Source organism: Pseudomonas sp. TH04, from assembly GCF_016651355.1.
Taxonomy (GTDB): domain Bacteria; phylum Pseudomonadota; class Gammaproteobacteria; order Pseudomonadales; family Pseudomonadaceae; genus Aquipseudomonas; species Aquipseudomonas fluorescens.
Map to the genome: position 1 here is coordinate 863,501 of NZ_JAEKEA010000001.1, position 57,671 is coordinate 921,171.

Annotated in this window: 44 protein-coding genes (1 of these 44 cut by a window edge); 20 read left to right on the forward strand and 24 right to left on the reverse strand. The window is 60.0% G+C overall.

Annotated elements, in window-relative coordinates:
- Positions 1-140 precede the first annotated feature (140 nt).
- Together JFT85_RS03770 and map are read left to right on the forward strand one after the other, a co-directional pair.
- Complete coding sequence (locus tag JFT85_RS03770) at positions 141-341, forward strand: ParD-like family protein (RefSeq protein ID WP_053256343.1); 201 nt, start codon at positions 141-143, stop codon at positions 339-341.
- Positions 341-1,096 carry a type I methionyl aminopeptidase gene (gene map, locus JFT85_RS03775; protein WP_201229246.1) on the forward strand — a complete coding sequence of 252 codons (756 nt, stop codon included), beginning with the start codon at positions 341-343 and terminating at the stop codon, positions 1,094-1,096. Before JFT85_RS03770 ends, map begins: the two co-directional genes overlap by 1 nt.
- Positions 1,097-2,207: 1,111 nt before the next feature.
- Here the strand turns inward: map and JFT85_RS03780 are convergent.
- Both JFT85_RS03780 and JFT85_RS03785 read right to left on the reverse strand, forming a co-directional pair.
- On the reverse strand, positions 2,208-3,146 hold the full coding sequence (locus JFT85_RS03780; RefSeq protein ID WP_073638453.1) for a magnesium transporter CorA family protein: 939 nt from the start codon (positions 3,144-3,146) through the stop codon (positions 2,208-2,210).
- Positions 3,147-3,152: 6 nt separating this feature from the next.
- Positions 3,153-4,739 (reverse strand): RimK family protein, encoded by a 1,587-nt coding sequence (locus JFT85_RS03785; protein WP_053256346.1) that lies wholly within the window; start codon positions 4,737-4,739, stop codon positions 3,153-3,155.
- 94 nt (positions 4,740-4,833) lie between these two features.
- On the opposite strand from JFT85_RS03785, the gene JFT85_RS03790 reads away from it, so the two are divergent.
- A complete protein-coding gene (locus JFT85_RS03790) occupies positions 4,834-5,934 on the forward strand; it encodes a GNAT family N-acetyltransferase/peptidase C39 family protein (RefSeq protein WP_053256347.1) in 1,101 nt (366 codons plus the stop codon).
- Here JFT85_RS03790 and sfnG read toward each other — a convergent pair.
- On the reverse strand, positions 5,918-7,003 hold the full coding sequence (sfnG, locus tag JFT85_RS03795) for a dimethylsulfone monooxygenase SfnG (protein WP_201229248.1): 1,086 nt from the start codon (positions 7,001-7,003) through the stop codon (positions 5,918-5,920). The genes JFT85_RS03790 and sfnG overlap by 17 nt on opposite strands.
- Positions 7,004-7,271: 268 nt before the next feature.
- On the opposite strand from sfnG, the gene JFT85_RS03800 reads away from it, so the two are divergent.
- Positions 7,272-8,510, forward strand: coding sequence for an acyl-CoA dehydrogenase family protein (locus JFT85_RS03800; protein WP_201229250.1), 1,239 nt, complete (start codon positions 7,272-7,274; stop codon positions 8,508-8,510).
- Between the two features lie 40 nt (positions 8,511-8,550).
- Here JFT85_RS03800 and JFT85_RS03805 read toward each other — a convergent pair whose 3' ends face one another.
- Together JFT85_RS03805 and JFT85_RS03810 are read right to left on the reverse strand one after the other, a co-directional pair.
- Complete coding sequence (locus JFT85_RS03805; protein WP_053256350.1) at positions 8,551-9,336, reverse strand: sulfite exporter TauE/SafE family protein; 786 nt, start codon at positions 9,334-9,336, stop codon at positions 8,551-8,553.
- 82 nt (positions 9,337-9,418) lie between these two features.
- Entirely contained in the window at positions 9,419-10,198 is a 780-nt protein-coding gene (locus tag JFT85_RS03810; protein WP_053256351.1) for a class I SAM-dependent methyltransferase, read from the reverse strand.
- A gap of 137 nt (positions 10,199-10,335) precedes the next feature.
- Between JFT85_RS03810 and JFT85_RS03815 the strand changes: the two genes are divergently transcribed.
- The 3 genes from JFT85_RS03815 to JFT85_RS03825 all read left to right on the forward strand — a co-directional run bounded on the left by JFT85_RS03815 (position 10,336) and on the right by JFT85_RS03825 (position 12,143).
- Positions 10,336-10,857, forward strand: a complete 522-nt coding sequence (locus JFT85_RS03815; RefSeq protein WP_069553499.1) for a DUF3455 domain-containing protein — start codon at positions 10,336-10,338, stop codon at positions 10,855-10,857.
- Positions 10,858-10,941: 84 nt separating this feature from the next.
- A complete protein-coding gene (locus tag JFT85_RS03820; RefSeq protein WP_069553507.1) occupies positions 10,942-11,472 on the forward strand; it encodes a sigma-70 family RNA polymerase sigma factor in 531 nt (176 codons plus the stop codon).
- Positions 11,469-12,143, forward strand: a complete 675-nt coding sequence (locus JFT85_RS03825) for an anti-sigma factor (RefSeq protein ID WP_053256354.1) — start codon at positions 11,469-11,471, stop codon at positions 12,141-12,143. The genes JFT85_RS03820 and JFT85_RS03825 overlap by 4 nt, the downstream gene beginning before the upstream one ends.
- On the opposite strand, the gene JFT85_RS03830 is transcribed toward JFT85_RS03825, so the two are convergent.
- Positions 12,144-13,445: an ATP-binding protein gene (locus tag JFT85_RS03830; protein ID WP_053256355.1), complete on the reverse strand. Its 1,302-nt coding sequence runs from the start codon at positions 13,443-13,445 to the stop codon at positions 12,144-12,146.
- A 3-nt stretch (positions 13,446-13,448) separates the two neighbouring features.
- Positions 13,449-14,150: a response regulator transcription factor gene (locus JFT85_RS03835; RefSeq protein ID WP_053256356.1), complete on the reverse strand. Its 702-nt coding sequence runs from the start codon at positions 14,148-14,150 to the stop codon at positions 13,449-13,451.
- Between the two features lie 171 nt (positions 14,151-14,321).
- Here JFT85_RS03835 and JFT85_RS03840 point away from each other — a divergent pair, with 171 nt between their 5' ends.
- From JFT85_RS03840 to JFT85_RS03855, 4 genes are all read left to right on the forward strand, one after another.
- Entirely contained in the window at positions 14,322-15,476 is a 1,155-nt protein-coding gene (locus JFT85_RS03840; protein ID WP_053256535.1) for an efflux RND transporter periplasmic adaptor subunit, read from the forward strand.
- A gap of 6 nt (positions 15,477-15,482) precedes the next feature.
- Complete coding sequence (locus JFT85_RS03845; protein ID WP_073638457.1) at positions 15,483-18,572, forward strand: efflux RND transporter permease subunit; 3,090 nt, start codon at positions 15,483-15,485, stop codon at positions 18,570-18,572.
- Positions 18,573-18,624: 52 nt separating this feature from the next.
- A complete protein-coding gene (locus JFT85_RS03850) occupies positions 18,625-19,266 on the forward strand; it encodes a DUF1345 domain-containing protein (RefSeq protein ID WP_053256358.1) in 642 nt (213 codons plus the stop codon).
- A 292-nt stretch (positions 19,267-19,558) separates the two neighbouring features.
- A complete protein-coding gene (locus JFT85_RS03855) occupies positions 19,559-19,963 on the forward strand; it encodes a hypothetical protein (RefSeq protein WP_053256359.1) in 405 nt (134 codons plus the stop codon).
- A gap of 78 nt (positions 19,964-20,041) precedes the next feature.
- Here JFT85_RS03855 and JFT85_RS03860 read toward each other — a convergent pair whose 3' ends face one another.
- The 3 genes from JFT85_RS03860 to JFT85_RS03870 all read right to left on the reverse strand — a co-directional run bounded on the left by JFT85_RS03860 (position 20,042) and on the right by JFT85_RS03870 (position 26,634).
- The gene (locus tag JFT85_RS03860) at positions 20,042-22,063 is read right to left on the reverse strand and encodes an autotransporter outer membrane beta-barrel domain-containing protein (RefSeq protein ID WP_242486515.1); all 2,022 of its coding nucleotides are present in this window, start codon (positions 22,061-22,063) and stop codon (positions 20,042-20,044) included.
- A 461-nt stretch (positions 22,064-22,524) separates the two neighbouring features.
- On the reverse strand, positions 22,525-24,528 hold the full coding sequence (locus tag JFT85_RS03865; RefSeq protein ID WP_053256361.1) for a hypothetical protein: 2,004 nt from the start codon (positions 24,526-24,528) through the stop codon (positions 22,525-22,527).
- Positions 24,529-24,636: 108 nt separating this feature from the next.
- Positions 24,637-26,634: a hypothetical protein gene (locus JFT85_RS03870; RefSeq protein WP_242486516.1), complete on the reverse strand. Its 1,998-nt coding sequence runs from the start codon at positions 26,632-26,634 to the stop codon at positions 24,637-24,639.
- A gap of 235 nt (positions 26,635-26,869) precedes the next feature.
- Here JFT85_RS03870 and JFT85_RS03875 point away from each other — a divergent pair, with 235 nt between their 5' ends.
- The 5 genes from JFT85_RS03875 (at position 26,870) to JFT85_RS03895 (ending at position 32,050) form a co-directional block, all read left to right on the forward strand.
- The gene (locus JFT85_RS03875) at positions 26,870-27,928 is read left to right on the forward strand and encodes a LacI family DNA-binding transcriptional regulator (protein WP_069553503.1); all 1,059 of its coding nucleotides are present in this window, start codon (positions 26,870-26,872) and stop codon (positions 27,926-27,928) included.
- 87 nt (positions 27,929-28,015) lie between these two features.
- Complete coding sequence (locus JFT85_RS03880; RefSeq protein ID WP_053256364.1) at positions 28,016-28,798, forward strand: sugar phosphate isomerase/epimerase family protein; 783 nt, start codon at positions 28,016-28,018, stop codon at positions 28,796-28,798.
- The gene (locus tag JFT85_RS03885) at positions 28,791-29,732 is read left to right on the forward strand and encodes a sugar kinase (protein WP_069553505.1); all 942 of its coding nucleotides are present in this window, start codon (positions 28,791-28,793) and stop codon (positions 29,730-29,732) included. Before JFT85_RS03880 ends, JFT85_RS03885 begins: the two co-directional genes overlap by 8 nt.
- 45 nt (positions 29,733-29,777) lie before the next feature.
- Positions 29,778-31,076 carry an MFS transporter gene (locus tag JFT85_RS03890; RefSeq protein WP_078828132.1) on the forward strand — a complete coding sequence of 433 codons (1,299 nt, stop codon included), beginning with the start codon at positions 29,778-29,780 and terminating at the stop codon, positions 31,074-31,076.
- Entirely contained in the window at positions 31,073-32,050 is a 978-nt protein-coding gene (locus tag JFT85_RS03895) for an NAD(P)-dependent oxidoreductase (protein ID WP_053256367.1), read from the forward strand. Before JFT85_RS03890 ends, JFT85_RS03895 begins: the two co-directional genes overlap by 4 nt.
- A gap of 1,039 nt (positions 32,051-33,089) precedes the next feature.
- On the opposite strand, the gene JFT85_RS03900 is transcribed toward JFT85_RS03895, so the two are convergent.
- From JFT85_RS03900 to JFT85_RS03945, 10 genes are all read right to left on the reverse strand, one after another.
- Entirely contained in the window at positions 33,090-34,793 is a 1,704-nt protein-coding gene (locus tag JFT85_RS03900) for an AMP-binding protein (RefSeq protein WP_053256368.1), read from the reverse strand.
- A gap of 31 nt (positions 34,794-34,824) precedes the next feature.
- The gene (locus JFT85_RS03905) at positions 34,825-36,123 is read right to left on the reverse strand and encodes an acetyl-CoA C-acetyltransferase (protein ID WP_069551457.1); all 1,299 of its coding nucleotides are present in this window, start codon (positions 36,121-36,123) and stop codon (positions 34,825-34,827) included.
- The gene (locus JFT85_RS03910) at positions 36,120-37,022 is read right to left on the reverse strand and encodes a MaoC/PaaZ C-terminal domain-containing protein (protein ID WP_078828131.1); all 903 of its coding nucleotides are present in this window, start codon (positions 37,020-37,022) and stop codon (positions 36,120-36,122) included. The genes JFT85_RS03905 and JFT85_RS03910 overlap by 4 nt, the downstream gene beginning before the upstream one ends.
- A 3-nt stretch (positions 37,023-37,025) precedes the next feature.
- Complete coding sequence (locus JFT85_RS03915) at positions 37,026-38,369, reverse strand: 3-oxoacyl-ACP reductase (RefSeq protein ID WP_201229252.1); 1,344 nt, start codon at positions 38,367-38,369, stop codon at positions 37,026-37,028.
- Positions 38,370-38,502: 133 nt separating this feature from the next.
- On the reverse strand, positions 38,503-41,031 hold the full coding sequence (locus tag JFT85_RS03920; protein ID WP_053256372.1) for an acyl-CoA dehydrogenase: 2,529 nt from the start codon (positions 41,029-41,031) through the stop codon (positions 38,503-38,505).
- Between the two features lie 235 nt (positions 41,032-41,266).
- Entirely contained in the window at positions 41,267-42,718 is a 1,452-nt protein-coding gene (locus JFT85_RS03925; protein WP_053256373.1) for an outer membrane protein transport protein, read from the reverse strand.
- A 120-nt stretch (positions 42,719-42,838) separates the two neighbouring features.
- A complete protein-coding gene (praB, locus tag JFT85_RS03930) occupies positions 42,839-43,342 on the reverse strand; it encodes an alkane oxidation protein activator PraB (RefSeq protein ID WP_053256374.1) in 504 nt (167 codons plus the stop codon).
- A 134-nt stretch (positions 43,343-43,476) separates the two neighbouring features.
- A complete protein-coding gene (praA, locus tag JFT85_RS03935; protein WP_053256375.1) occupies positions 43,477-43,971 on the reverse strand; it encodes an alkane oxidation protein activator PraA in 495 nt (164 codons plus the stop codon).
- 134 nt (positions 43,972-44,105) lie between these two features.
- Entirely contained in the window at positions 44,106-45,386 is a 1,281-nt protein-coding gene (locus tag JFT85_RS03940) for an alkane 1-monooxygenase (protein ID WP_201229254.1), read from the reverse strand.
- 318 nt (positions 45,387-45,704) lie between these two features.
- Positions 45,705-46,703 (reverse strand): alpha/beta fold hydrolase, encoded by a 999-nt coding sequence (locus JFT85_RS03945; protein ID WP_053256536.1) that lies wholly within the window; start codon positions 46,701-46,703, stop codon positions 45,705-45,707.
- 293 nt (positions 46,704-46,996) lie between these two features.
- Here JFT85_RS03945 and JFT85_RS03950 point away from each other — a divergent pair, with 293 nt between their 5' ends.
- Genes JFT85_RS03950 through JFT85_RS03960 form a run of 3 tightly spaced genes read left to right on the forward strand, consistent with a single transcriptional unit; the run spans position 46,997 to position 50,286 of the window.
- Positions 46,997-48,535 carry a flavin-containing monooxygenase gene (locus tag JFT85_RS03950; RefSeq protein WP_069551451.1) on the forward strand — a complete coding sequence of 513 codons (1,539 nt, stop codon included), beginning with the start codon at positions 46,997-46,999 and terminating at the stop codon, positions 48,533-48,535.
- Positions 48,532-49,422, forward strand: coding sequence for an SDR family NAD(P)-dependent oxidoreductase (locus JFT85_RS03955; protein WP_053256378.1), 891 nt, complete (start codon positions 48,532-48,534; stop codon positions 49,420-49,422). The genes JFT85_RS03950 and JFT85_RS03955 overlap by 4 nt, the downstream gene beginning before the upstream one ends.
- A gap of 15 nt (positions 49,423-49,437) precedes the next feature.
- Positions 49,438-50,286 (forward strand): metal-dependent hydrolase, encoded by an 849-nt coding sequence (locus JFT85_RS03960; protein WP_053256379.1) that lies wholly within the window; start codon positions 49,438-49,440, stop codon positions 50,284-50,286.
- Here the strand turns inward: JFT85_RS03960 and JFT85_RS03965 are convergent.
- Positions 50,283-52,355 (reverse strand): EAL domain-containing protein, encoded by a 2,073-nt coding sequence (locus JFT85_RS03965; RefSeq protein WP_053256380.1) that lies wholly within the window; start codon positions 52,353-52,355, stop codon positions 50,283-50,285. The genes JFT85_RS03960 and JFT85_RS03965 overlap by 4 nt on opposite strands.
- Positions 52,356-52,838: 483 nt before the next feature.
- Here JFT85_RS03965 and JFT85_RS03970 point away from each other — a divergent pair, with 483 nt between their 5' ends.
- A complete protein-coding gene (locus JFT85_RS03970; protein WP_201229256.1) occupies positions 52,839-53,168 on the forward strand; it encodes a DUF6388 family protein in 330 nt (109 codons plus the stop codon).
- A gap of 7 nt (positions 53,169-53,175) precedes the next feature.
- Here JFT85_RS03970 and JFT85_RS03975 read toward each other — a convergent pair whose 3' ends face one another.
- The 3 genes in view from JFT85_RS03975 to tssM are tightly spaced (each overlapping or abutting the next) and all read right to left on the reverse strand, a layout consistent with a single transcriptional unit that may run on beyond the window.
- Entirely contained in the window at positions 53,176-54,018 is an 843-nt protein-coding gene (locus tag JFT85_RS03975) for a serine/threonine-protein kinase (RefSeq protein WP_053256382.1), read from the reverse strand.
- Positions 54,015-54,746, reverse strand: coding sequence for a PP2C family protein-serine/threonine phosphatase (locus tag JFT85_RS03980; protein ID WP_069551447.1), 732 nt, complete (start codon positions 54,744-54,746; stop codon positions 54,015-54,017). The genes JFT85_RS03975 and JFT85_RS03980 overlap by 4 nt, the downstream gene beginning before the upstream one ends.
- Positions 54,743-57,671, reverse strand: partial view of a type VI secretion system membrane subunit TssM gene (gene tssM, locus JFT85_RS03985; protein WP_201229259.1) — the 3' portion only. 449 nt of this gene lie beyond the right edge of the window; only the last 2,929 of its 3,378 coding nucleotides appear in the window; its start codon lies beyond the right edge, outside the window — the gene reads right to left on this strand; it ends in the stop codon at positions 54,743-54,745. The genes JFT85_RS03980 and tssM overlap by 4 nt, the downstream gene beginning before the upstream one ends.

Below are 57,671 nucleotides of genomic sequence, written 5' to 3' on the forward strand. Positions count from 1 at the left end.
AAGGCTTGAAAAGTCATGCAACGAAATTAACCGGCGATCACCCGGCAAGTCAATGCTCTACCGCCTTTCAGCGCGCCGGGGTTTACGAGCTATATACGAAACGTATACGCTTTGTATATCCACACAGCACAGTGAACCGCATGGGCATCGTCAAGATCACCGACCAACTGCACGAACAGCTCCGCCTGGCCAGCGCCGCCATGGACCGCTCGATCAACGCCCAGGCCGAGTTCTGGATCAAGATTGGCCTGCTCGCCGAACTCAACCCGCAGCTGCCCTACAACGAGCTGATCAATAAGCTGTTGCTGGACAAACCCGACCTGATCCGGGGGCGCGGCTGATGATCAAGACTCCCGCTCAACTGGCCGTCATGCGCGAATCCGGGCGCCTGCTGGCCCAGGTGTTCACGATGCTCGACGGTTTTGTCGCCGCCGGACGCTCCACGTTGGAGCTGGACAGCGCCGTCGAAGCCTTCATCCGTAACGATTTGCAAGCCCGCCCGGCGAGCCTTGGGCAATACGACTACCCCTTTTGCATCAACACCTCGATCAATGAAGTGGTGTGCCATGGCATGCCCAGCGCCAAGGAAATCCTTAAGGACGGCGATATCATCAACATCGACATCACCCTGGAAAAAGGCGGCTTTATCGCTGACTCCAGCAAGATGTACATGATCGGCAACGTGGCGCCCAAAGCGCAGCGGTTGGTGGAAAAGACCTTCGAGGCGATGTGGGCCGGCATCCGTCAGGTTCGCCCCGGCGCGCGCCTGGGTGATATCGGCCATGCGATCCAGAGCCATGCGCAGGCCAACGGCTACAGCGTGGTGCGCGAATATTGCGGCCATGGTATCGGCCGTGAGATGCACGAAGAACCGCAGATCCTGCACTTCGGCCGCCCTGGCACCGGGCTCGAACTGCGCGAAGGCATGGTCTTTACCATTGAGCCCATGCTCAACCAGGGCAGCGCCAAAGTGCGCAGCCTCAAAGACGGCTGGACGGTGGTGACCAAGGACAACAGTCTGTCGGCGCAATGGGAACACACGGTCGCGGTGACAGCAGAGGGATTCGAGATACTGACCTTGCAACCAGCCGCCTGAATGACACACACGTGTGAGAGCTGGCTTGCCTGCGATACACGCGGCGCGGTGTTTCAGGCGCTCTGCGGTGATGCCATCGCAGCATAGGTATCTACACATCTTTTTTTACGGGTTGAGTGCTGTGGTTGTCGGGGGGCACGCTGCGTACATATCCGTTGTTTGGGTCACGGCCGCAATGGGTACCGCCCTTACGGCGGGTCACTTTGGAAAAGCCCCAAAGTAACCAAAGGGCTCTTGCCCCACCACTCGGCACCTCGCCTAGGCTCGGTGTGCCCTCACTCCGGCTTTGGACCGTGGGCCGCCGCCATGGGCCATCCTTGGCCCATCGCGGCTAACCCGGCGTCCTGCCGGGTTACCCACGCTCCAAAGCCTGCGTTCGGCCAGCGTGGTTAACGGGGCGCCTAAGATCAAAATCAACAGCAGATCAAAATCAAAAGCAAAGCACGGCGGCCTAGTAGCCGACCTGAGTGGTTAGATCAAAAGCAAAACCGAGGCGGCCTGACAGCCGACCTGATCTTGGAAACTGAACTCAATCAACTGTGGGAGCGGGCTTGCTCGCGAAAGCGGTGTGTCAGTCAGCACATTTGTAACTGAACCACCGCATTCGCGAGCAAGCCCGCTCCCACATTTGGATCTCATTTCATCCGGTAAAAGTGCTGTTGCTGTGCTGTTGCTCTGCTTTTGCTTCAACCACTCAGGCCGGCTGTCAGGCCGCCGTGCTCTGCTTTTGATCTTGATCTTGATCTGACAGGCCCCGTTAACCACGATGGCCGAACGCAGGCTTGAATCCGTGGGTAACCCGGCAGGACGCCGGGTTAGCCGCACTGGGCCAGGGATGGCCCATTGCGGCGGCCCACGGATTCAAGCCGGAGTGCGGGCATGCCGAGCCCAGGCGAGGCACCGAGTGGTGGGGCAAAGCGTTTTTTGGTTACTTTTTTAGGCGTTTGTAAAAAAGTGACCCGCTGTAAGAGCGGAACCCATAGCCGCCGTTACCGCAGCAACGGATATGTACTCAATCTCCCTAACCCCTCACAGGCTTAAAGCAACACAAAGAGTTGCGTAGATACCTATGGCCATCGCAGGCAAGCCAGCGCCCACACGTGTTCAGTGCTCACACCACATTTGCGCCACCGGCGATGCGTTTGAGCCCCACCACCATCAACCCCGCCCCAACGCCCATCGCCACCATCAGCAGCGGGTACGACACCCACCAGGGCGTACCCGCTGTCATCATGCTGAACTCCGACATACCGCCCACGCTGGCAATCAGGTTGAGCGGCAGGAACACCACGTTGATCAACGTCAGCTTGCGCAGCAGGTTGTTCATGCTGTTGTTCATCAGGTTGCCACGCGCGTCGATCAACCCGGAAAACACATTGGAGTAGATCTCCGCCTGCTTGTAGCACTGGTGGTTCTCAATGATCAGGTCATCGATCAGCCCCAAGACCTCGGCGCTGAAATGTTCCTTTTCCCCGTGGTTGCGCAACCGCGACAGCACCGCGCCGTTGCTGTGCAGCGCGTTGATGTAATAGATCAGGCTCTCACTGAGGTTGAACATTTGCATCAGGTGATGGTTGCTCATCGACGCGTTGAACTGTTGTTGCAACTCACGCGCCACCAACTTGATCACCTTGAGGTGGCCCAGGTAGTGATGGATGTTGTTGAGCAACAGATCGAGCAGCACGTCCAGCGGCGTGTGCAGCGGGCGGCGAGCGCCAAGCCCGGACAGCGGGGTTTCATCGGTGGCAATCACCAGCAGGCGGCCCGGCGAAAACAACAGGCCGCAGGACGCCACTTCAAACATCAGGTTGCCACCGCCGGCGTATTTCTCCGGGCGTTTCCAGATCAGGAACAGGTAGTCGGGGTGAAATTCAATACGTGAGACTTCATCCGGGTCGAGCGCCGAGGCCAGGGCGTGTTCGTCGAGTTTGTGGTGGTCGCGCAGCCATTCGCGTTCGGCAACATCCGGGTTGTTGAACAGCATGATCGGCGCGTCGTCCCTGTCGCCGTTGCGCAGCTTGCCGTCGGTCAGTTCAAAACGCTGGATCATGGCGTGTCACCACACCTGGCCCTGGCGTTTCAACTCCAGGCGCCTTACAAACTCTTCCAGCACCAGCGCATACAGGTCGTCTTGCAAGTAGGCATCTTCGATACCGGCATCCATATTGGGGTTGTCGTTGACCTCGATCACCACCACCTTGTCACCGGATTGCTTGAGGTCGACGCCGTAGAGGCCATCGCCGATCAGGTTGGCGGTCTTGACGGCCAGTTCCACCACCGCCTTGGGCGCTTCGTGGACCGCCAGGGTACGGCATTCGCCGTTGATGTCCTGGCCGATGGCCTTGTGGTTGTAGATTTGCCAATGGCCCTTGGACATGAAGTATTGGCAGGCAAAGATCGGCTTGCGGTTAAGGACGCCAATGCGCCAGTCGTACTCGGTGTAGAAAAACTCCTGGGCCAGTAACAACACCGAATGTTCAAACAACTCGGCGGTGGCCTTGAGCAAGGCGGCCTGGCTTTCAACCTTGATCACACCCCGCGAGAAGCAACCGTCGGGAATCTTCAACACCAGCGGGAAGCCGAGGCGTTCGCCGACCCGCTCGAAATCTTCCGGTCGCTCCTTGTAGAGAATTTCGGTGGCGGGCATGCCCAGTTGATGGCTGTTGAGCAGGTCGGTGAGGTAGACCTTGTTGGTACAGCGCAGGATTGACGCCGGGTCATCCATCACCACCAGGCCTTCGCTTTCGGCTTTCTTGGCAAAACGGTAGGTGTGGTTGTCGACGCTGGTGGTCTCACGGATCAGCAAGGCGTCGTATTCGGCGAGGCGCGAATAGTCCTTGCGCTCGATCAGCTCCACATCAATGCCCAGGCCCTTGCCGACCCGCACGAAATTCTCCAGCGCCCTGGCGTTCGACGGCGGCAATTGTTCCTGGGGATCATGCAGGATGGCCAGGTCATAGCGGGCCAATCGACGTGAGCGCGGTTGGCGCCAGATCTTGCGGCTGAAGTTGTCGAGGGCGTGGGCGAACTGGTCTTCCTGGTCGTCGCGCAACTTGTGCAAGACGCCGGATTTCACCCCCTCGATATGCCAGCCGTTATTCTTGCGAAACTCAACTAACAAGATCGGGCATGGAAACGTTTCAAACAACTGACGGGCCAACTCCTGCAGCGGTTCTATATTGGTTCGGCCAAAGTACAGTGTCAGGGTAAAGCCTTCGGTATTGCTGTAGAGGTGATGATTCAAGGCTTTATCGAGGGTTTTATCCAAGTCATCCAGGGACAAGCCATACAGCGACTTCTTGGTCAGTTCGCTGATGGTACGCACCGAGGGAATCACCTTGTGCCCTCGTGCTTCGGCCAGCAACGAGCAGTAATAACCGTGCCCCAGGTACTTGTAGCTGCGGCACAGGTTGATGACCTGCACGCGCTTGCCCGTTTCGCTCTCGCGGGTTTGTTCGAGGTATTCCTGGGCCGTGACGATGTCTTCGCTGGGGAAGTAGGAGGCCCAATCTTCCTTGCGCTCGACAATAATCACGACTTGACTGGAACCTTTAAGAGGTGCGGAAAAATAACCGTTGGAAGTTATTGTCGCCGCGACGGTTTGCTCGGATACTTCACGCCAATGACTGTGTACCGCCGACATAATATTTGATCCGCTTTAGAGAACTCGACCTTTTCTATTAAGCACGATCTTTTAGAGAAGTCCCGTTTCGTTACGCAACTTTTACGGCGGTCATATGGCTCTTTCCTTTCGCGTTGCAACCCCCGCTGATGTGCCCGAATTGGTGGCACTGGAACAACATTGTTTCACCACTGACCGGCTGTCACCGCGCAGTTTCCAGTGGATGGTCAGCCGCGCCCATGGCCAGTTGCTGGTCGCGGAAAATGACCAGCAATTGCTCGGTTATGCGCTGGTGCTGTTCCATCGCGGCACCTCGCTGGCGCGGCTCTACTCCATCGCGATCGCCGAGCACGCACGGGGCACGGGCCTGGGCAAGCAGTTGCTGACACGCATTGAAGCCTGCGCCGTGGCGCATGATTGCGCTTACCTGCGCCTGGAAGTGCGCACCGACAACCCCGGCGCCCTCGCCCTGTATGAACGCAATGGCTACCGGCGCTTTGCCCTGATCAACGACTATTACGAAGACCACACGGCGGCCATTCGCCTGGAAAAACGCATTCTGCAGCATCAGGTCGCACGTCCGCAGAGCGTGCCGTACTACCAACAGACCACCGACTTCACCTGCGGCGCCGCTTGCCTGTTGATGGCCATGGGCGCGCTGGTGCCCAATCGGCAGGCACAGCGCCGTGAAGAGCTGCAAATCTGGCGCGAAGCGACCACCGTGTTCATGACCGCAGGCCATGGCGGCTGCAGCCCGCAAGGTTTGGCACTGGCGGCCTGGCGCCGCGGGTTCAAGGTGCGCATGCAGGTGAATGTACGCGGGCCGCTGTTTCTCGACGGCGTGCGCGACCAGCATAAAAAGGACGTCATGCGCCTGGTCCACGAAGCGTTTGAGGAAGAACTGGCAGGCAGCGATGTCGAGCAGGTGCTCGGTGGCGCGCTGGATTTACCTCAGGTATTGCAGGACGGCGGACAGCCACTGGTGTTGATCAGCAGCTACCGCCTCACCCGCTCCAAATCGCCCCATTGGGTGATGGTCACCGATTGCGACGCAGATTTCGTTTACCTGCACGACCCGGACGTAGACCACAGCCAGCATCGCCAGCCCCTGGACTGCCAGCACCTGCCGGTCAGCCATGGGGAGTTCGAACGAATGTGCCGCTTCGGCAATAACAAATTGCGTGCGGCGGTGGTGCTCTTCAAGCCACTTGCTTGATCCCGGCCTTGGCTTCCAGCGCGCGTACCAGCGGCAACACGCGTTTGCCGAAGTACTCGACTTCCTCCTGGAAATGCAGGAAGCCGGCCAGCACCAGGTCCACGCCCACGGCCTTGAGCGCGACGATGCGCTCGGCAATTTGCTGCGGGGTGCCGATCAGGTTGGTCTTGAAGCCGTCGTTGTATTGCACCAGGTCTTCGAAGCTGGACTTGGCCCAGTTGCCCTCACCTTCCGGCGAGGCCTTGCCGGCCTGCTTGGCGGCATCACCAAACGCATTCACCGCTTCGGGGTCGGCCTTGTCGATGATTTCTGCGAGCACCGCGCGGGCTTCTTCCTCGGTGTCGCGGGCGATCACAAAGGCGTTCACACCGACTTTGACCGCATGATTATTCGCCGCGGCCTTGGTGCGAATGTCGTCCACCTGGGCCTTGATGCCTTCCGGCGTGTTGCCGTTGGTGAAGTACCACTCCGACACGCGCGCGGCCATGTCCCGCGCGGCCCGCGAGCTGCCGCCCTGGAAGACTTCGGGCTGGCCCAATGGCTTGGGTTTGAGGGTGTAGTTGTTGAAGCGGTAGAAATCGCCCTTGAAGGTGAAATCGTCCTGGCTCCAGATGCCTTTCAGCGCGCGGATAAATTCCTCGGAACGGCGATAGCGCTCATCGTGCTCCAGCCACGGCTCACCGATAGCCTGGAATTCGCCCTTGAACCAGCCGCTGACGATATTCACCGCGATACGGCCGTTGGTGAGCTGGTCGATAGTCGCCAGTTGCTTGGCTGCCAGTGCCGGCTGCCACGGGCCGGGCAAGATCGCGGCGATGACCTTGAGCCTGGTGGTGGCCGCCAGCAGCGCATGGCTGAACGCTACGGACTCATGCTGGTTCTCGGCGCCGTAGCCGGCGGTGAAGCGAATTTGCGTCAGGCCGTATTCAAAGCCTGCCGCTTCGGCCAACTGCGCCAGTTTGCGGTTGTAGTCGATGCCCCAATGGGTGCGTTGTTCGATCTTGCTCACCACTAACCCACCGCTGACGTTGGGCACCCAGTAGGCAAATTTCACGGCTTGCTGACTCATCTAGCGGTACCTCGCACAAAGGGATGTACCCAAGGGTTGAGCAGCAAGCGTGCCAGGCCATGGCAAACGCCCTGGCCATGGGCATTGCGGTAAGAAACCCAGCGCCGGCTCGCTGGGCAGTTGCTGTCAGGGATCGCGCCGGTTTGTCGAAACACTGTTGCTGGAGCAACAGTGGAAAGCGCCCTTTGCCCCAAAACACGGGCTGAAGAGCCCGGCACGGACTGTGCAATCACCGAACCACTTGATCACTGCCCAGGAGCCGTACCCCATGACCGAGCAACACGTCATCAACCCGCTGTCCACCGGCGTCGACTACCCCTCCCTGGCCGCACGTTTTCGGCCGATCTTCCAGCGTATCGCCGACGGCGCAGTGGCGCGTGAGCACAGCCGCACCCTGCCCCATGAGCCGATTCAATGGCTCAAGGAGGCCGGCTTTGGCGCGGTGCGGGTGCCGCTGGAATACGGCGGTGGGGGGGCGTCCCTGCCGCAGTTGTTCGAACTGCTGATTGAACTGGCCGCCGCTGACTCCAACGTGCCCCAGGCCCTGCGCGGCCACTTCGCGTTTGCCGAAGATCGCCTGAATGCGCCACCGAGCGCGGGCCGCGACCTGTGGTTCAAGCGTTTTGTCGATGGCGATATCGTCGGCTGCGCCTGGACGGAAATTGGTAATGTCGCGATCGGCGACGTCGTCACCCAGGTCAGCCCCGACGGCGACACATGGAAACTCAACGGCGAAAAGTTCTACAGCACCGGCAGCATTTTCTCCGACTGGATTGACGTATATGCCCAGCGCAGCGACACCGGTGGCGACGTGATTGCCGCCACCCGCACGCGCCAACCCGGCGTGGTGCAAAGCGATGACTGGGACGGCTTCGGCCAGCGCACCACTGGCAGTGGCACCACACGCTTTACCGACGCCGTCGTCGACGCGGAAAACCTCATCGATTTTGCCACCCGTTTCAAATACCAGACGGCGTTCTACCAGTTAGTGCTGCTGGCGACCCTGGCCGGCATTGGCCGCGCCGCGCTCAACGACGTGGCGCATCAGGTGCGCAATCGCAAACGCATTTACAGCCATGGCAATGCCGCCCACGTCAGCCAGGATGCGCAGATTCAACAGGTCGTCGGTGAGGTGGCCGCCCGCGTATACGCCGCTGAAGCCTGCGCGCTGAAAGCAGCAGTGCCGGCGCAACAGGCGTACCTGGCGCGATTTGCCGGGGATGACGCCGCAGAGCGGGCAGCGAATGTGGCTGCCGAAATTGAATCGGCGACGGCGCAAGTGGTGGTGTCAACGCTGATCCAGCGTGCCACCAGTGAATTGTTCAACGCACTCGGGGCCTCGGATGTGCGCCAGGGCAAAGCCCTCGACCGTCATTGGCGCAATGCGCGCACCGTGTCATCCCACAACCCGTTGATCTACAAGGCGCGCATCGTGGGTGATTGGGTGATCAACGGCACCGAACCACCGTTTGTCTGGCAGATCGGCAACGGCCCGGCCAAGGCCTGACGCGCAAAAACCGCTGGGAGCAGACCGAATGGTCTACGCCCTAAAACGCCAGCTTGTAGCCGATGGTCATCAACATGATCGCCAGGCAGGGGCGCAATACGCCGTCCGGGACTTTGCCGGTCATGTGGCTGCCCAGGTAAATCCCCGGCAGCGAGCCCATCAGCAAAAAGCCCAGCAGGTGCCAGTCCATATTGCCCATACTGGCATGGCCCAGGCCCGCCACCAGGGTCAGTGGCACAGCATGGGCGATCTCGGTGCCGACTAAACGTCGCGTCGCCAGGAACGGGTAAAGGATAAACAGCGCGACGGTGCCCAGGGCGCCGGCGCCGATGGAGGTCAAGGCAACCATGGTGCCGAGGATTGCCCCGGTGACCACCGTCAGCACGTTCAAGTTACGCGGGCTCATGTGGTAATCATCGCCGGCATGACGCTGGGCGAAGGCCAACAGGCTTTTCTTGAACAGGATCGCCAGCGCGGTCAGCAGCAGCACCACGCCAAGGGCTTGCTTGATCACCGCGTTCATCGCGCTGGGGTCGGTGTGCAGGCTGGCGAGGAACCACAAAGTCAGCAGCACCGCGGGCACACTGCCCAGGGTCAGCCAGCCGGTGATGGTCCAGTCGATGTTCTTGTTCTTGCTGTGTACCAGCACACCACCGGACTTGGTGATAGCGGCGTACAACAGGTCGGTGCCCACGGCGGTGGCCGGGTTAATGCCGAACCACAACAGGATCGGCGTCATCAAAGAGCCCCCGCCGACACCTGTCATGCCGACGATAAAACCAACGATCAGGCCAGCGATTACAAAACCAATATTACCCACATCCATTCCAGCTACCCGCGGCCTTATAAATTACTGGCCGCAGGATAGCGATTTTTCTTATAACCACTTATATCAATATGATCTGACTTTATGCTTTTTCTGTCAGTCGATGGTAGACGTAGGCCTGGGTCTGATACGGGAAGGCAACGGTGTCACGCCCGCGCAACGCCGGGTGGGTGTCGATCAGCCGGCGCAATTGCGCCGTGACCGTAGCCTTTTGTGCGTCGGGGAGCGCTGCGATAAAGCTCACCGACAGGAAGCGGTCCATGATCACCTCCTGTGGGCTGCCGACATGCTGATAGGCAAAACAGGTCATCTGCGCTGCGCAAAAATACTCGCCAGTGAAGGCTTCGCGCCAACGGCCGGTATGAAAGCGCGGCGTGTCGCCTTCATAAGGCGTGATGATTTGAGTAATGGCGGCGACCCAATCCACCGACTCGTCGCGCACATTCCACACCAGCCCCAGGCGCCCATCCGGTTTGAGTACCCGATGGATTTCCGCCAGGGCCGCCTCGCTGGAAAACCAATGGAAGGCTTGTGCGCACACCACCGCATCCGCCACGGCGCTTTCCAGCGGAATGGCCTCGGCAGTGCCATTGACCAGGTGCACATCCGGCAGCAGCTTGCTCAACTGCGCGCCCATTGCCGGCACCGGTTCCACGGCAATCAGCGTGGGCGCCAGGGTGTTGAGGACACGCGTGAACTTGCCGGTGCCGGCGCCCAGGTCGATGACCGTCGACTGCGCGGTGATACCGAGTGTGTCGCTCAGCCAGCCAGTGAGTTGCCGTGGATAGTCCGGTCGACCTTGGGCGTAAGTGACGGCCTGGGTGGAAAACCCTTGCTGCGCAGACGCGTGAATCCCAGTCATTGCCAATCTCTCCTCGGGTATTGCGGGAGCACAGTGTGCGCCCTTCGCGATTTATTTTCTAACCGCTGCATCCAATCGGGCAGGCCATGGGTAGTACCCACAGCAACCCTGCTGTTCTACTCAATGGAGAAGTCCCGATGAACGCTAAAGCATTGCTCTGCCTGACCGGTTTGCTCGTCGCCGCCCCGACTGTCTTTGCCCAGGCCGGTTTGCCCGACAGCATCAAGGTGCCGGATGGCCACAAGGTGGCACTGGAAACCACCGGTGTCGGCGAAATCACCTACGAATGCCGCGACAAAGCCAACGCCGCCGGCCAGACCGAATGGACCTTCGTCGGCCCCAAGGCGGTGCTGAATGACCGCAGCGGCAAGCCAGTAGGCACCTACTTCGGGCCGCCAGCCACCTGGCAAGCCCAGGACGGTTCGAAGGTGACCGGCACCCAATTGGCAGTGGCGCCGTCGGGTGAGGGCAACCTGCCCTATCAGTTGGTCAAGGCCAACCCGGCCGAGGGCAAAGGCGCGATGACGGGGGTGAGTTACATCCAGCGGGTCGCCCTTAAAGGCGGCGTGGCGCCGAGTACCGCGTGCACCACCGCCAACAAGGGCAAGCAGGAAGTGGTGAAATACCAGGCCGACTACATATTCTGGGCCGCAAACTGAGCCTATTCAGCTAGGCTAATGCGCTGGCGCCCCGACCTTAGGGTCGGGGCATTGATCCTGTTCCTGCGGCGGAAACCCCGGTCCTTGCCTGAAGCCACTTTTGACTACGAAGCTTGCCTACTGGCCTGCGCGCGTGGCGATCAACGCGCCCTGCGTCGGTTGTATGAGCAAGACAGCAGCCGTCTGCTCGGCGTAGCTTTGCGCATTGCCCGCGATAAGGCCCTGGCCGAGGACATCGTGCACGACGCATTTATCAAGATCTGGCGCGGCGCTGCCAGCTTCGACCCCACGCGTGGTTCGGCGCGTGGCTGGGTGTTCAGCGTGACCCGGCACCTGGCCTTGAATGCCGTGCGCAACCCTCACCGTGAAGTGGCGTTGAGCGCGGAACATGACGCCGTCGCGGCCGCCGACGACAGCTTTGAATTCAGCACCCGTACCGGGCAGATTCAGCACTGCCTGGAACAGCTCGACCCGGCTCGTCGCCGTTGCATCCTGCATGCTTATGTCGACGGCTATTCCCACAGTGAAATCGCGCAGAAACTGGACACCCCGCTGGGGACCGTCAAAGCCTGGATCAAACGTAGCCTCGCCGCGCTGCGGGAGTGCATGGCATGAGTAACCCACTGGATGAACTGGCCAGCGAATACGTACTGGGCACCCTGCCCGCCGAACAGCGCGCTGAGGTTGAACGACGCCTGCAACACGACGCCCCATTGCGCGCAGCGGTGGACGCCTGGGAACAGCGCCTGCTGCCGCTGACGGCATTGGCCGAACCGGTGCCGCCCTCCGCACAGTTATGGCGGCGCATCGAACGCACGGTCGGGCGCGCCGATAGCCGCGAGCCTTGGTGGAACCTGCTTGCACTCTGGCGCGGCTTGGCCGGCGCAGGGTTGGTCACCACACTGGTACTGGCCGCGCTGCTGCTGACGCGCCCGCCCGGCGCCGACCCGACCTTCGTGGTAGTGCTGGTGGCGCCGCAAAGCCAGGCACCGGGTTGGGTCATCCAGGCCAGCAATACTCAGCAGATCCAGTTGATTCCGTTGGGCGTGATGGAAGTGCCGGCCGACAAGGCCCTGCAATTCTGGACCAAGGGTGATGGCTGGCAAGGCCCCGTGTCGCTGGGCCTGGTCAAACCGGGGCAGACCCTGTCAGTGCCCTTGGACAAACTGCCCCCGCTGACGCCAAACCAGCTGTTCGAGCTGACCCTGGAAGACCCGCGTGGCTCGCCGACCGGCAAGCCGACCGGGCCGATCCAGGCCATCGGCCGCGCCGTCAAGGTGCTCTGATCAGCTGACGCTGGGCAACCACACGCGAAACCGCGCACCGCCCAGCGGCGATGCCAGCGCGGTCAACGTGCCGCCCTGGGCTTCCAGCGCACGCCGGCTGATCGCCAGGCCCAGGCCGAAGCCACCCGTGGCGCGGTCACGGCTGCGGTCCAGGCGGTAGAACGGCTCGAAAATGCGCTCGCGCTGGTCCACGGGAATGCCGATGCCGTCGTCATCCACCCAGATTTCACAGCCATTGGCACACACCTTGACGCCCACCTGGATGCGCTTGTCGCAATACCGCGTGGCGTTGCGCAGCAGGTTCTGCAGGGCGCGGGCGGTGAGGCGTGGGTCGAGGCTGACGCGCTCTTCGGCACAATCGAGCGCTACATCGATAACGATCTCGGGGTTTTCCAACTCGTCATCGACGCTGCCCAGCACGCTGTCGATAAACTCGTCGATCACTACGTCGACCCGCTCCGGCAACTGTGCCGGATTTTGCAGGCGGCTGTAGGAGAGCAATTCCAGCACCAGTTCGTCCAGCTCACGGATGTGCGCCACAAGGCTTTGCAGACGCTCGCGGCTGGCCTGAGGCAAGTCTTCCGAGAGGGCCAGGGCCAGGCCGAAATCCAGGCGGGTCAGCGGCGTACGCAGTTCGTGAGAGACGGCATTGAGCAGGTCGCGCTGCTGGTTGAGCAGGCTCTCGATATCGTCGGCCATGGTGTCGAATACCGAGGCCAGGCTGCCGATGTTGGAGCTGGCCGGAATGTGCGTACGCTCGGTCAGATTGCCCCTGCCCAGTTGGACGGCGGTGGTCTTCAGGCGCTCCAGGTCGCGCCAATGCGGGCGCAACCAGAACAGCAGGCACGCCAGCAGCGCAGCACCGATCAATACGTTCATCGACCAGTACAGCAGGTTCATGTCCAGCGGGTCAGGCGGGATGGTCAGCTTGACCACAAACTGGTCGTTCACCGGTGAACTGATTTGCTCCATCCAGCCCCACTCGCCCAGGCGGATCACTGGTTGGCCTTGCTCCAGCAGGTGTTCTTCTTCAGGGGTGTAGCTCGCGTCCTGACGCAGCAGCAGTTGCACCTTCAGCGGCGCAAAGTCACGGCCCAATTGCGCGGTAACCTCTGACCAGTGTTCCACCGGCACGCGCAGATATTGTTCGACGATCAGCTTTTGCTGGCCGCGACTCTGCTCGACGTTGTAGTTCATGTAGCGATGTTCGAACACCTTGATGACCAGTTTGGGAATCAGGTAGATCGCCGCACTGTAGGTGACGATAGTAATCAGGTAGAGGCGTAGCAGTGCACGAACCATCGATCAGCATTCCCACTCGGAACGGCTGAACAAGTAACCCTTGCCCCACACGGTCTTGATTTTGCGCGCTTCGCCGGCATGGTCGTCGAACTTGCGGCGCAACTTGGAAATGGCCACGTCCACAGAGCGGTCGGTGCCGTTGAATTCGATACCGCGCAGGCGTTGCAAAATCTGGTCGCGGCTGAGCACCTCGCCGGCATGCCGGGCCAACACCACCAGCAGGTTGTATTCACCGCTGGACAGCTCCACCGCCTGCTCGCGCCAGGTCACCGTGCGTTCGGACAGGTCGATACACAGGTTGCCCATGATGATCTGGTCGTTGGCAACCTGGGGGTCGGACAGGCTGCTGCGGCGCAACAAGGTGCGCACTCGCGCCAACAGTACGCGCGGCTCGCAGGGCTTGGTGACATAGTCGTCGGCGCCCATTTCCAGGCCCAGCACCTGATCGTGGCTGTCGTCGCGCGCGGTGAGCATCAGGATCGGCAAACCCGCCGAGTCGGCGCGCAGCAAGCGGCACACCTGCAGGCCGTCAAGGCCTGGCAGCATCAGGTCGAGAATCACCAGGTCCGGCGGGTTGAGGCGCGCGCGCTCACGCACGTGATCGCCACGGCTGAGTACGCTGACGTGGTAGCCATTGCGTTCCAGATAGCTGGCAATCAGCTCGGAGAGCGCGGCGTCGTCTTCCACCAGAAGGATGTTGGGCATGGTGCTTCCAAATAATACGGTTTGTTGGTGTGCTGCAGGATTGTGCAAGGATATACGCCCCCGGCGTTCAGCGCGCCGCACCTTACATTTCTTCACAGACGGGCTACAGAGCTTCACAGCACCGCGGCGCAGGTGTCTTTAGGATGCGCCAGTCAATATTGGGATATGAGCATGTCGAAGAATCTGTTTGCGCCGTTTTGCCTGCTGGCCTTGACGCTGGCACTGAGTGCTTGTGGCAAGTCGGCCGACGAAGCGCCGGAAATGCCCCTGGCCAAAGTCCGCGTCGAAACCCTGCAGGCCAAACCCCTCTCCATTACCAACGAACTCAGCGGGCGTATCGCTGCACCGCGCATTGCCGAAGTGCGTGCCCGGGTCGCTGGGGTGGTCATGCAGCGCGTGTTCAAGGAAGGCCACGACGTAAAACAGGGCGATGTGCTGTTTCGCATTGACCCGGCCCCGTTCAAGGCCGACCTGGACAGCGCTCAGGCCAACCTGGAAAAGGCCCAGGCCAATGCGTTCCAGGCGCGTTTGCAAGAACAGCGCTACAGCCAGTTGGTAGAAGGCAATGCCATCAGCGGCCAGGACTACGACAACGCCCGCGCCGCCGTGCGCCAGACCAACGCCGAGGTCGCCGCCAACAAAGCCGCCGTCGAGCGTGCCAAGCTGAACCTGGGCTACGCCACCGTCACTGCGCCGATCTCCGGCCGCATCGGCCGCGCGCTGGTGACCGAGGGTGCATTGGTGGGCCAGAACGAAGCCACGCCACTGGCGATCATCCAGCAACTGGACCCGATTCACGCCGACTTGACCCAGTCGACCCGCGAGCTGAATGACCTGCGCCGCGCCTTCCGTGCCGGCAGCCTGAAGCAGGTCGGCCAGGACCAGGCCAAGGCCACGCTGATCGAGGATGACGGCAGCCTGTACCCGCTGCCGGGCAAATTGCTGTTTGCCGAGATCAGCGTCGACCCGGGCACCGGGCAGATCATCCTGCGCAGCGAGTTCCCCAACCCGGACCTCGACCTGCTGCCCGGCAGTTTTGTGCGTGTGCGCCTGGAACAAGCGGTTGATAGGCAAGGCATCAGCGTGCCGCAACGCGCCATTACGCGCGACAGCGCCGGCATCCCGATGGTGTTGCTGTTGGACGCCGAGCAGACCGTCAGCCAACAGCCGGTGGAGCTGGGCGCGGTCATCGAGGATCGCTGGATCGTCAGCAGCGGCCTCAAGCCCGGTGACCGCATCATCGTCGAAGGCCTGCAACACGCGCGCCCCGGTGAAAAAGTCGAAGTGGACGACAGCCCGGCCCCTGGCCAGCTCGTAAAGGAATAACCCGCCATGCCGCAGTTCTTTATTGACCGCCCGATTTTCGCCTGGGTGGTCGCCTTGTTTATCCTGCTGGCCGGCGCGCTGGCCATCCCGCAATTGCCGGTGGCGCAGTACCCCAACGTGGCGCCGCCAAAGGTGGAAATCTACGCGGTGTACCCGGGCGCTTCGGCCCAGACCCTGGATGAAAGCGTGGTCAGCCTGATTGAGCAGGAGCTCAACGGCGCCGATCACCTGCTGTATTTCGAATCCCAGAGCAGCCTGGGCTCGGCCACGATCACCGCCACCTTCCAGCCGGGCACGAACCCGGAAATGGCCCAGGTGGATGTGCAAAACCGCCTTAAAGCGGTGGAGCCGCGCTTGCCGCAAGCGGTGACCCAGCAAGGCTTGCAGGTGGAAAAGGTGTCTGCCGGCTTCCTGCTGCTGGTCACCCTGACGTCCAACGACGGCAAGCTCGATGACGTTGCGCTCAGCGATTACCTGGCACGCAACGTCATGAACGAGCTCAAGCGCCTGGACGGTGTCGGCAAGGCCCAGCTGTATGGCGCCGAGCGCGCCATGCGGATCTGGATCGATCCGCAGAAGCTGATCGGCTTCAACCTCACCCCGGCCGACGTGAACGCTGCAATCAGCGCGCAGAACGCCCAGGTCTCGGCGGGCAGCATCGGTGATTTGCCGGGGACCAAGACCCAGGAAATCACCGCCGCCATCCTGGTCAAGGGCCAACTGTCGACGCCGGCAGAATTCGCCGACATCGTGCTCAAAGCCAATCCCGACGGCTCCACCGTGCGTATCGGCGATGTGGCGCGGGTGGAAATCGGCAGCCAGGAATACCAGTTCTCTACGCGTCTGAACGGCAAGCCATCCACCGCCGTCAGTGTGCAACTGTCGCCGGGCGCCAACGCGCTGAACACCGCAACCCTGGTGCGGGCGAAGATGGACGAACTGTCGCGCTACTTCCCGGCCAACGTGGAGTACAAGATCCCGTACGACACCTCGCCCTTCGTCAAGGTCTCGATTACCAAAGTGGTCTACACCTTGCTGGAGGCCATGGCGCTGGTGTTTGCGGTGATGTATCTGTTCCTGCAGAACGTGCGCTACACCTTGATCCCGACGCTGGTGGTGCCCATAGCACTGATGGGCACCTTCGCCACCATGTTGCTGCTGGGTTTCTCGATCAACGTGCTGACCATGTTCGGCATGGTGCTGGCGATCGGTATCCTGGTGGACGATGCGATTGTGGTGGTGGAGAACGTCGAGCGCATTATGGTCACCGAGGGTTTGTCGCCCAAAGAGGCCACGCGCAAGGCCATGGGCCAGATTACCGGGGCCATCGTCGGTATCACCCTGGTGTTGGTCGCGGTGTTTCTGCCGATGGCGTTCATGCCGGGTTCGGTCGGGGTGATCTACCAGCAGTTCTCGCTGTCGATGGCGACGTCGATCCTGTTCTCGGCGTTCCTCGCCCTGACCTTGACCCCCGCGTTGTGCGCAACCCTGCTCAAGCCGATTGCCAAGGGCGAGCACCATGCCAAAGGGGGGTTCTTCGGCGGCTTCAACCGGCGCTTTGAACAGCTCACCGACCGCTACGAAGGTTGGGTGGCCTATGCCCTCAAGCGCAGCGGCCGGTACCTGCTGATCTATCTGGTGTTGCTGGTGGGCCTGGGGGTGATGTTCAGCCGCCTGCCCTCCTCGTTCCTGCCGGTGGAGGACCAGGGTTACACCATTACCGATATCCAGTTGCCGCCGGGTGCGAGCAAGAACCGCACCGTGCAGGTGGCCGAGCAGATCGAGGCGCATAACGCCGAGGAACCTGGGGTGGGCGATACCACCATGATCATGGGCTTCAGTTTCTCCGGCTCCGGGCAGAACGCAGCGCTGGCGTTTACCACGCTCAAGGACTGGTCGGAACGCAGCGGTGTTGATTCGGCCTCGGCGATTGCCGACCGTGCCAACGCCGCTTTCGGCGAGCTTAAAGATGCGATTGCCTATGCAATTCTGCCACCGCCCGTGGACGGCCTCGGCACCTCCAGCGGTTTCGAGTTCCGCTTGCAGGACCGTGGCGGTGTCGGCCATGCGGCGTTGATGCAAGCACGTACCGAGTTGCTGGCGGCCGCTGCGAAAAGCCCGATCCTGGCCAACGTGCGCGAAAGCGCCCTGGCTGAAGCACCACAAGTGCAGTTGCAAGTGGACCGCAAGCAGGCTAACGCCCTTGGGGTCTCCTTCGCGGACGTGGGTAATGTGCTGTCTTCGGCCATCGGCTCGGCCTATGTCAACGACTTCCCCAACCAGGGCCGCATGCAGCGGGTGGTGGTGCAGGCCGAAGGCGACCAGCGCAGCCAGGTGGCGGACTTGATGAAGATCAACGTGCGCAACAAGGACGGCAAGATGGTGCCGTTGTCAGCGTTCGTCGAAGCCAAGTGGACCCAGGGCCCTGCGCAGTTGACGCGTTACAACGGCTACCCGGCCATTGCCATCAGCGGTGAAGCAGCACCGGGGCACAGCACCGGTGAGGCGATGGAAGAAATTCAGCGCCTGGTCAGCCAACTGCCGGCGGGCCTGGGTCAGGAATGGACCGGTTTGTCGTTGCAGGAACGCTTGTCCGGTTCCCAGGCGCCCTTGCTGCTGGGCCTGTCGCTGTTGATCGTGTTCCTGTGCCTGGCCGCACTGTATGAAAGCTGGTCGATTCCAACCTCGGTCTTGTTGGTGGTGCCGCTGGGTGTGCTCGGCGCCGTATTGGCGGTGACCTTGCGCGGCATGCCTAACGATGTGTTCTTCAAAGTGGGCCTGATCACCATCATCGGCTTGTCGGCGAAGAACGCGATCCTGATCATCGAGTTCGCCAAGGACTTGTATGAGCAGGGCGAAGACCTGATCGACGCCACCTTGAAAGCTGCGCGCCTGCGTTTACGGCCGATCATCATGACATCACTCGCGTTTATCCTCGGCGTGGTGCCACTGGCCATTGCCACCGGTGCCAGCTCGGCCAGCCAGCAGGCGATCGGCACGGGCGTGATAGGCGGGATGATCACCGCAACCCTGGCGGTGGTGTTTGTACCGGTGTTCTTTGTGGTGGTGATGAAGCTGGTGCGCAAGCGTTCATAACCGGTTTGAAAATGCGCTATGGTGCTCACAACCTCCCCTGTTGTGAGCACCTATGGCCTTCCTCGCCCGCACCCACCCTCGCCTCTCCGCCGCCGCCGTCCTGGGCCTTGCCGTGGGCATCCTGGCACCCGCTGACACGATCATCAGCAAAATCCTCATTGGCTGGAATGCCGGCGTCTGGACCTACCTGATACTGATGCTGTGGCTGACCAGCCGCTCGCGGGCCGACGACGTCAAACGCTTCGCCGAGATCGAGGATGAAAACGCAGGGTTGGTGCTGTTTATGGTGTGCATCGCGGCGATTGCCAGCCTGGCGACCATCACGCTGAACCTGGTGGGCAGCAAAGACCTGGACAGCACCGCGCGCCTGCTGCATTACGGGTTTACCGGGATGACGGTGATTGGTTCATGGTTGCTGACCGGGGTGATTTTCAGCGTGCATTACGCGCGCCTCTTTTACACGTGGGAAGGTGACGAGCCGGCGCTGCGCTTTGCCGAAGGTTTGCGCAACCCCAACTATTGGGACTTCCTGTACTTCTCGTTCACCATTGGCGTGGCGGTGCAGACGGCGGATGTAGGCGTGGCCACACGGGGTATGCGCAAGGTGGTGCTGGGACAGTCTTTGATCGGTTTTCTGTTCAATACGGCGATTCTGGGCTTCTCGATCAATATTGCAGCAGGCCTGTTTAGCTGAGCCCTGAACACCGATGCTTTAAAAAGGCTATTAAAAAATATTTTTTAGACTGTCAACTTCGACAGTAGACACCTCCCGAAAAAGCCCTTTAATAGCGTCAGTCATTCAAACTAGAGTGTGCGATTGTGCGCAGATGCCCTTTTCATCAGGGCCACAACTAGCAGTCAAATAAACTTTTGTAAACTGTGACTTCTGACAGTTACCTAACTCTTCTTTTTGCGGCTTTATAGGAGTAGACAGAAGCAATCGCGCTTCTGGCTTTCGTATAATCATCATGAACGGAGAGGCGATTATGTCAGTAACAAACAGCTTATCGACGAATGCCCAGAAGGCGCAGTTCATAGGTACCATTGGCGAACACCCATTTGAAACTACGACCGCTCAAGTCGAGCAAACAGATAATTCCATCGCATTTACCACGACGCATCGAGACGACGGGGATGGTTCCGAGGAACTCTATATCAGATTCTCTAAAGCAATCACCCCTGACGAGGTGCGGCAGTTGACGGGCTCCAGAACTGACCAGGTGTGGGTTCAACTAAAACGAAGCGAAAACCCCCGAGCATATCCCTATGTCGAAGGCAGCCTGACTCTGAACAAAATCAGTGATCACCCTTTCGCCGTCATTGGCTCCGTGTATGCCGTCACTCAAGATCCAGAACTTAAACTGGACGTTAAGTTTGAAGTAACCGTTTGAACCAGCCGGCTCCGCAGAAAACAAAAAAAGCCCTGATCTTGCAATCAGGGCTTTTTTATCAGCGTTGTCTCTTTCTATTTAGAAAGCATAGCGTACGCCAACGTTAACAGCGGCTTTTTGCTTGATTTTGTCACTGGTGCTGGTCTCCAGGTCGACATGCGCCTGCAGGTCCTGGGTAAACGACACCGCCACACCGGCACCGTACTTGGTGCGCGAGCCCGACAAATCATTGTTGAAGGTCTGGTTGTTGACCGTGACCTTATTGTTGTTGGCAAACTCGTGGACCATTGCCGCACGCAGGTAAGGCTTGATCAGCGTGCCATCATCGAGTTGGAACTCATGACCAACGGTCGCGCCGGCCTCGGCAGTCCTTGAGCGGGTGCGCTCACCGTCCACTTGCAAACCGTTTTTCAGGCTGTACGTACCACCTTGGACCACAATGGTCGACAGTCGGCCGTAAGGTTCAATAAAGGAACTCTCACCAAGCTTGATATGACGGCCGAGTTCAGCCGATACACCACCGCCTACGTTGTTGTAGCCACCCTTGGTAGACGTGTTGTCACTGAGGGTTGCCTTGGCCTGGTTCTGGAACCGGTTGGCTTTGGCCACGGCATCAAAATAGAAACCGCTTTCTTCATCCATCCAGGTGGCATAGGTACCCAGGAAGTAGCTCTTGACGGTACCGGCAGCGCCGCGCGCCGGGTTTACGTCAGAGTTACTGTGGCCGCCAAATACACCCACCTTCCATTGGCTGTCGCCCAGCGGCGTGTCAGCACCGATGGAGAAACCTTTCAGGTTCTGCGAGTAGCCGGTGCCCGAACTCTGGGACACATCATATTTACTGCCAAAACCACGGATCCAGAGACCGGTGCTGTGCGGGGAGTAGCGCAACTCACCCATACGTTGGCGCAATGAGCCCTCTTCGGCGGTCATGATGGTCACCGGGGTGTTGAACAATGCCGTCACCACGCGTGCACTGCGACTGATCACACGGGTTTGCGTGTCCAGAAACCAGTCATTGCCTTCCTGTTTCAGGTTATAGGCATAGGCACCCATGTCGACCGGGCCGCCCTCCAGGGAGAACGCCGCGTCACCGCCGCCGGTGTGCACAACCTGGGTTTTGACCAGTTCGCTGCCGCTGGCTGCGAGTGCCAGGCTGTGGTTGCCTGTGGCTTCGCCGGTCACATTGATAAAGTCGGTTTTGCCTTGGTCGAAATCGGTGCCCATGACAAAGGTGCCGTTACCCGAAAGCGTTTGAAGGTTCAGCTGGTAAAACTCATTCGCCGCGCCCATGGTCACCGTACCACCGGCCATGTTCAGCGCACCCACCTGGCTGTCACCGGTCATGTTCCAGTTGGACGTGTTGCCTACACTCAAACTGGAGACATTCTGCAACTGGCCAGTCAACTCGGCGTTGTTCTGCAGGCTCAGATTGACAGTGCTGCCGGCGTCCGCAACGACGTTACCGGTCAAGCGGCTGTTATCCACATTCATCGTCGCCGAGCCGCCGCCCGTGACGCTCAACAGCTTACCGTCGCCACCCTTCAACTGGGAATTATTCAGTACATCGATGGTGACTGTCGGCGTTCTACCGGTCGCGCCCCGCACCAAAATAGCTGAGCCGCTGACGCCTTCTACACTGGATTGGTCCAATACCAGCTTGCCCTCAGTGGTATCGCCGCGCCCCCGGGTAAACACCACGCCATTGGCGCCACCGCTGATTGTACTTTGGCTGGCCGTCGCCGCACCGCCCTGCAGGCTCAGACCGATGGAATTCGCCCCGGTACCTTGCACCACTGTATTATTTTTGAAGTGCAATTGGCTGCCGCTGGTGGCTTGCGCGCCGCCCAACAGGCCACTGATATTACTTGAAGTAATCTCGGCGGAAGAGCCACCACTCACGCCCACAATGCCAAGGGCTTGCAAACCTACGCCCTGAGTGTTGGTGATCGTGCTGTTACTGACAGTCGCCTTACTGTTTTCCAGGCGCACCGCACCGCCCGTGGCGTTACTGGAAGAAACACGGGCTGATTCGATATTTACCGTGGAGCCTGAAACAGCGCGGATATCATTGACCGAACTGCCTGTATTAACATTCAAAGTGGAGTTCGAAAGGTCAATGGTTGTCGCCGATGCACGGTTCATATTCAAGGTAGACTGACTGGACAGTTGCCAGCTGGTCACGGCTGAAGTGGCGTCAATGGTTTGTTGTTGACCAATTAACTGAACAGCCTGCGCTTGCCCCTGAACCGCAACATACAGGCAGAAGGTAAGGGTTGGAACTTTCATCATCGCACTCAATGGTTTGAGTTCGAACGTATTCAGTGCCGACATGGGCAATCACTCTCTGATAGCGTGTTGGAAAACGGTTCGGCTTGCTTCCGAAGAATGTGACCTCACCTGTGAGGCACACAGAGTACGGAGCCGCCTATCCAAACTCTGTAGGACTTATCCCTGTTTAAACACAAAAAACACCCATAACGCTGTAATCAATTAAACAAAATAATGATTGCGCCTCCCCCTTCCTGAAAAGGGGGAGGCGCTGCGGATAGCTCTTTTTATCAAGGCGTGGTAGGGGTTACTATTTCCTTATCACAATACGCATTGACGACGACTGAACGCCCACCGACCGACGCAAAACCACGCCCTACCACCCCGTCGGCAAAAGTCGTGGTGACGGTGACTTCCAACGTGCCTATGCGCAGATAAATAAGTAGAGCGCGATACGGTAGCCTGAACGTGTAACCACTCAGGCGGATAGCGTCCGTTATATCAACGTCAGTACTAAAGGGCTGTGTTACTAACGGTGTACCGGTCCGGGGCCTGAATACCTTGGCGTTCAGAGTCAGTTTTCGCCCAACCACCATCCGTGTGTCCCCCGCCACAAAGAGCTCAAGGTAATGGTCAGGCGGCGTTGTCCCTGGAATGTCTACCAATGAAGTGCATCTCACCTCACCGGAAGTGAGTCGCTGGAATACAGGGGCAGGCAGGGCCTGAGTAATCGCGCCTATAACATCAACCGGGGTGGCGGGTGATATATTCGGGTTGGTTGTGCCCGGCCCTGTAACGATGTAATGAAAGAGCTGTTTGACATTACCGCCAGGTTCAATAGCGCTCCATGGAATTGTAAACTTGAGCGTTTCACCCGGGAGCAACGTACCGATAGGTTGTGGAGGCTGGATGATGGTGCCATCAGGCCTCACAAGATTAATCATATAGCCCGCTTGAGGAGGCGCACCCGTGGTCCAAATATCGACCTCTACATTGACGGGCAGATTGGCGTCAACGTCTTTTAGTGTGTCCTGCCCGCTCGGCGGGGTGCCTCGACCAAAAAAGCGCGCTGGGGTCAGATTTATATTAGGTGTTCCTGGCTCTCCGGGGTTGACCGGCCCTGGAACACTTAAATCGACATTGATCACTTTCGGGGTCGAGGGGAATATTTCGCTGCCACGAACGACTCGGTAGAGCACAGTGACCGGTTGCGGCCCTACCTGAGCGCCATATTCAGCACGAATCAATGCGTTGAGGGCGGCGCCCTTGAACACCACATCGAATGCCGTAGCCGGCGTCAGAAGGCTATAAGGCTGCGAGCCCCATTTAATCTCAATTTGATCCAATGTGGGTTGGTGGTTCGTGAAAGCTCTTACCCGCGCCTCAATCACTGCTTGATAGTCAGCGTTGTCCAGTAAATCATCGGTAGTTCCCGATTCTGGGCTCGGCGCCAACGGGATAAAAATTTGTCCTTGGCCCGGTGGATCCAACACCGACACCTTCAGAAGTTCAGCACTGGAGGGCAAACTCTGGTTACCGGATTTGTCTGTGAGGATGTAGTACAAGTACTGGGTAGCGTCAGCGGTGAACGCTGATGTCGGAAATGAAAACGGAGTGTTGGCAGCGCCCAACATTGGGAACGGGGACCCTACCTTATATTTGTCATCCTTGTTAAACATGTCTGGCCCAAGGAACAACTGAACCATATCACCGTCCGCAAACTGGCCGACCGCCTCGGTAAAGTTATTGGGCAGTACATTGCCAGGGATGGTTGGATTATTGGCAATGTAGGTACTGGTAAGCGGCGATGGCAGCGTAGACGGCAGGACTACTTTCAGCGGGGGTTTGCTATTGCCATCATTGACAGACCGATAGGGACCATACCTATCAACAATAAAGGGTGCCGGATCCGAAAATTCAGAGGGGTCCCCTGCGACGCCCCCCAAGTCCTCATAAATGACGTACCGCATTTCTTCATGACGGTGCAAAAAACCGCCACTAGGGGCTGTGATAACAATAGGAGTAAGAATATCTTCAGCCACATTCAATTGAGCTTTTTTCTTCATGACTCCCCAATCGGCATCCGGTCGATTGAGGTCTCTGGATTGGACTTCAATCCAATACTCAGGCGCTGAAAACTGACCCGTGTAACACATAAGGGTAATTCCAGTATCTGCCGTCGCTGTTGCAACAAGGCCCGTGTCATCCAGTTTCTCTACCAATATCGGTGCAGGCAGAGTGGGATTAATGGCGAGAATAGCCGCAGCATCTCTCGCTGATATTTTATCAACCATTTCATAGTCTCCTTAATTGCTTGATATGCACAAACTGGTAAAAAACACATCGACAACGCGTTAATCACTTACGATTCCATTAACGCGCCGGCGACTAAAACAACCTGATTATTTTTCACCTGGCCCTATGCCGTTCGGTCCACAGTAATTACCCGTGCTAAACTTCCGATCAATTTGCACATAGGCTATCGCTGACGTGCCGATCAGAATCTTATTTTGGAATACGCTGTAACGTGCCGAACCGCCGGCGAAATCACTCAACGGCCTGATCAACGTTTCATACTCTGCCGCCGTTATCTGGAAGCGATAGACTGTATTTGGCTTGCCATCAGGGCCGGTGCCCCACTTGAATTCAAACGTGTCGGCAGTGGACGGAATTGGGTTACGGTCGGGATAATTCCTGAAACCCTGCAATGACAATACGATGACATCGTTCGGCTGCAGTACCTGTGGGCTCGGATCAATCAACACTTCAACAACCTGCCAAATCGGTGGCTTGGTATTGCAATTAAGAATCCGATTAGGGTGTTGTAACGACTGAGGAAAACTCGGCCGTGGATAGTTGATGGGCGGGGCAAGACTGACAAAAACAGTTTGATCAGGGGACAACTGCTGGTTTACCCCATTGTCCGTCTGATAGTTCACAAGGGTCGTCGCATTACTGCCACCGGCCTGGACCACCGACCAGGGAATCAGGTTGTCGAAGTCGACCACTCGCCCTCCGACATCACCTGCTTTGACAAGATAAGTCGCAACCGGCGCCGCCTGCCCCGGCCAGTAAAGTAAGGCACGCTCGCCCACTAAGGGGTTGTCGAACAAGGCAAAGGAAGCTCTCACCGGCTTGTTGGCATCGCGGCTGTCCAAACGATTGGGGGTCGCGGAGACCGCGCCTTGGATGTTGACCAGGGCTAATTGACGGTTCAGCAGTGCGGGCGCCTGAGGGTTTTCCTGGCCCGCGATCGTCATGTCCACGGTGACGAGCTTCAGCGGCGAGCGTACGCCCGGGCCGACGGTATCTCCCGCACGAAGAATGAAGTAACGCACCGGCAAATTAATAATTCGCCGCAGGTTCGCGCCCTTGGCGATCAGTACGCTCCAATCCACGACGACCGAATGGGGCAACCGGTTGACCGTTGTCGCAGGGAGCCTGATGCCATCCCACTCGACAACACACTGATCACCCGGCAACAGGTTGTCATACTGACGCACTCTCACCGAAACAATACCGCGGGCGTCCTCTCGATTAATCAACAGATCGGACTCATACGCCGGCACTTCAGGCGGTGACAGATTGGCAGGCAGCGCATTCAGACGCAGCTGGGTCTTGGCGGAAAATGAGTAACTCGATAGATTGCCGACTTTGTCTTGTAAGCGGTAAATGAAATAAAGCTCCGAAAAAGCGGAGAACTTACGAATTTCCGCCACCGGCATCTGTATAGTCATTGGCCCGCTGACAGCCACAAAAGACTGCCGATGATTGGGCGGACGCGACACCGTTGCTTCAGTGTCGTTTAAATAGCCGAGCACCGTATCACCTGTTTTTCGATCAAGGTAATCGCCGGGGATGATAATATCCAACGTCTGATTATTACTAAGATCAAACTCGGTAATGGGGTTATTAACAAATGTTGCAGCCGCCAAATCCTGGCCTGCCCCTGGAGCGGCTCGATCAATAATGATTGTAGACACAGGTGAGTATTCGAATGACGGGTTATCCAACTCAAGCGGGTGAACGCGATAAAATATATCCACCACGGCGTTGTTCTGAAAATAATCCTTAGGAATACTGGCTTTATCATAAGGAAAGCTAGCCTCCGTCAGAGGCCCGGACAACGCTATGGGTCCGATATCGACAGGCTGACTACCACGCACATGCCAAACAATATATAGCCAGTCAGTTTCGTTTTCCCCAGCCAGAAACATCCACGGTGTATCAATAACCACCGGAATGTCTTTGAATGATAACTCCAGGGGAACCAGCCCATCGGGCAGAACACCAACAACCTTAAGCGGAGCCAATGTCGGCGTAGCGGATATACCGACGGGCACGGTGCTGGTTAAACCTTCGGCATTATTGCCGTTATTATCCACTAACGTTTTTTCCATGGTGTTCTCCGCTAACTCGGCGATTAACTATTACGCATTGCGTTAAGCAGGATTCAATACCCAATTGCGGTGAGCCGATACTGTCAGATTTCACAGGTAACACCTCCGTTCGTCGGGTTTGGCCACACTGAGCGGACGTGCTTAAAGCGAAATACACTTGACGGGCTTTCATTGTTGAGGTCTCCTGAAACCGGTTTCACAGCATCACCACCTCCAATAAGAAAGGCCTGCCACCGTGACTTCTTTTTCCGCCGCCCAGCGCAGCCGCGTGACCATGCTCGACGTCGCCGAACGCGCCGGGGTGTCCAAAGCCAGCGTGTCGCGCTTTATCGGTGATGACCGCGCCTTACTGTCCGACGCCATTGCCTTGCGCATCGAACAGGCGATCAGTGAGCTCGGCTACCGCCCCAACCAGATGGCGCGCGGTTTGAAACGTGGGCGCACGCGCCTGATCGGCATGCTGGTGGCCGATATCCGCAACCCCTATTCCATTGCCGTGATGCACGGCGTCGAAACCGCCTGCCGCCAGCACGGCTACAGCCTGGTGGTGTGCAACACCGACCGCGATGACGAGCAGGAGCGCCAGCATCTGGCTGCGTTGCGTTCGTACAACATCGAAGGGTTGATCGTGAACACCCTTGGCCATCACCTCGACCAGTTGCTGGAGTTGCAACGGGAAATGCCGCTGGTGCTGGTCGACCGCAAGGTCGAGCCGCTGCACAGCGACATGGTGGGTTTGGATAACTTCGCGGCGGTACGCATGGCCGTGGAGCATCTCCAGCAGCAGGGTTATCGCGATGTGTTGCTGGTGAGCGAAGCCGCCGATGGCACCAGTTCCCGACTGGAACGCCAGACCAGCTTCAAGGCCGAGATTGCCAGTCGCCCGGGGTTGACCGGCGCGGTGCTGGAACTCGATGCCGAGCTGGAAAATCGTCTGCAGGCCTTTCTTGCCAACCCCGGCCCCAAAGCCTTGTTCTGCGCCAACGGTATCGCCGCCCTGGCCTGTACCCGCGCGCTCAAGTCGTTGGGCTGCAACCTGTTTGATGAGGTCGGCCTGATCGCCCTGGATGACCTGGACTGGTACCCGCTGGTAGGCAACGGCATCACTGCCCTCGCCCAACCGACCGAAGCGATGGGCGCCAGCGCCTTCGACTGCCTGCTCAAACGCTTGCGCGGCGATGACGCGCCGACCCGCACACTGGACCTTTTGCCGGAACTGATCATTCGCGGCTCAACTCAATCCCCTGTGGAAGCCGGCTTGCCTGCGATCGCGGCTGCCCAGCCGACGCAGTAATCGACTGATTCAGCGCCATCGCCGGCAACCCCGTTCCCACGCGTGTTTTGTGAATAAAAATGAAACCGGTTTCAGAGGTAAACAACAATGCATAAATACCCCGTCTCCATCAGCCTCTCCAGCTACGGCGCCGACCTGGTTCGCCAGCAGGGCCAATTGAGTTTTGTCACGTTGCTCAATGCTGCCGGCGCCCAGCGCATCGAATGGCGTGAAGAACTGCTGACCACCGAACAACCCGCCGTCCTCGCCCAGGCCGCCGCTGAGCACGGCCTGGAATCGGTGTTTTCATCACCGCTGGAGCTCTGGGTCGCCGGGCGCGCCCAGCCGAATGCCGAACTCGCCGCCACCCTGGACCGCGCGCAAGCATTCGGCGCACGCTGGCTGAAAGTCTCCCTCGGCTACTTCACCGACACCAACGACCTGCAAAGCCTGCACGCGCTGCTCAACCGCCACCCGGTCCAGTTACTGGTGGAAAACGACCAGACGCTGCACGGCGGCCGTATCGAACCGATGCAGCGCTTCTTCACCGAGGTTGAACGCCTGGGTCTGCCGGTCAAAATGACGTTCGACATCGGCAACTGGCAGTGGCAGGACCAATCCGCAGTCACCGCCGCCCGCCTGTTGGGCCGGCACGTGGACTACCTGCACTGCAAGGCCGTGGCGCGGCGCCAGGACGGCAAGCTGGTGGCCTTGCCACCCAGCGCCTGCGACCTGCACATGTGGGAACAACTGCTCAAGCATATGACTCAAGGTATTACCCGGGCCGTGGAATACCCGTTGCAAGGCGAAGACCTGACCGACGTCACCGCGCAACACGTCGCCGCCCTCGCCCTCCTTGGCCAGCCCCGTGCGGAGAATGCCCATGTCTGAGATCGATATCCTGTCGTTCGGTGAAACCATGGCGATGTTCGTCGCCGAACAGACCGGCGACCTGGCCGAGGTGGCCCAGTTCCACAAACGCATTGCCGGGGCCGACAGCAACGTCGCTATCGGTTTGTCGCGCCTGGGTTTCAATGTTGCCTGGCTGAGCCGGGTCGGGGCTGATTCCCTCGGGCGGTTTGTCATCGACACACTGAAAAAGGAAGGCCTGGATTGTCAGCATGTGACGGTCGACCCGCTGCACCCCACCGGTTTTCAGTTCAAGTCCCGCGAAGAGACTGGCGCAGACCCGCAAGTGGAGTATTTCCGCAAAGGCTCGGCCGCCAGTCACTTGTCGATTGCCGACATTCGCCCCGCACTGCTGCAAGCGCGGCACCTGCATGCCACCGGTATTCCGCCGGCCTTGTCCGAGGCCACCGGCGAGCTGTCCGTGGCGCTGATGACGCAGATGCGCAAAGCCGGGCGCAGCGTGTCATTCGACCCGAACCTGCGCCCGTCCTTGTGGGCCAACCAGCCGCAGATGATTCGCCAGATAAACGCCCTTGCACGCCTGGCTGACTGGGTCTTGCCGGGCTTGAGCGAAGGCCGCTTGCTCACGGGTTTCGACGACCCGGCCGACATCGCCGCCTTCTACCTCGACCAGGGCGCCGAAGCCGTGGCCATCAAGCTTGGGCCGGATGGCGCTTACTTCCGCACCCACATGGACCAGGGCTTTGTCGCCGCCGTGCCGGTGGAAAAAGTCGTCGACACCGTCGGCGCCGGGGATGGTTTTGCCGTCGGCATGATCAGCGCCTTGCTCGACAACCTCAGCTTCCCCGAGGCCGTACAGCGCGGCAACTGGATCGGCAGCCGCGCCGTACAAAGCCGCGGCGATATGGAAGGCCTGCCCACCCGTTCGGCGTTACCCACTCGATCCGTTGCATGACCCACACCCTGTTGCCACAACTACAACAAGCTCAGGAGCAACCCCATGGATACCTTGAAACTCGCCACCCGCCGCTGGTGGTACATCATGCCCATCGTCTTTATCACCTACAGCCTGGCGTACCTGGACCGCGCCAACTACGGCTTCGCCGCCGCCTCCGGGATGGCCGAAGACTTGATGATCACCCCAGGCATGTCGTCGCTGCTGGGGGCGCTGTTCTTTCTCGGTTACTTTTTCTTCCAGGTGCCGGGGGCCATCTACGCGCAGAAACGCAGCGTTAAAAAACTGATTTTCGTCAGCCTGATCCTGTGGGGCGGCCTGGCCACCCTGACCGGGGTGGTGTCCAACGCCTATATGTTGATCGCCATTCGCTTCATGCTAGGGGTGGTGGAAGCCGCGGTGATGCCGGCGATGCTGGTTTACCTGTGCCACTGGTTTACCCGTGCCGAACGCTCGCGGGCCAACACGTTCCTGATCCTCGGCAACCCGGTGACCATGCTGTGGATGTCGGTGGTGTCAGGTTATCTGGTGCAGCATTTCAGTTGGCGCTGGATGTTTATCATTGAAGGCCTGCCAGCCGTGATCTGGGCGTTTATCTGGTGGCGCCTGGCAGATGAGCGGCCCAAGGATGCGCAGTGGCTGAGTGACGCGCAGAAGCAGGACTTGGAAACCGCCCTGGCGGCCGAGCAAGTCGGCATCAAGGCCGTGAAAAACTACGCCGAAGCCTTTCGCTCGCCCAAGGTCATCATCCTGGCGTTACAGTTTTTCTGCTGGAGCATCGGCGTGTACGGCTTTGTGCTGTGGCTGCCGTCGATCCTCAAAGCCGGTTTGCAGATGGACATGGTCGAAGCGGGCTGGCTGTCCGCCCTGCCTTACCTGGCAGCCGTCATCGGTATGCTCGCAGTGTCCTGGGGCTCGGACAAGCTGCAAAAACGTAAACGTTTTGTGTGGCCGCCGTTGCTGATCGCGTCCATCGCTTTCTACGCGTCCTACGTCCTGGGCGCCGAGCACTTCTGGTGGTCCTACACCCTGCTGGTGATCGCCGGCGCCTGCATGTACGCGCCTTATGGCCCTTTCTTCGCCATCGTCCCGGAGATCCTGCCGGCCAACGTTGCCGGTGGCGCCATGGCGCTGATCAACAGCATGGGCGCGCTCGGCTCGTTCGGTGGTTCGTACCTGGTGGGTTATCTCAATAGCAGCACCGGTTCGCCCGGCGCCTCCTACCTGCTGATGAGCGGCGCATTGATGTTCGCCGTGGTGCTGACGATTTTCCTCAAGCCCGGCGCCAGCGACCGTGAGCGCGCGCCGTCGCCTACGTTTGAATTGAAGGTAAAAACCCAATGAAGAAGTCTGTCGTTTTATACAAAAAACTCTCGGCGCCATTGATGGCCCGCCTGCACGAGCACGCCGATGTCACCCTGATCGACGCGCTGGACGAGCCCGGCCTGGCCAGGCTGCGTGACGCCCTGCCCAGCGCCCACGGGCTGCTGGGTGCGAGCCTGCGCCTGGACGCCGAGCTGCTCGCTCTGGCGCCCCACCTGGAAGCAGTGGCCAGCGTCTCGGTCGGTGTCGACAACTACGACATCGACTACCTGACCCAACGCGGCATCCTGCTCAGCAACACCCCGGACGTACTCACCGAAACCACCGCGGACACCGGCTTTGCGTTGATCCTGGCCACTGCCCGTCGCGTGGTCGAACTCGCCGACATGGTGCGTGCCGGCCAGTGGAACAAAAACATCGGCCCCTCGCATTTCGGCAGCGACGTGCATGGCAAGACCCTGGGCATTATCGGCATGGGCCGCATCGGTGAAGCCCTGGCCCAACGCGGGCATTTCGGTTTCGGCATGCCGGTGATCTACCACAGCCACTCGCCCAAGCCGTTGGTAGAAGCGCGCTTCGGCGCGCAATACCGCAGCCTCGCGGCGTTGCTCAAGGAGGCTGACTTTGTCTGCCTGACGCTGCCGCTCACGGCTGAAACCGAAAAACTGATTGGTGCTGAAGAATTTGCGCTGATGGGCCCCGAGACGATCTTTATCAATATTTCTCGGGGCAAAGTCGTCGATGAAGCCGCGCTGGTCGAGGCCCTGCAGCAACGTACGATTCGCGCGGCGGGCCTGGATGTGTTTGAGCGTGAGCCGCTGAATCACGACTCGCCGTTGTTGCGCTTGAATAACGTGGTGGCCACGCCGCATATCGGTTCGGCGACCCACGAAACGCGGGAAGCGATGGCCCGTTGTGCGGTGGATAATCTGCTCGCGGCATTGTCGGGGGAACGGCCGAAAAACCTGGTGAATCCGGCAGCCTGGAAACCCTGAATCCCGAGCGCTGAACAGGTTCAATGTGGGAGCGGGCTTGTCGGACCGCCGAACCGCTGCGATAGCATCAACTCGGTGTACTTAGTGGACCGAGGTGTCTGCATCGCAGGCAAGCCAGCTCCCACAGAAAAGCAGAGCACTGCGGTGCTGGCAGCTAAACTCGGTCAAAATTGTGGGAGCGGGCTTGCTCGCGAATGCGGTGGGTCAGTTACAAATAAGCCGACTGGCACACCGCTTTCGCGAGCAAGCCCGCTCCCACATTTGGAACTGGGTACATCAGGCAGAAGGTGGGCAGTTCTTCAGACTGTATTGGGTCAATCTGGGAGCTGGTATGGGGTCTGCGGCTGGGTATGCCTGATGTATCGAAGTATCTGCATCGCAGGCAAGCCAGCTCCCACAGAAAAGCAGTGCACTACGGTGCTGGCAGCTGAACTCGATCAACATTGTGGGAGCGGGCTTGCTCGCGAACGCGGTGGGTCAGTTACAAATGAGCTGACTGGCACGCCGCATTCGCGAGCAAGCCCGCTCCCACATTTGGATCTCATTTCATCCGGTAAAAGTGCTGTTGCTGTGCTGTTGCTCTGCTTTTGCTTCAACCACTCAGGTCGGCTTTCAGGCCGCCGTGCTCTGCTTTTGACTTTGATCTGCTGTTGATCTTGATCTGACAGGCCCCGTTAACCACGATGGCCGAACGCAGGCTTGAATCCGTGGGTAACCCGGCAGGACGCCGGGTTAGCCGCACTGGGCCAGGGATGGCCCATTGCGGCGGCCCACGGATTCAAGCCGGAGTGCGGGCATACCGAGCCTGGGCGAGGTACCGAGTGGTGGGGCAAAGCGTTTTTTGGTTACTTTTTTAGGCGTTTGTAAAAAAGTGACCCGCTGTAAGAGCGGAACCCTAAGCAGCCGTTACCACAGCAACGGATATGTACTCAATCTCCCTAACCCCTCACAGGCTTAAAGCAACACAAAGAGTTGCGTAGATACCTATGGTCATCGCAGGCAAGCCCGCTCCCACATTGAGATCATCAACGCTTTAAAATCAGCGCAACGCCCGGCGCAGTACTTTGCCAACCGTCGTCTTGGGCAACTCGTTGCTGCGAAACTCCACATACCGCGGCACCTTGTACCCTGTCAGGTATTCCCGGCAATGGGCGAGAAGCTGTTCCTGAGTCAGGTTCGGGTCTTTGCGCACCACAATGATCTTGACCTTCTCCCCGGTCACAGCGTCTTCGACACCGACTGCCGCCACCTCGCCGACACCTGGGTGCAACGCCACCACGTCTTCGATTTCATTGGGGTACACGTTGAAACCCGAGACCAGGATCAGGTCTTTTTTGCGGTCAACCAGACGGATATAGCCGCGCTCGTCCATCACGCCGATATCACCGGTCGCCAACCACCCCTCGGCATCCAGCACCTCGGCGGTTTCCTTCGGGCGTTTCCAGTAGCCCTGCATCACCTGCGGGCCGCGCACTTGCAGTTCGCCTTGCTCACCGATGTCGGCCAACTCGCCATCCTCACGAATAAAGCGCACCCAGGTCGACGGCAACGGCACGCCGATGCTGCCGGTAAATTCCATCTCGCGCATGCGTGAAATGTCGATGGGGCTGATGCTCACCACTGGCGAGCATTCGGTCAGCCCGTAACCCTCGACAATCGGCACCCCGGTGACTTCCTTCCAACGCTTGGCCACCGCCGTGTGCGTGGCCATGCCGCCCGCAATCACCATGCGCAAATCCGAGAAGTCCCGCGCGCAGAATGCCTCGTTCTCCAGCAAGCCGTTAAACAGCGTGTTGACCCCGGCAATCCCATTGAAGCGCTCCTTGCGCAGAATCATCTGCACCCGCTTCACGTCCCGAGGGTTGGCGATCAAGATGTTACGCCCCCCCAGGCACATGAACATCAGGCAGTTCACCGTGAGCGAAAAGATGTGGTACAGCGGCAGCAAGGTGACGTTGGTTTCCTGTGTGTGCTGATCCAACTGATCACCGACCCACGCCTTGGCTTGCAGCAGGTTGGCGATGATGTTGCGGTGGCTGAGCATCACGCCCTTGGCGTCGCCCGTGGTGCCGCCGGTGTATTGCAAAAAGGCCAGCTCATCGAGGCCCATGGCGACCGGCAAGTGATGCTGCGCCCGCCCCTGTTTCAGCACCTGGTTGAAGCGTACCGCGCCGGGCAAATTAAACGCCGGGACCTGCTTTTGCACATGGCGCAGGATGAAGTTCATCGCCGCGCCCTTGAAGGTGCCCAGCAAATCGCCGATGGCCGCCACCACCACGCGCTTGACGTTGCTGCCCGCCACGACTTTTTCCAGGGTACGCGCGAAGTTTTCGAAGATCACCACGGTTTCAGCGCCGCTGTCCTTGAGCAGATGCTTGAGTTCATGGGCGGTGTACAGCGGGTTAACGTTCACCACCACCGCACCGGCCAGGATCGTGCCCAGCAGGCAAATCGGGTACTGCAAGCAGTTGGGCATCATCAGCGCCACACGGTCGCCCTTTTTTACACCCTGGCCCTGCAGCCACGCGGCAAACGCGAAGCCTTGCACTTGCCAGTCGGCATAGGTCATTTCGGTGCCGATACTGACGTAGGCAACCCGCTCGCGAAATTTCTCCAGGTGTTCCAGGAATACTTCGCGCAACGACGGGTAGGCGTCGATACCGGCCTCAATGTCCGCCGGGACGCCGGGCAGGTAAGCGTTCAACCAGATCCGTTCAGTGCGTTCCAGGCTTACAGCGTTCATGGCAGTCTCCTTGTTGTTGTTATTGATAGCGCTACTTTTCGACGATGGCGGTGATGCCCAGCCCACCCGCCGCGCAGATCGAAATCAAGCCGCGTCCGCCGCCGTTTTCGTGAATGGTCTTGGCCAGTGCCGCCAGTTGTCGGCCACCGGTTGCGGCAAACGGGTGACCACAGCCGAGGGAGCCGCCGTTAACGTTCATCTTGCTGCGCTCAATGCTGCCCAGCGGTGCATCCAGGCCGAGCCGCTCGCGGCAATAATCGGCGTCCTCCCAGGCCTTGAGGGTGCACAATACCTGGGCGGCAAAGGCTTCGTGAATCTCGAAAAAATCAATGTCGGCAACGCTCAGGCCTTCGCGCTTGAGCATACGTGGCACCGCATAGGCCGGCGCCATCAACAAGCCTTCGGTGCCGTCGACAAAGTTCACCGCTGCCGTCTCGCCGGTGCGCAAGTAGGCCAACACCGGTAAGCCCCGTTCTGCCGCCCAGGCTTCACTGGCCAACAGCACCACTGACGCGCCATCGGTCAACGGCGTGGAGTTGCCCGCCGTGAGGGTGCCATTCTGGCGGTCGTAGGCAGGCGCCAGGCCCGCGAGTTTTTCCAGGCTGGTATCGGCGCGCAGGTTGTTGTCACGGGCCAGGCCGCGATGAGGGCTGATCAGGTCGTCGAAAAAGCCGCGTTGGTAGGCTGCCGCCAGGCGCTGGTGACTGGTCAGGGTCAACTCATCCTGGGCCAGCCGTTTGATCTGCCAGCGCTTGGCCATTTCTTCACAGTGTTCGCCCATGGACAGGCCAGTGCGCGGCTCGCCATTGCGCGGCAGCAACGGCTTGAAAAACATCGACGGACGCACCTTCAATAATGCCTTCACCTTGGCGCCCATGCCCTTGGCCCGGTTGGCCGCGAGCACGCTATGACGCAACGCTTCGTTAAGGCCGATAGGCGCATCGGACGTGGTGTCGGAGCCACCGGCAATGCCCACTTCGATCTGGCCCAGGGCGATTTTATTCGCCACCAGCAAGGCGGCTTCCAGGCCGGTGCCGCAGGCTTGCTGCACGTCGTAGGCAGGTGTTGCGGGTGACAGCGTGGTGGAGAGCAGCGATTCACGCGCCAGGTTGAAATCCCGCGAATGCTTGATCACCGCGCCCGCAGCAAACTCGCCCAGGCGCTGGCCGTGCAGGTTGTAGCGGTCCACCAGGCCTTGCAAGGCGGCGACCAGTAAATCCTGATTGCTGTCGTGGGCATACACGGTGTTGGAGCGGGCAAAGGGAATACGGTTGCCGCCGATGATCGCCACGCGGCGGGTCGGGGCCGGGTTAAAGCTGTAGTCATTCATTGGGGGCGCTCTTCACAAGTGGGCAGCCAAATAAAAAGCCCACGCATATGGGGTTTATCGCCCGCGACATTGCGCACTTCGAACTCACGCCGTGGGCCGGTGACAGGCCGGTTCCACAGGGCGACCTGGCCGGGCAGGAAGATTGGCAGCTTGAAGTCGCAATGGGCGTGGGCCTGATCCAGGCCGCCCGGCGGTTGCTGCGCGGCCAACGCGCGGCCGAGGGTCCACATGCCGTGGGCAATGGCGCGGCGAAAGCCAAAGACCTTTGCGCCGATCAGCGAGGTATGAATCGGGTTGAAGTCGCCCGATACGTTGGCAAATCGCCGGCCCAGGTCGGCGGGCAACACCCAGCGCTGGGTGCGTAACAGGCCCTCTTCCTGCAATGCCAGCACGTCGTCCCACGGCTCGCCCACCGGGGTTTTCACGGCGCGGCGCAAGTACAGGCTGTCGCTCTCCCACACCAGCGTGCCCGCGCCATAGGCGCGGGTGGCAATGCTCAGCGCCTGGCCCTTGGGATGCGCCACCCAGCGCTCGCAAAACACCTCAAGGCGCAGGGCCTGGCCTTCCTGCAAGCGCTGGTGCTGACGAATGCGATTGGCCAGATGCACCATGCCGCTGGCCGGGTACGGGAAGCTGGGCCGAGTCAGCAGCATCAGGTGCAACGGGAACGCCAGCACGTGGGGATAGGACAGCGGCACGCCCTGCTCGCGCCGGAAACCACACGCGCGGCCATACGCGGCAATGCCGCTGGGCGACAGCTGCGCCGCCGAGCGCACCAGAAGCGCCGTGGGCAACGCGGGCGCACCGTCGAGCTTGGGTTTGCGCAGCGCGCGCACGCCGTCCAGCAACAACTGAGTGCGCGACGGCGGCGGGTCGATAATCTGCGTCACGTAGTCCATGGCTCAGGCTCCCAGCAGGCTTTGGCCGCACACGCGTACGACTTGGCCGTTAACCCCGCCGGATGCAGGGTGCGCCAACCAGGCGATGGTCTCGGCCACGTCGATGGGCTGTCCGCCCTGGGACAGCGAGTTCATGCGCCGCCCCGCCTCGCGAATCATCAGCGGGATGTTTGCGGTCATCTGAGTTTCGATAAACCCGGGCGCGACCGCATTCACCGTGACCTGCTGCGCCGCCGCCAACGGTGCGAGGCGCTGCACCAGGCCAATCACGCCGGCCTTGGAGGTGGCGTAGTTGCTTTGCCCCAAGTTGCCGGCGATGCCGGAAATCGACGAGACACACACAATCCGCCCACCGCGGTTCAGCCCCTGGCCACTGAGCAATGCCGTACTCAATTGCAACGGTGCTTCGAGGTTGACCGCCAGCACACTGCGCCAGGCAGCTTCGGTCATCTTGGCGATGGTCTTGTCGCGGGTGATGCCGGCGTTATGCACCACCACGTCAAAGGCACCGTATTGGTTGACATGCGCCTGCAACAGCGCGGCCGTATCCGCTGCGGTGATGTCCAGCGGCAAGGCGGAGCCGTGCACACTGCTGGCGGCTTGCAGCAGCGCGTCCTGGGCCTGAGGCACGTCCACACAGACCACATGGGCGCCGTCGCGGGCCAGCACCTGGGCGATCGCCAAGCCAATGCCACGCGAAGCGCCGGTGACCAGGGCACGCCGCCCCGCGAAGGGTTTGTCCCAGTTGACGGCAACGTTACCGTCCACCGGGGTTTCCAGGCGTACCACCTGCCCCGACACATACGCCGAACGGCGTGACAGGAAGAACCGCAGGCTGCTGTCCAGGGCCTCTTCGGCACCCGGCGCCACATAAATCAATTGCACGGTGATTGCCCGGCGCAGTTCCTTGGCCAACGAACGCACCAGGCCTTCAAGGGCACGTTGGGCGACGGCCTGGGGCAGGTCCTGGCAATGTTCCGGCGCAGTGCCAAGCACCACCACGCGACCGTGGTGGCCAAGGCGTTTGGCATTGGCATGGAAAAACACGTAGAGCGCGTCGAGCTGCTGCAAATCGAGCACGCCAGTGGCGTCGAACACCGCGCCCTGGACCTTGACGGTGGACGGCGCCTTGGGCGTCGCCGGCGTGGCGGCGACCGTGTCGGTGGCGGCGAAAATCGCTTGCACCCGTGCGCAAAGCCGCCCTGCCCCGGCGACAATCACCGGGTTGACCAGGCCGTGCTGGCCACTGCGGTGACGTTGCAACGGCAAGGGTTGCGGCAGGCCGATGGCCTGAGCCAGGCGGCGGCCCCAGGCGGAATTGACGAAGGATAGGTAGCTGTCACTCATAGATAGATCCACTTACAACGCTGCGTTGCCGTGTAAACCCGATCAAATGTGGGAGCTGGCTTGCCTGCGATGGCGGTGTGTCAGGCAGACCGCTATCGCGGGCAAGCCCGCTCCCACACTGACCGCGTTTTCCCTAGTTGACCGAGGCGTTTTCGCTTTGGCTGCTGCGGCGCTTCGCCGTCGGTTTGGCCAACGCCTGCTGACGCTGCTGCAAGGCTTCCAGCAAACCGAAATCCTGCGGGAAGTCGTCGACCTGAATCCCGTGGTCGGCATAGTCCACATAGCGCCCCAGCAGGCTGTCTTCGTCGTCGCTGATCAGGTCCAGCGCCCGCGCCTTGACGCGCCAACCGGTAAAGGCTGTGGCGGAAATCGGCATGGCTTCGATCACGCCTTGCTTGATTGCGGGCTTGAGCCGAGCGTCGATCAGTTCCACCTGCGGCAACAGCCGGAAGCCCAATTCGCCATAAGCCAGCTTGTCGATCTCCGGACGCGGAATGTAGGAATTGGCCAGTAAGCGGTCGCGGGTTTCGCCGGGGGTTTGCACCACCTCAGCCACTTGGGCCAACAGGCGGTCCGCCGGTTTACGCAGGGGAATTCCGAACGGGAAACTCAAGCCACGCACGATTCGCGCAGCGGCTTTCGACGGGTAGTTATCGAGCACTTCGGCCAGGGCTTCATGGGCGCGCAATAACGCATCCTGGGCCGACCAGTGCACCAGCGGCAGGTCCGCCTGGGGCCGACCATCATCTTCAAACCGCTTAAGCACGCAGGAAAGAATGTAGAGCTGGGACAGAATATCCCCCAGGCGCCCGGTGATGCTTTCCTTGCGCTTGAGGGCTCCGCCCAGTACGCCCATGGAAATATCCGAGATCAACGCCAGCACCACCGAGAGCCGATTGGCCTGGCGGTAGTAGGATGCCAACGCCGGATCGGTCTTGGCCGGTGCGGACATCAGGCGTCCGCCCGTCAGCGCATGCACCGCCGCACGGACGGTATTGGCCAGCACAAAACTCAAATGGCCGAACATCGCGCTGTCGAAGGCTTCCAGCGCCTTGCGCCGATCCGGGTTGCGCGCCGCTTCCATCTCGCGGAACACATAGGGATGGCAGCGAATCAGCCCCTGGCCAAAGATAATCAGGCAGCGGGTCATGATGTTCGCGCCTTCTACCGTGATGGCAATCGGGCTTTGCTGGTAGGCGCGGGCCAGAAAGTTATTGGGCCCCATGCAGATGCCTTTGCCCGCCACGATGTCCATGCCGTCGTTGACGATGATTCGCGCACGCTCAGTGACGTGGTATTTGGCAATGGCGGAAATCACCGAGGGCTTTTCACCGGCATCCAGGGAAGCCACCGACACCTTGCGCACCGCATCGCAGGCATACAAATGCCCGGCCATGCGCGCCAATGGCGCCTGCACGCCTTCGAACTTGCCGATGGGCAGGCCGAACTGTTTGCGCATCGCGGCATACGCGGTGGTGCCGCGAACCGCCACTTTGCCCAGGCCGACGTTGGCCGAAGGCAAGGAAATCGCCCGCCCGGCGGCCAGGCATTCCATCAGCATGCGCCAGCCGTTACCGACTTGCTCACGACCGCCGATCACCCACTCCAGGGGAATGAACACATCCTTGCCGGTGGTCGGGCCGTTCTGGAATACCGCATTCAGCGGCCAATGACGGCGGCCACTGTTCACCCCCGGATGAGACGTCGGGATCAGCGCACAGGTAATGCCCAGCGACCCCGCCTTGCCGAGTAAACCCTGCGGGTCTTCGGCACGAAACGCCAGGCCCAGCACCGTGGCGATCGGGCCCAGGGTGATGTAGCGCTTGTCCCAGGTCACCTTGAAGCCGAGCACTTCCTCACCCTCGTGCATACCTTTGCAGACGATGCCCAGGTCCGGAATCGCCCCGGCGTCGGAGCCTGCATAGGGGCTGGTCAGCGCAAAGCACGGGATGTCTTCACCCCGCGCCAAGCGCGGCAAGTAGTAATTACGCTGGGCATCGGTGCCGTAATGCAGGAGCAATTCTGCCGGGCCCAGGGAGTTGGGCACCATCACCGAAATCGCCGCTGCCGAGCAGCGGGTCGACAACTTCATCACCACTTGCGAATGCGCATAGTGGGAGAAACCTTTGCCGCCGTACTGCTTGGGAATGATCATGCCGAGGAACCCGGCGTCCTTGGTGTACTGCCAACCTTCGGGAGACATGTCTTGCCAGACCTGGGTGGTCTCCCAGTCGTTGGACATGTCGCACAGCGTCTCGACTTCATTGTCGAGGAAGGCCTGCTCTTCGGCGCTGAGGCTTGCCGGAGCAGCGTTGAGCAGGCGATCCCAGTTGGGCTTGCCGCTGAACAGCTCTGCGTCCCACCACACGGTGCCGGATTCGATGGCGGCGCGCTCGGTGTCGGACATCGCCGGCATGATCGTACGAAACAGGCCCAGGGCCTTGCTGGTCAACAGCGCGCGACGCAGTGGTTTGAGCGTCAGCAGCAAGGCCGGCAAGACCACCAACACCGCCGCGACGCTGAGACCCAGGCCCGCCACCGCATTGCACAGGTAACCAACCGCCAGCCAGATCAGGCCAGCGCCCAACCAAAGGGCTGCGGCGGCCTGTCGATACGCCAGGGCAATCGCTGCGGCGAGACCCACCAATAACCAGATAATCATGGGGATACCTCTACTTGATTCAGGGCACGGGCAATGCGCAGGCAGCTCAAAATGAACTGCGGCGTAAGGCCACACTACAAACTTGAAAAGACAAATTCAAATTTTGTTTTGAAATTTTTATTTAATGCGTTTGCGCAACAACAAAGGGCTGAACGCGTCAGCCGGCTGGAGCAGCAATCCGGACAGTTTCAGCTGCGAGCACCAGGATGCGCCGGGTGCTCGAGCCGTGGTGGGTTTAGAACTTGTAGGTGGCTGACAGGCTGACAATGTCGCCTGAAGACTCAGCCGTACCGTCGAGACGACCGCCGCCAAGACGATCAACGTTCTGGGTTCTGATGTTGACCTTCTGAACAAACTGGTGCGAATACGCGGCGTCCAGCGACAAGCCTGGAATGGCCTTGATATCGTAACCGGCACCCAGCGATGCAAAGTAACGGTCGCCGTCAGGGATACGCGGATCGCGGGTCGAGTTGCGCGTCGGGGTTTGGTCATACGCCACACCGGCGCGCAGGGTCAGCTCGTCCGTAGCTCTGAAATCTCCCCCCACGGAGTACATCCAGGCATCCCGATAGTTGTAGGGAATGGCAACGATCGTCGAGCCTTCGGACTTGAGTGTCAGGTCCTTGAAGGATGACCATTGCGTCCACATCGCGCTGACACCCAAGGTCCAACGGTCGTTGAACTGGTGCACCCAGTCGATCGCGGCAGTCGCCGGAATATCCAGCTGCGTGCTGGCATTGGCGCCGTTGGGGTACAACTTCAGGCCAGGGTACGCCGTTTCGACCAGCGTCTTGCCGGTACCGAAGACGGTGTCGTCGGTCATCAAGCCGTTGTTCAACACATCCGCCCGGATGTTGTATTTACCGGTCATCTTGTTTTTGATTTTGGCGTGGTAGTTAAGGCCCAACGAGTCCTGCTCAGTCGGCTTCCAGACAACGCCGGTAAACCAGCCAACGGAAACGTTATCGACCTTGACGCGCATCAGTGCGCTGCCGACGCCCGACGGAAACGCCCCATTGCCCAACCCGGGAGAGACCGAGGCCGCCGAGAACAGATCGATGTTCTGGCTGACAAAGCCTTGGCTACGCTGGACGATCATGCCACCACCGATGGAGAAGTCGTCACGCACCTTGAACGATAAGGAACCCGTCAGGCCGACGGTTTCGATTTTGGTGTCCACGGCGAAGTCGCGAAACTTGGAGTTTTCATTCCAGGTGGTACGCATCCCTTGTGGCACAACCTGACTGAGGCCGAATGCAAAACGGTCACCCATCGGGATAACCAGAAAACCGGTCGGCAACCAGGCAGTGAAGCCGCCCTGGCCACCGTCATTGTTGTTGACGACTGCCGTACTCGGGTCAAAGCTGCCATCGGGCATCACGGCGGTATTGGATGCTGGGTTACCGGCGTAATCGTAAGCCTGGCCGCTGTATTTAATCTTCACACGCGCATAGTCGACGGTCTGTTGAACCACGGCCTGGTCGACAAATGCCATGGCCGCCGGGTTGTTGTAAGCAGAGCTAGGGTCGTTCTTGAACAGAGAACCGCCGCCGAACGCCCGACCCCATCCAGGGGCACCGTACGTCGGCGTGGAGAAACCACCCGCCTGCACGGGCGCTGTCATCATCAGCCCCCCCAGTAATGCCAGCCCCAGCAGTGTGTGAGCCTGTTGTTTCTTAGTGATCATGCGGCACTCCTTATTATTATGCGCTCCCGGCATTGCCGGCTTACCACGTCAGCCGGCACCTCTTGCGAGGCACCGGTTTTTCAACGGGTGATCAACCCTTCGTTCTGCACTGCGCGCCCGTTATGGGTTAACGGTCAGGCCGGCGGCAGTGGTGGTCAGCGAGACAATGTTGCAGCCGCCGCTCAGCGCCTGGTTAGCCGCGGTCAACGTGTGAGTCGCAGGGTTCCAGGCCACGCTGATGGTGGACGGCCCGCAGTCGGTGCCAGGAAGTACGATGGTTTTTTTGATGGTGTAACCCACGTTCTCCACTTGGCCTACAGCGCCCGACAATGCGGTCAGCTTCCAGCCTGGCGACGGGATGCTTTTGAGGGTTGGCAACGCGCACAGGCCGCCACCGGTCAGGGCCGCATTGTTGATGGTGGCCACACCGCCACTGACATTACCGCTGAAGGTAATGCCGCATGTCACAGAGCCCCCGAATGAAGACGGTGACTGCACGACGATGGAGCCTGCGGTGGTGGTGAAAGGACCTTCCGGGCTGATCGAAGCCGCAGTGGCCATCGAAGCAGCGCCCATGCAAACAGCCAGAGCAGTCAACGACACGAGAGTTTTCAAGCTTTTCATTGTTTTTCCTCACATGTTATGGCGAGTCATTTCGCCAGGGGTAATGGCCATGAACGAGAAGTCACGGTGAAACTGCAGAACGTCCCTTTCCAGCCAAATTTCAATTCAATTACCGCTGCACCCTTCGGATGGGTTTATTCGACGACTTTGAAAGTCGGCGGCATCTTGATCGACACCGTTTTGATCGTGCAGTCTTCGCCAATCGGTACATTGGCGGCTTCCAACTTGCCAGTGGCGTTATCCCACGTCCCGTCGGCCGTGGACGGACCACACTTGCCACCCAGGCCAAACGCGTGCACATCCACACTGATCTTCGACATGGAACCGCGCTTGGTATCTTTGGCAACTAATACCCACGGCAAGTTGATTGCCTCGACACGGCTGCACTTGAGGCCGCCCTCGAATTCAACTTTATCGACATTCACCGATGCGCCATCGGCGGCAACTTTGCCGGCGACCTTGATGGTGCAGTCGGCACTGATCAGCGCGCCTTTGGAAAAACTGATCGGGCCTTGCGCCGTAAAGGCGCTGCCGGCGGGCTCGATCCGCGCCGCCTGGGCCTGCTGGTAAACAATCAGGCCCAGGGCGGCCAATACGACATGCGCGGTGAACGTGGCAGGGCTTTGCATAATGTACGTCCTTCCCTTGAAATTATTGTTGTCGGGGCAAACAACTTACTGACCACTCAATCGGTAAAACCTGGGCGATGAAAACCCGCGCGATACACAGATCGCGAGTTACACAACGCCTGTATTACGTCAGCTTAGAATGGCGTGGCACTGTTACTGTACTTCTCCAGGTACTTCAACCGTTGCGAAGGTTGAAGATTGGTCAGGGTAATATCCCCGGCATAATGATTGAGTACTCGATGGTCCATGCGCCGCCGCCACAAGTACGGCACGTAGGCCCAGACAATCATGCTCGCGTACCCATAAGGCAATTGCGGTGATTCATCAAAGTGGCGCAACGACTGGTAACTACGCGTGGGGTTGGCATGGTGGTCGGAATGCCGCTGAAGTTGGAACAGAAAGATATTGGTGACAATCCGGTTGCTGTTCCACGAGTGCCGAGGCGAACACCGTTCATAACGACCGTTGGGCAACTTCTGGCGTTTAAGCCCGTAGTGCTCGACGTAGTTGACCACTTCCAGCAACGAGAACCCGTAGACACCCTGAATGATCAGGAACGGAATCACCGCCGCGCCCAACCAGACAATCATCACCCCCCACAACACCACGCTGTACATCCAGGCACTGAGCACGGCGTTCTTCCAGTGCCAGGCCGGCAGGCCGAGTTTGCGCAGGCGCTCGCGCTCCAGGTTCCACGCCGACACGGCGCTGAACCACACCGAACGCGGCAGGAACGCCCAGAAACTTTCACCCAGGCGTGAGCTGGCCGGGTCTTCCGGTGTGGCAACGCGTACATGATGACCACGGTTATGTTCGGTGTAGAAGTGCCCGTAGAACGTCGGCGCGAGGGTGACCTTGGCCAGGAACACCTCCAGCGGTTTGGGTTTGTGCCCCAGCTCATGCGCGGTGTTGATCGCGATGCCAGTGGCGGCCCCCGTGGACATTGCCATGCCCAAATAAGTGAACGCGCTGACCTCACCGTGCAGCTCAGTGCGCGCGGTAATGAATGCTGCGGTTCTTGCCAAGCCGCCTGCAGGGTCAAGGGTTGCGGTGGCATGCAGCAAGCCGCCGTTGATGATCCATTCGATACCACCGGCGGCCAACCAGCCGGTGATCACCACCGAAGCGATAACAAACAGCACGCCGGTGTAGACGATCCAGCGGTAGTAGCGTTGGGATTCGAGGTTGCTGACCGCGGACTCGGGCGGGTTGCTGACGTCTTCACCCAGCAGGCCGTCGATCAACGGGATCAAGCCGAAGATCACCAGTACGCCGACCCACCACAGTTGCTGCACGCCGGTGGTGATTGCCAGGGCGCCGGACAGCAACGGGGTTGCCAGGGGCAGGATGCCGAGCCACCACAAGTGGCGTTTGGCGTCGGTCCAGACGTGCGCGGTTGCGAGGGTCTGATTCATGGCAGCCTCCGCACGCAGCGGCGCGGCAGGCAAAGATTCGCGGCATTCAACAGGGGCACGCAGCACTGATGGCGGCGAGAATTCAGCGATGCGATAAAAGGCGTTTTTTTCATTATTTTATTCGCTCTTAGGCATTTCAAAAACTGTTTCAAATTAGACATTGAAATAATTTTTTTAAATAAATAGCGCGGAATCGTTAGGTCGTCAACTAGTTTCTTGGAACCATTCTCACGTGACCGGGCAGTCTCTTTTTCAGCCGTTTGGCCAGGTGTCTAGGGCAAGCTTCGACGCCATCGAACCGCGAATCGGGTTGCACATTTATTTGCTCGCCAAGGCAAAGGCCGGACGCAGCACCGTCGCACTCGCGGCCGGCGTGACCCGCTTGGCGACCTGATCCACCAGCGCTGCCACGCGCTCTGTGGCGGTGATCGGCAGCATATGGCCACGGCCCTCCAGCACCTGCAATTTCAGGCCCGGCACCTTGCTTGCCAGGCCCTGGCCATGCTTTTGGAAGTCGAGCACGTTGTCGCGCGCGCCGTACATCAACCCGATCGGCAGGGTCAATTGCGGGTAACGCCTGACCATGTCGGGCAGGTCATCATTGACGAGGTTGATCTCACTGGAAGCGGCGTAGAAGTTGTCAGGACGCATACCGAGCAAGCCACCGCCGCGTGTGGCAAAGTCGGGCGGCGCGGCATCGGGGGCGAACACGCCCTTCACCACCGAACCTCGGGTGAGCAGGCCGACAGGCACCGTCAGCGTGTGCGACAGCCAGCGCCGCAACCACGCCGGGCGCACCGCCAGCGACACAAACACCAGCGGCAACATGCGCTGCGGGTGGGTCAGCGGCGCCACCAGGATCAACCCGGACACCGCCTGAGGGTGATCAAGCGCCAGCGCCAGGGCTATCGCCCCGCCGAGGGAGTGCCCCAACACCAGCGGTTTATCCAGGTCGAGCGTCTTGATAAAGGCCGCGATTTGCCGAGCCTGGGCCGGCAGATCCGCCGCCGTACCTGCATGGCGGCTGGAATAGCCCGACCCCGGACGATCAATCGTGATCACGCGAAAGCGGTCACGCAGCTGGCTGGATAAGGCATAGGTCAAGTTGCGACTGCTGCCCATCAGCCCGTGAATCATCACCAACGGTGGGCCCTGACCTTCCTCTACGTAATGAAAGCGCTCGCCATCGACCTCCACGAAGCGCCCGTTGATCGGAACGGCCGCTTCAATGCGCTGCGTCATCCAGGCACTGAACCCCCATAACACAACGCTTGCGGCCACAAGCACACCCGCAGCGACAACCCATTCGACAGCCATAGCTCGGTCCTCTGCTTCCCTGCCGCTGGCGACCTGACCGTTATTGATCAAGGCCTCAGCCATCGTCCACACCCTGGACCTAAACTTCATGCATGCCGCGCTCGTCCGTCGGATAAGTCGCACATGCGGAACAAGGTCCTAGCGTAGGCGATATTTTCAGGTAGATTATTTAAAATCTTTTTTAAAATAAATAATTCATTTTTCCTTTGCAATGGTGTTCTATCTAAAAGACAAAACAAAAACACAGGAGCACACCCGATGCCCTCCCAGCGCTCCCTCTATGAGGCCTGCCTATGAATGCCCACAGTGATTCAATCGACATCGCCATCATCGGTTCAGGTTTCGCCGGCCTGTGCATGGCGATCAAACTCAAGGAAGCCGGGCTCAGCGATTTCTTCATCGCCGAGCAGGCCGAAACCCTCGGTGGCACATGGCGCGACAACCATTACCCAGGTTGCGCCTGCGACGTGCAGTCCCATGTGTATTCGTTTTCGTTTGCGCCGAACCCGGACTGGACGCGGCAATTCGCCCCGCAGGCGGAGATCCGTGCGTACCTTGAGCAGTGCGCGCGGCGTTTCGCGCTGGCGCCCTACCTGCGCTTCGGCATGGGCCTGCAACGCGCGGTGTTTGATGATCAGCAGCAACGCTGGCAACTGAGCTTCAACAATGGCCGACAGGTCAGCGCGCGGGTGCTGGTGTCGGGCATGGGCGGCTTGTCGCGCCCGGCCCTGCCGGATATTCCGGGGCTGGACAGCTTCAAGGGCAAGCGCTTCCACTCCCAGCAGTGGGACCACGACTATTCATTAAAGGGCAAACGCGTCGCCGTGATCGGCACCGGCGCGAGTGCCATCCAGTTCGTGCCGCAGATCGCGCCGCAGGTGGCGCACCTCGACCTGTTCCAGCGCACGCCGCCGTGGATTATGCCCAAGCCCGACCGCGACATTTCGCGCATCGAGCGCTGGGCCTTCAAGCACTTGCCGTTCACGCAGCGCCTGGTACGCGGCGCGTTTTACTGGGCACTCGAAGGCCGCGTCGTAGGCTTTGCCTTGCACCCAAAACTGATGAAGATGGTGCAGAAAATCGCTGTGCGCCACCTGCATAAACAAGTGGCCCGCCCGTCCCTGCGCAAAACGCTGACGCCGGACTACACCATCGGCTGCAAGCGTGTGCTGATCTCCAATGACTATTACCCGGCGCTGTCGCGCAGCAATGTCGCGGTGGTGACCGACCCTGTGGTGCGTATCGAAGCCGACGGGGTTATCACGGCCGACGGCATCAAGCACCCGGCCGACTGCCTGATTTTCGGCACCGGTTTCCAGGCCAGCGACCCCCTGCCCCGCGATTGCATCATCGGCCGCGACGGCATAGACCTGATGGACGCGTGGCGCGATGGCGCCCATGCGTACAAAGGCACCACGGTGCCGGGTTATCCGAACCTGTTTCTGATCGTCGGCCCCAACACCGGCCTTGGGCACAACTCGATGATTCTGATGATCGAGGCCCAGGTCACCTACATCCTTGATGCGCTCCAGCACATGCAGCGCCAGCGTATCGCCACGGTCGACGTCAAACCCGAGGTGGAACGCGCCTACAACCTGCAACTGCAGGACAAACTCAAACGCACCATCTGGAATACCGGCGGTTGCCAGAGCTGGTACCTCGACCCACGCACCGGCAAGAACACCACGTTGTGGCCCGGCTCGACCTGGCGTTTCAAGCAAGTCACCCGGCATTTCGCGCTCAAGGACTATGTGGTTGCCCTGGCACCGCCGCACGCCATCCCCCACGTGATGACAGCGCCAAACGCCACTGCCGAAGGAAGCCTGTCATGAAGTCATTCAACGGCCGCGTGGCGGCTATCACCGGCGCGGCTTCCGGCATGGGCCGCGCGTTGGCCCTGGCGCTGGCACGGGAAGGTTGCCACCTGGCCCTGGCGGACAAAAACAGCCAAGGGCTGGAGCAAACCTTGGCGCTGATCAAGACCTCGACACTGTCGCCGGTGAAGGTCACCACCCAGGTCGTGGATGTGGCTGACCGCCAGGCCATCGAAGCCTGGGCCGCGCGCTGCGTGAGCGACCACGGCCAGGTCAACCTGATCTTCAACAATGCCGGCGTGGCGCTGTCGAGCACCGTCGAAGGTGTGGACTACGCCGACCTGGAATGGATCGTCGGTATCAACTTCTGGGGCGTGGTGCACGGCACCAAGGCGTTTTTGCCGTACCTGAAAGCCAGCGGCGACGGGCATGTGGTCAACACCTCCAGCGTATTCGGCCTGTTTGCCCAACCGGGCATGAGCGGCTACAACGCGACCAAGTTTGCCGTGCGCGGCTTTACCGAATCCCTGCGCCAGGAACTCGACCTGCAACGCTGCGGCGTGTCCGCCACCTGCGTGCACCCCGGCGGTATTCGCACCGATATCTGCCGCAGCAGCCGCATCGACGCGAACATGACCGGCTTTCTGATCCACAGCGAGCAACAGGCCCGCGCCGACTTTGAAAAGCTGTTCATCACCGATGCGGACCACGCCGCCAAGGTCATTCTGCAAGGTGTGCGCAAGAACAAACGCCGCGTACTGATCGGCCGCGACGCGTACTGCCTCGACCTGCTCGCCCGCTGCCTGCCTGCGGCTTATCAAGCCCTGGTGGTGTTCGCCAGCAAGCGCATGGCGCCCAAACCACGCACGCCGGTGTTTGAACCCAACGACGAACCCCGTCTCTGAACAGGAGCACGCACCATGCTACCCATCCGTCGCGATATCCGTTTTGCCTTGCCTGCCGGGCGCATCAAGGACTGGCATGAACAGGGCCCGTTCATCACGCACTTCTTCAATGCGTTGTCGCTGCTGTTTCCCCAGGGCGAGCTGTTTTTCATGGACAGCGTGCGCCATTACCGCCAGCGCATCGACGACCCGCAACTGAAAAAACAGATCCAGGGTTTTATCGGCCAGGAAGCCATGCACAGCCGCGAGCACGTGGCCTACAACGACCTGCTGCAAGCGGCAGGTCTGCCGGCCCATACCCTCGACCGGCGGCTCAAATTCATCCTCGACCTGCAAAAAAAACACCTGCCTGCCTCTTTCAATCTGGCGGTGACCATCGCCCTGGAACATTACACCGCGATGCTCGCGGAAATCCTGCTCAGCGACCCCACGCGCTTTGGCGACTCACTCAAGGGCTACCAACAAATGTGGTACTGGCACGCCCTAGAAGAAACGGAACACAAAGCCGTGGCGTTCGATGTGTGGAACACCGTGATCAAACCCGGGCCCGCGCGCTATCTGCTGCGCACCGGCACCATGCTGACCACCACCGCGCTGTTCTGGCTGGTGGTGTTTGATTTCCACCTGCGCCTGCTGGTTGCCGACCGCAAGGCCGGTGGGCACCTGAAGGGCTTCTGGCGCATGCTCAAGTTTCTGTATGGGCCCAAGGGCGTTTTCCCACGCATGCTGCGGCCGTGGCTGCATTACTTCAAACCGGGCTTTCACCCCTGGGACCACGACAACCGCAAGCGCCTGGCGAGCATCGACGGGTTGATCGAAGAGATCGAGCAGACCCAACGCGAATACGCGTCAGCTTCGGTTTAAACCTGAGTTGACGCGCGCTCGCGGACAAAGCGTTGCAGCTGATCGCCGGGCAGTGCCTTGCTGAAATACCAGCCCTGGATGAACAGTTCGGGGCCGGTACTCAAGAACGCCAACTGCTCGGCGGTCTCCACCCCTTCCACTACCACGCCCAGCTTCAGCGCCTCACAGAAACGCAGCATGCCGGTCAGCACCTGCGCGCCCTTGGGGTCGCGCTGGGCGACCACAAAACTGCGGTCGATCTTTATGAAGTCCACCGGAAACTGGTGCAGGTAACTCAACGCCGAAAACCCGGTACCGAAGTCATCGATATACACCTTGGCGCCGATCGCTTGCAGTTTCTGGATGGTTTGGCGGGTCACCTGGGTATCACCGACCAACGCGTCTTCGGTGATTTCCACCGACACCTGACCATGGGCCTGCGCAAGGATTTCCACCAGACGCTCGCCGTAGGCGGCATCGGTCAGGGTGGCGCTGGAAATGTTGATGGTCATCGGCAAGGTAAACCCGTTTTTCTGCCACTTCTGGTACTGGCGCACCGCCTGGGAGGCCACCCACACATCCACATCCGGCATCAACCGCGCCTGGGCGAGCCATTGCAGGAACTCCCAGGGTGAGTGCACCGTGCCCTGGTTGTCACGCGCGCGCATCAGCGCCTCACAACCGGTGCACAGACCGGTGCGAGTGGAGACCTGGGGCTGGAATTCGAGATAGAACTCATAGTCGCTGATCTGCTCGATGCGGCTCAGTTCGACGGCCTGACGGGCCAGGGTCTTGTGGGACGCCAGCACAGGGTCCAACTCCAGCAGGCGGCCCTTCTCTTCGAGGCCGCGAAAGGTCATGTCCAGCGACTTGAGGTACACCGTACCGCCTTCGCTGGCCTGGCGATGAATCGCGCGTACATACGGTGCATACACCAGGGTGCCCACACCCAGCAGCAGCACCTGCAACACCACGGCCGCCGCGTCACCGTGGGTGCTGAGGTAGGCATTGAGCAACACCGGCGAAGTCAGCGGCACGCTGGCCACCGCCGGTGACACCCAGCCCAGGTTGACCACCGTCAATGCCACCACGGCGTTGAGCGCCGGCACCAGCAGAAACGGGATAAACAAACGCGGGTTCAGGATGATCGGCAAGCCGAACAACAACACCTCGCTGACGTTGAATAACGACAGCGGCAAACTGGCCATTGCCAGCAAACGCATGGACTTGCTTTTGGAGAACAGCAGAATCGCCAGCAACAGGCACAACGCCCCGCCAGACCCGCCGATAAACGCGAAACAACCCAGCAGGCCATTGTTGAGCAGGTACTTGATCGGCTCACCCGCCGCGAGTGCGGCGCCATTGAGCACCACCGCCTGGTCCAACACATCGAATAACGGCTGCATGGCATACACACCGTGAATGCCGAAAAACCACAGCAACGAATTCATCAGGGTTACAAACAACCCGCTGCCATAAGGCGATTGCAGTGCATCGAGCACCTGCGGCCCCTGGAGTTGCGCCACATACGGGATCAGTAACAGCAACGACAACACCACCACCAATACCAGCGCAGTAATCGCGCCCGGCACCACCATATTGATGGCCCCGCGCAGGTTATGGCCGACCAGGTCCCCGTTGACCAGGCGGGTCCAACGAAAACGGTGCAGCCAGGCAATCGCCGGCACATTGAGCAGCGGCGAGGCGATGGCAATGAACAATACGAAGGTCGCCGAAGCACGCGGGTATTCGCGCAAGACAAACGTGGCGACCACCACATGAGCCAGGCACAAAAAAGCGACCGGTAATTGTGGCAGGCGGTGCTGGATCGCCAGCATGTAACCAATGGAGGCCGCCACCAGCAGCGGAATGACCGAACTGATCTGGTTGTGCAACCCCGACAGAAAGCCCACCACCTGCGGATCGAACCCCAGCACCCTGGCGCATTCGGACAGGATCAGGAAACCGGCCGACACCAGCAGGCACGGCAGAATCCACAGGAGCCCCTCACGTATGGCGCGCAGTGATTCGGTACTGGCCAGGGCCGCCAGGCGCTGAGTCAGGAAAAGTTTGAACAGCGTTTGCACCATGCCCCGCCCCTCCGCACATCGCGCTCTGCCCCTGGTGGCAGCCCCGAAAACCTCGTGTAACGCTACACGGCCAGCTACCGAGAGCGAAAGGTTTTTGCCGCGCCACCCGCAATTATTCAGAATTAATGTCGGCCCTTGATGCTTGTCGCCTACGGTGAGTGAGCCCATGCTTTGGGTGGTTACTCTCGAACGGACTCGAGCCCAGGCCTTGCTCCGTGTGTCTTACCCGACATCCAGGTGCCTGCCCATGCGCCGCATACTGCCCCTTATGACCGGTGCGCTGCTGGGTTTTCCTGCGCCGCCATCAATGCAAACGAAACGAGTTTCCCCACGCCCACGCCAGCGATCCGGCCCGTATCCCATGGAGGGTCGGCGCCCCGCCGCCGGACCGAACCCTGCGTGTTGAGGCGATTGCCCGCGACCTGATTGCAAAACCAGCGGCATGACCCCATCTAGTGATCTCACCTCATCAGGAGTAAGCCCTTGTCAGAACCAGGTGATAATCACCAGCGCGCCCTGGACCGTTTCTTGAACGAACACCCGCAGGTCTGCGCGGAACTGGACACCCTCAACCCTTTGGCGGCGCAAGCCAAAGGCGAAACCCTGGCGCAATACCGTGCCGAACGCCTGCATGAAGCGTTCGAAGCCGAGGCGGAACGTCAGAACCTGTTTGCCTGGGAACTGACCCTCAAACTGACCGTAGAATCGAACGAGGCCTTCGAAGCCCAGCGCCTCGAAGTGCACAAGGAGGTCGCGCAGATGGCGGGGTTGAGTTGGGATGAGTATTGTCAGCTGCATGATTTACCCGGTTGAGTCCAGGCTAGCTAAACCAGCGTCGGCGAGCACGCGTCATGACTTCGCCCAACTCCTCGACGCTGATCGTTCGGCGCTCAGGGTCCACTGCCAACGCCGCGCGTAACGCCGACCAGCACTGTGTCGGCAGTTGCCGAGGGCAGCACGGTCGTTCGGCGTCTCGACGCTCACCGAGACGTTTCCCATGGGCCAGTTCATACAGCACGCTCGCCACCCCATACAGGTCAGTGCTCGTGGTAAGCGCACCGCCCGCCAACAACTCCGGGGCGGCATAAGCAGGGGTCCACGCGTTGAACCTGCCCCGACTCAAACTCGGCAGTCCTGCCGCAACGGGTATCGGCGCATGCCCGAGGCCGAAATCGAACAAACGTACGCCCTCCTCACCCACCATGATATTGACCGGCTTTACATCGCCATGCAGCACGCCCTGTCGATGGACGTAAGCCAGGGCACTCAGCAACTGCACAGCCAAGGGCTGCAGCTCTCGCCAGGGTAAGCCGCCCGGACACTCCAGCAGCAGCCGGTCCAGGGTCATACCCTGCATCAACTCCATGGTGAAAAAAGCGATCTGGCTGCTGATATCCACCTCGAACGCAAACACCCGCACGACATGCTCATGTCGCAGGCTGCGGGTCAGGGCAAACTCGCTGTAAAGCAGCACATGAGCATCGGGGGCCAGCGTGAGACGCTCGCCAAGCACTTTGATTGCCAGATGGGCGCAGGGCTCGCCAAATTGTTCGTGCAACAGGTCGCGCGCACGGTAGACCACGCCCATGCCTCCCGCGCCCAACTCTCGCTCAAGGTGATAACGCCCAGCCAGCAAGGTGGGCGTGCCCGTCCCGGTGTTCATGAGCGCACCACCACAGCCGTCAGGTCATCCCGCGCGGGCCCTTGCAACACCGCCGTGAACAACCGGTCCACGACCTGTTGCGGCGTGCCTTTATCCAGAGCGCTGCCAAGCTCGACATGCGTCAATCCCTGGTACACGCCATCGCTGCACAACAGAAAGACGTCGCCGGGGTGTGTGCTCAGCTCCAGCACCTCAAGTTTGAGCGGATGCCGGGCCCCGACTGCGCGTGTCAGTGCTCTAGAGTCAGGATGAGCCTGGGCCTGCGCCAGGCTCAACCGCTGTTCATCCATCAATTGGCGCAGCAAGGAATGATCTCGCGACAGCTGATACAGCCGCTGGCTTCGCCACAGGTAACAACGGCTGTCCCCCGCCCAAATGCACGCGGCTCGACGCCCATCCAGCAGCAATACCACCACGGTACTGCCCATGGTGTCGTCGCTGCCCTTGGCAGTCGGTCGGTCTTCACCGCCCAAACGCCGGCTGAGCCTTTGCAGGCATCGCCGAACCGCTTCGATACGCTGGTCAAACGTGTCTTGGGCCGGCAACGCGGCAAGACTGTCGACCACCGACTGGCTGGCCATGTGCCCGGCCCGATGCCCGCCCATACCGTCTGCCACCACCCAGCAACCTTGCTGCGGGCAATCCAGGAACGCATCCTCATTGCGCTGCCTGGCCTTGCCTCGTTCGGAGCGCGCGGCACTGCTTGCAGGCGATGTCGGTGGGGTCATAACTGCTCCGGCAATCGGAACGTACGCCACGTGTCCAACTGAAATGCGCTGGGTACACGCTGGCTGACCAAGACATAGTTGGCACGCAAACCGCCGAGATCCGACTTGAGTATCTGCGCATCCCGCCCACTGGCAGGCTCGCGCTGCATCAAATCAAAGAACCGGAACAACGACCAGGCCCCGCTGTTCTTCTCGATGCCCAACGGCCGCTCCGCTCCTCGCTCCAAAACCAGGCTGCTCCGACCATTGTCCACCTCGCTCGGCCAGTGGAACGCCACGGGCACGATCGGCCCATGCCGGTATTCCAGCTGCTGCCCGCCAAAACTCAGGACCGACCGGCTGACCGCCTGGTCCAGGCTGTAGGGTGCCAGCGTAAACCGAACCGCCAGCTCGCCTTGGTCTTCAGCGAAAAAGCCTCGGCGGATGATCTGCGCTTTGGACAGTTGCTCCAGTAACGATCGTGACATCGGCAGGCTTCGGCCATCCAGGCCACGCAACCGGTAGCGTCCCCCCTCAACGCTGACAAACGGCCGCAGGTAACTTTCCTGGAACTTTGCCAGCACACCTTGTGGGTTGAAAAAGGCCTGGAAATCGCTCAGGGCAACGTCACTGCCCGCGTGAGCATTGAACGGGTAACGCTGGCGAATCGCCTTGGCATACAGACCGTACACTTCACTCTGATAATGTTGGTTCACATGCCGATAAGCATCATCAAACAAGTGTCGCCAACTGTCATCGGCAAGGCCTTCAATCCAGCCTTTGAGTGGCAGCGGCAAGCGCGCAGCGATATCACGCAATTGTCCCAACCCAGGCTGTTGCCCTTCCATGCGTTGCTTCACCATCTGAAAAGCTGCCCGCTCCGGTGAGCCCTCACGGTTCAGCGCCGCCAGCTGCAGGTGTATCGCGTCAAGCTGACGCAATGCCAGGGTCAACTCCGCCCCCGGGTTTTGCTGTTCATCAAGCAACTGATGCAGGGGCTCGAAGCGACGCTGCAACGCGCGTCTCGCGCCGTCATCACCGGCAAGGTTCGGCAGTTGACCGGCCAATACATGACCAACCGCCGACCGAGCGATTACCGCCGCATCAACCGCCTCGCGGGCCACGGCTGCCAAAGGGGCGCCGACGTCCAGCAAGCGGGTATTTTCACGCACCTGCTGTAACAGCAACACCAACGGCGACTGCGCCGATGTCAGGCTCGCCAACTGGTCGGTGTTTTGCCTAAGACTCTCGGTATCAAGCAACCTGATGCGCCCCAAGGCATTGCTCCAGACGTCGGCATACTCACTGAAATAGCGCTGTTCCAGTTCGATCATTAACCGACGCAAATCCATCACGCTGAGGTCGGTGGCCTGCCCCAGCACCCAGTTATCCTGGACAATCGCATTGATCAGTCGAGGCCCCTGCTTGTCGAAATACTGCACATAACGCTTGCTGTAGAATCCGGGAATAGGTTGGTCAGGCGCAGTAAAAACCGTACCGCCCGTTAGACGGTAGGGCTCCAGATTCAGCGCTTGCTCGCGTAACACGCGATACACCACGTCTGCCAGCGACTCGCCACGCAGCGCCTGGCGAGCCTGGGCCACCAATTCATCATTGAGTGTCGCTACAAACGGTTGCTCAAGCAGCCGGCCGAAGTGTTCATCCAAGCGGACCTGCACCGAGGCCTCACCGGCAAAGCGCTCGGACCACAGGCTCGCTACACGCTCCGCCAGCCAACGCGTATCACGGCGCTCGCGCAGGTTAAGCATCAGGTACGCGCGCAAGTTGTCCAGCAACCGCTCGCGATCCCCAAGGCTGGACCGCACTTGCTCTTCGAGCACAGACACGGTTTGGGCCATTAACTGCTGCAGAGCGTCGTTATAAGCACTGACCAACAGTGGGCGAGTCACTTCGCCCTGGAATAACCCGGCTCGCGCCAACACGCGCGCTTCTGCCACAGGCGGAAAAACCCGAGTCGCCGCCAGGCGCTTATCCAAAACAGGCAATAAGACCAGGGTCTGGTCCACGCCTGCCTCGGCCGGCGTATCGGTCTTAGCGAGCTGCGCCAACTCTTCCAAACGTTGATGGTTGAGCGAATAGCTGTGCATCCAGAGCGCGCCCGCGACGCCGATGACCAGTGATGTTGCGATCGCCAACCCCGCCTGCCGCCAACGAATTCGGCGATATTCCTGGGTATCGAGCCCCGCGAGTTCGGCTTCGGCGAAAATCACCTGGTTGAACAGGCCTTTGACAAAGCGTTCGCGCCGCTCACCCGCACTGGTCAGATAAAACCCCCGCAAACCGTTGATCCGCTGATTGCGATGGGCGGAAAATGCCACCTCGACAAACAGGCATAACCGTTCGCCAATGCGCGAAACCTGCTGCGGAAAATCAAGCATTCGGCCACGGCGTTCGACATTGCGCTCCTGGTGCAAGCGCACAATAAGCTCACCACTCAGCCGCTGCAGCAACGCCTCGAATGCCTGACGCACCTGCGCCATTTGGACACCGGTGCCGCTGACGGCGACGAGCTCACCCAGCACGCCGTCCGCAACACTGCCGTGCGGCGTAGCAAAAAACTCGCTAAACCCCGGTATTCGGTCAGCTTGGGTCAGCACCAAATAGATCGGGATATCGACATGCAGCGTCTGCTGAATATCTTGTAAGCGGCTATGTACATGCCGTGCGTGGCGTTCCAGATCATGCTCATTGCTGCCCAGCAAGGTGTCCACCGATAACGCCACCACCACGCCATTAAGTGGCCGAACTCGGCGCCTGGACTTGAGCAGGTTCAGCAATGTCGTCCAACCTGCGGCGTCGACAGAGCTGTCGGGTTGGTCCAGATAACGCCCGGCGCACTCGATCAGTACGCCTTGATCAGCCAGGTACCCGTCACAGTAAGCAGCCCTGCCTAGCGGCCTCGACCCGGATTGATCCGGCGGTAGC

What these genes read in the sequence shown, in the direction of transcription:
- JFT85_RS03965 (WP_053256380.1), bottom strand. Translation starts at nt 52,355, where the DNA reads ATGGTGCAAACGCTGTTCAAACTTTTCCTGACTCAGCGCCTGGCGGCC.
- JFT85_RS03980 (WP_069551447.1), bottom strand. Translation starts at nt 54,746, where the DNA reads ATGACCCCACCGACATCGCCTGCAAGCAGTGCCGCGCGCTCCGAACGA.
- JFT85_RS03940 (WP_201229254.1), bottom strand. Translation starts at nt 45,386, where the DNA reads ATGAATCAGACCCTCGCAACCGCGCACGTCTGGACCGACGCCAAACGC.
- JFT85_RS03910 (WP_078828131.1), bottom strand. Translation starts at nt 37,022, where the DNA reads ATGGACTACGTGACGCAGATTATCGACCCGCCGCCGTCGCGCACTCAG.
- JFT85_RS03915 (WP_201229252.1), bottom strand. Translation starts at nt 38,369, where the DNA reads ATGAGTGACAGCTACCTATCCTTCGTCAATTCCGCCTGGGGCCGCCGC.
- JFT85_RS03835 (WP_053256356.1), bottom strand. Translation starts at nt 14,150, where the DNA reads ATGCCCAACATCCTTCTGGTGGAAGACGACGCCGCGCTCTCCGAGCTG.
- JFT85_RS03920 (WP_053256372.1), bottom strand. Translation starts at nt 41,031, where the DNA reads ATGATTATCTGGTTATTGGTGGGTCTCGCCGCAGCGATTGCCCTGGCG.
- JFT85_RS03865 (WP_053256361.1), bottom strand. Translation starts at nt 24,528, where the DNA reads ATGGTTGATAAAATATCAGCGAGAGATGCTGCGGCTATTCTCGCCATT.
- JFT85_RS03830 (WP_053256355.1), bottom strand. Translation starts at nt 13,445, where the DNA reads ATGGTTCGTGCACTGCTACGCCTCTACCTGATTACTATCGTCACCTAC.
- map (WP_201229246.1), top strand. Translation starts at nt 341, where the DNA reads ATGATCAAGACTCCCGCTCAACTGGCCGTCATGCGCGAATCCGGGCGC.
- JFT85_RS03845 (WP_073638457.1), top strand. Translation starts at nt 15,483, where the DNA reads ATGCCGCAGTTCTTTATTGACCGCCCGATTTTCGCCTGGGTGGTCGCC.
- JFT85_RS03945 (WP_053256536.1), bottom strand. Translation starts at nt 46,703, where the DNA reads ATGGCTGTCGAATGGGTTGTCGCTGCGGGTGTGCTTGTGGCCGCAAGC.
- JFT85_RS03975 (WP_053256382.1), bottom strand. Translation starts at nt 54,018, where the DNA reads ATGAACACCGGGACGGGCACGCCCACCTTGCTGGCTGGGCGTTATCAC.
- JFT85_RS03950 (WP_069551451.1), top strand. Translation starts at nt 46,997, where the DNA reads ATGAATGCCCACAGTGATTCAATCGACATCGCCATCATCGGTTCAGGT.
- JFT85_RS03900 (WP_053256368.1), bottom strand. Translation starts at nt 34,793, where the DNA reads ATGAACGCTGTAAGCCTGGAACGCACTGAACGGATCTGGTTGAACGCT.
- JFT85_RS03960 (WP_053256379.1), top strand. Translation starts at nt 49,438, where the DNA reads ATGCTACCCATCCGTCGCGATATCCGTTTTGCCTTGCCTGCCGGGCGC.
- JFT85_RS03810 (WP_053256351.1), bottom strand. Translation starts at nt 10,198, where the DNA reads ATGACTGGGATTCACGCGTCTGCGCAGCAAGGGTTTTCCACCCAGGCC.
- JFT85_RS03815 (WP_069553499.1), top strand. Translation starts at nt 10,336, where the DNA reads ATGAACGCTAAAGCATTGCTCTGCCTGACCGGTTTGCTCGTCGCCGCC.
- JFT85_RS03870 (WP_242486516.1), bottom strand. Translation starts at nt 26,634, where the DNA reads ATGGAAAAAACGTTAGTGGATAATAACGGCAATAATGCCGAAGGTTTA.
- JFT85_RS03770 (WP_053256343.1), top strand. Translation starts at nt 141, where the DNA reads ATGGGCATCGTCAAGATCACCGACCAACTGCACGAACAGCTCCGCCTG.
- JFT85_RS03790 (WP_053256347.1), top strand. Translation starts at nt 4,834, where the DNA reads ATGGCTCTTTCCTTTCGCGTTGCAACCCCCGCTGATGTGCCCGAATTG.
- JFT85_RS03780 (WP_073638453.1), bottom strand. Translation starts at nt 3,146, where the DNA reads ATGATCCAGCGTTTTGAACTGACCGACGGCAAGCTGCGCAACGGCGAC.
- JFT85_RS03955 (WP_053256378.1), top strand. Translation starts at nt 48,532, where the DNA reads ATGAAGTCATTCAACGGCCGCGTGGCGGCTATCACCGGCGCGGCTTCC.
- JFT85_RS03825 (WP_053256354.1), top strand. Translation starts at nt 11,469, where the DNA reads ATGAGTAACCCACTGGATGAACTGGCCAGCGAATACGTACTGGGCACC.
- JFT85_RS03805 (WP_053256350.1), bottom strand. Translation starts at nt 9,336, where the DNA reads ATGGATGTGGGTAATATTGGTTTTGTAATCGCTGGCCTGATCGTTGGT.
- JFT85_RS03800 (WP_201229250.1), top strand. Translation starts at nt 7,272, where the DNA reads ATGACCGAGCAACACGTCATCAACCCGCTGTCCACCGGCGTCGACTAC.
- JFT85_RS03895 (WP_053256367.1), top strand. Translation starts at nt 31,073, where the DNA reads ATGAAGAAGTCTGTCGTTTTATACAAAAAACTCTCGGCGCCATTGATG.
- JFT85_RS03925 (WP_053256373.1), bottom strand. Translation starts at nt 42,718, where the DNA reads ATGATCACTAAGAAACAACAGGCTCACACACTGCTGGGGCTGGCATTA.
- sfnG (WP_201229248.1), bottom strand. Translation starts at nt 7,003, where the DNA reads ATGAGTCAGCAAGCCGTGAAATTTGCCTACTGGGTGCCCAACGTCAGC.
- JFT85_RS03890 (WP_078828132.1), top strand. Translation starts at nt 29,778, where the DNA reads ATGGATACCTTGAAACTCGCCACCCGCCGCTGGTGGTACATCATGCCC.
- JFT85_RS03855 (WP_053256359.1), top strand. Translation starts at nt 19,559, where the DNA reads ATGTCAGTAACAAACAGCTTATCGACGAATGCCCAGAAGGCGCAGTTC.
- JFT85_RS03850 (WP_053256358.1), top strand. Translation starts at nt 18,625, where the DNA reads ATGGCCTTCCTCGCCCGCACCCACCCTCGCCTCTCCGCCGCCGCCGTC.
- JFT85_RS03905 (WP_069551457.1), bottom strand. Translation starts at nt 36,123, where the DNA reads ATGAATGACTACAGCTTTAACCCGGCCCCGACCCGCCGCGTGGCGATC.
- JFT85_RS03880 (WP_053256364.1), top strand. Translation starts at nt 28,016, where the DNA reads ATGCATAAATACCCCGTCTCCATCAGCCTCTCCAGCTACGGCGCCGAC.
- JFT85_RS03840 (WP_053256535.1), top strand. Translation starts at nt 14,322, where the DNA reads ATGTCGAAGAATCTGTTTGCGCCGTTTTGCCTGCTGGCCTTGACGCTG.
- JFT85_RS03785 (WP_053256346.1), bottom strand. Translation starts at nt 4,739, where the DNA reads ATGTCGGCGGTACACAGTCATTGGCGTGAAGTATCCGAGCAAACCGTC.
- praA (WP_053256375.1), bottom strand. Translation starts at nt 43,971, where the DNA reads ATGCAAAGCCCTGCCACGTTCACCGCGCATGTCGTATTGGCCGCCCTG.
- JFT85_RS03885 (WP_069553505.1), top strand. Translation starts at nt 28,791, where the DNA reads ATGTCTGAGATCGATATCCTGTCGTTCGGTGAAACCATGGCGATGTTC.
- praB (WP_053256374.1), bottom strand. Translation starts at nt 43,342, where the DNA reads ATGAAAAGCTTGAAAACTCTCGTGTCGTTGACTGCTCTGGCTGTTTGC.